The sequence below is a fragment of the Pectobacterium artocarpous genome, from assembly GCF_046159765.1.
Taxonomy (GTDB): Bacteria; Pseudomonadota; Gammaproteobacteria; order Enterobacterales; family Enterobacteriaceae; genus Pectobacterium.
The window spans coordinates 1-57,671 of record NZ_JBJXVK010000015.1 but is presented as its reverse complement, the minus strand read 5'-3'; the positions used below and the strand labels follow the sequence as shown (position 1 = coordinate 57,671).

The window sequence follows — 57,671 nt, the reverse complement described above, 5'->3', positions numbered from 1 at the left end:
ACCCGCTGATATCGTCTCGTCTATCAACTCGCTCTGGATACCGCTATTGGTTAGGAAATTCCTGAATCGTCATTTGTAGTGTGATTTGCTTATTATCGCGCTCAATGGTGACTGGAATGACGGTGCCGGGGCGTATTTCTGAAATCTGCTCCATGGTTTCAATAATCGATCGCGCGGGCTTATTGTTTACGCTCACGATGACGTCTTCAATGTGGATACCTGCTTTATCCGCTGGTCCACCAGGGTCGATGGTCTGAACGAGAATACCGGTTAATCGCCCCTGCGCATCACGGCTGTTGGTCAACGTACTGTTCTCAAAGTTTTCGAGCTGTACACCGTTGACGCCAATATAGCCACGCACCACTCGACCATCGCGGATGAGCTTGCCCATCACCTTGGTTGCCAGCGCGACGGGAATTGCGAAGCTAATGCCTTCCGGCGTTTCGCCGTTGCTGCTTTTATCAAAAGAGAGGGTATTGATACCGACCAGTTCACCAAGTGTATTGACGAGTGCGCCACCGGAATTTCCGTGGTTAATGGAGGCGTCGGTTTGCAGCAAGTTTTGGCGTCCGACCTGGCCTCTTTGCTGACCATAAGCGCTGAGGCTGACGCGACCCGTCGCGCTGATGACACCCTGCGTGACGGTTTGCCCCAGATTATAAGGGTTGCCGATAGCCATCACGACATCGCCGACGTGCGGTATGCGGTCGGAATTGATCGGAATAACGGGAAGGTTGACGCCATCAATTTGCAGCACAGACAGATCGGTCAAAGAATCGGAACCGATCACGCGAGCTTCGTACAGCCTGCCATCTGACAGTTCTATCTGGATCTGCTGCACGTTATTAATCACATGCTTGTTGGTTAAAATGTACCCTTTTTCATTCATGATGACGCCAGATCCCAGAGGATGAATAGTAACCTCACTGGGTTTTTCTTGATTGGCAACCCGGTTGTAAATGTTAACCACAGCAGGTGCCGCACGGCTCACTCCCTGATGGTAGCTTACGGGCGAACCATCAGTCTGTCTGTCACTGCTTTTCAGGAACGACGTGCCAGATTCGATAAAGGGGAGTACGGCCAGAATAATACCGGCGACGAGGGCACCAAAGAGTGCTGAACGTAATAACTTAGCAAGCATGGCCGTGATTTACTGTGGAAAAGGGAGGTAGGGGGAGGATATCACGAGAAGTTCGGACACCGCATGATTCGGTGTCCGATTTTTTATGGCGTGCCGTCCCTGGCCGCCACTCTTACGGGCTGTTACTGATACAACGTTAAAAACTTCTCCCATAAATTTTTTAACATCAACGATGTTTTGGCTGGTTAAACTGCCAAAAAAAACGACAGGTGATTAACGTAACAACAGATAAATCGTTTCTTCGCCCCGGACGATATTCAAAGCCAGAACGGAAGGTTTCGCTTCCAGCAGCTTGCGCAACTGCGTGATGTTTTCAATACGCTCGCGGTTCACGCCGATGATGATATCGCCTTTTTGCAAACCAACCTGCGCCGCAGGCGTGTCTTTGGCGACATTATCAATCTGCACGCCTTTGCTGCCATCTTTCAATTGGCCATTAATCAGAGAAGCCCCCTGCAATGACGGCGAAAGCGTTTCAGCGCTGGTTGATGCCGATGAGCTGTTATCCAACACGACGGATACCTCCTGTGGTTTGCCGTCACGCAGCAGGCCGATTTTCACGGTTTTGCCCGGCGCGGTGGTACCGACTTTCGCCCGCAGTTCCGCAAAGCTGCTGATCGGTTTACCATCCAGCGTCGTCAATACGTCACCCGCCTTGATACCCGCTTTCGCGGCGGCAGATTTCGGTAAGACTTCGCTGACGAAGGCGCCACGCTGTGCATCGACTTTGAAGGCTTTCGCCATCTCAGACGTCATCTCACTGCCTTTAATACCTAGCAGCCCGCGTTTGACTTCGCCAAATTCAACTAACTGCTGTGCCAGATTCTGCGCCATGTTGCTGGGGATAGCGAAACCGATGCCGATGTTCCCACCGCCTGGTGCCAGGATCGCGGTGTTGATACCGATCAGCTCACCGTTGAGGTTAACCAACGCGCCGCCGGAGTTGCCGCGGTTGATGGATGCATCGGTCTGGATGAAGTTTTCCAACCCTTCCAGATTCAGCCCGCTGCGTCCCAGTGCGGAGATGATGCCAGAGGTTGCTGTTTGACCAAGGCCGAACGGGTTACCCACGGCAACGGCGAAATCACCGACGCGGAGTTGATCGGAATCAGCCATTTTCACTGCGACCAGATTCTTGGCGTTATTCAGTTGTAGCAGGGCGATATCGGTTTGCTCGTCGCGACCAATCAGTTTCGCTTCATACTCACGTCCGTCATTAAGCTGGACACGGATTTTGTCGGCGTTATTGATCACATGGTTGTTAGTGAGCACATAACCTTTTGCAGCATCAATAATGACGCCGGAACCCAGCCCTTCAAACGGACGTGAGCTTTGTTTGTCCGTTGGGAAATTTGGACCAAAGAAGAATTTGAACTCTTCCGGTACGCGTTGACGCTGTACCTGTGTACCTTCAACATGCACGCTGACGACGGCTGGCAACACTTTTTCCAGCATCGGGGCCAGGCTTGGCGTCTGTTGCCCTTGTACCACGGCAGGGAGCGCAGCATTCGCTGCGGGAAGCGTGGACAGGGTCAAACCTATACTTATTGCCAGTGCACTAAATAATAATGATGTTTTTTTCATTGTTATTAACTCTCTCACGGCCTGCGGATGAATAAAACGATGATATATAAACTTAAAGATACGGTGAAGAGTCAGACTGGCGATCAATGTGTAAAGTTCACTGCTGTTTCGTCAGCAGATTGTAACTATCGCTTTTATACAATGTGTTAGTGGGAATACTGTGTTATCGAAAATACTGTGTCATCGGGCGATAGCAGCCTGTGGTGCGTGTCTTAAACGTACAAGCGCTTTAAGCGTAGAACAAGAGAGAGGAAAACGTGAGGCCCGGAAGCCTCACACTTAAGGGGGGAAGGAATTATTTTCGAATCGGGCGTTCGCCCCGCAGCAGGCCTGATGCACCATCGGAGTAATCGCGCGGCGGCATGTTCACCGGAGCCTGATCGTTATCCGCTTCTGATTCGGTCAGACGATATTTAAACGGATTATCCTGGCCGGGAACGTGGGGCAACAGACTACTGGAGCTTTTCGCCATGTGCTGATAAAGCTGACGATAGTCATCCGCCATGTTATCCAATAGCTCCGCACTGCGGGCGAAGTGACCAACCAGTTCCTGACGATAATCTTCCAGTTCTGTTTTGCTTTTCTCCAACTCATTCTGCAATACCTGCTGTTGCCGCAGCTTACGGTTACCAAAGCGCATGGCGACAGCACCAATAATAATACCGACAACTAAACCTATCAGCGCATACTCCCAAGTCATAATCGCTCCTATTTTGACGTCGTTGTCCCGTAGGGTTTTTCACTTAATAATAGTCACTATAACCGTTAACCTTGCCTGAGTGGAATCCTGATGCTCGATGACGGAAGGGAATGTTGACCCACCGCAGACATCAAGGTTGTCAACTGCGACGATTACGGCTTAAATCGATGGCAACACACAGCAAAACACGGTTAACTTTTTTCTCAGGGATTGCGATGGCTACTCCACAGACAACACGGCAGCAAACAACACCCTTGGCACTTTATCAGCAGGCGCTTTCCGCTGGTGAGTATCAACCGGATGAGGTTCAACGGCAAACGGTTGTACGTCTGGAAGCGATACATCAGGCGTTATGCGCACGTGCTGCTGATGACAACACGGGGGCATCCGGCAGCGTGAAGAAATGGCGTAGCTGGCTGGGACTGAGTGAGAAACGTGCATCTGCCCCCGTGCAAGGGTTGTATATGTGGGGCGGCGTTGGGCGCGGTAAAACCTGGCTGATGGATATGTTTTTCCACAGCCTGCCTGCTGAGCGCAAGATGCGTCTGCATTTTCATCGTTTTATGCTGCGAGTGCATGAAGAACTGAACCAGTTTCAGGGGCAGGAAAATCCGCTGGAAAAAGTGGCAGATGGCTTTAAAGCCGAAACCGATGTGCTGTGTTTCGATGAGTTTTTCGTCTCTGATATTACCGACGCAATGCTGCTGGCCGAACTACTACGTGCACTGTTTGCCCGCGGCATTGCGCTGGTGGCGACATCAAATATTCCGCCGGACGATCTCTACCGCAATGGATTACAACGCACCCGTTTTCTTCCTGCGATTGAGCTGATTAAACAGCATTGTGAAGTGCGTAATGTCGATGCGGGTATCGATTATCGTCTACGCACGCTGACGCAGGCACACCTTTATCTGTCTCCGCTGAATGAAGAAACCGATGCCACGATGCAGCAGATGTTTACCCGCCTGACCGGGAAACCCTGGCAGATGCCGGGACCGGTGCTGGAAATCAATCATCGCCCGTTGGCGACACTTGGCGTGAGTGACGGCGTGCTGGCGGTCGATTTCCACACGCTGTGTACCGAAGCGCGTAGCCAAAATGATTACATCGCGCTTTCGCGCCTCTACCATACGATGCTACTGCACAATGTGACGGTGATGGAAACGAAGGAAGAAAACACCGCTCGCCGTTTTCTGGCGCTGGTGGACGAGTGCTATGAGCGCCGCATAAAATTGATCATTTCTGCGCAGGCATCCATGTTTGAGATTTATCAGGGAGAACACCTGAAATTTGAATACCAGCGCTGCCTGTCCCGTTTGCAGGAAATGCAAAGCGAAGAGTACCTGCGACAGCCCCATTTGGCGTAACGCAGGCTGCGGTTTTTTAGTCATTTGCGTGTGAAAAAAGGTCGATCTTTGAGAATGACTTCTCTATAATCTTGCGACCCCACGTTACAACAAAGTTTTTTTCCCAAAAACTTTATAGTGCCGGCAATGGCTATTCGAAGGGGTAGGTTTGCTGGACTTGATGGTCGTGTGAGCCTCAACTGTTTTCGAGCGTTTGGGTGTTCACCAACGTGTAACTAATTATTGGGTAAGCTTTTAATGAAAACTTTTACAGCTAAACCAGAGACCGTAAAACGCGACTGGTACGTTGTTGATGCGAACGGTAAAACTTTAGGCCGTCTCGCTACTGAACTGGCTCGTCGTCTGCGCGGCAAGCATAAAGCGGAATACACCCCGCACGTTGATACAGGTGATTACATCATCGTTCTGAACGCTGACAAAGTTGCTGTAACTGGCAACAAGCGTAACGACAAGATTTATTATCACCACACCGGCCACATCGGTGGTATCAAACAAGCGACCTTTGAAGAGATGATTGCCCGCCGTCCTGAGCGTGTGATTGAAATCGCGGTTAAAGGCATGCTGCCGAAGGGCCCGTTGGGTCGTGCTATGTTCCGTAAACTGAAAGTTTACGCGGGCACCGAGCACAATCACGCGGCACAGCAACCGCAAGTTCTGGACATTTAATCGGGATTATAGGCAATGGCTGAAAATCAATACTACGGCACTGGTCGCCGCAAAAGCTCCGCCGCTCGCGTGTTCATCAAACCGGGCAACGGTAACATCATTATCAACCAGCGTAGTCTGGAACAGTACTTCGGTCGCGAAACTGCCCGCATGGTAGTTCGTCAGCCGCTGGAACTGGTCGACATGGTTGAGAAACTGGATCTGTACATCACCGTTAAAGGTGGTGGTATCTCTGGTCAGGCTGGTGCGATCCGTCACGGTATCACCCGCGCTCTGATGGAGTATGATGAGTCTCTGCGTAGCGAACTGCGTAAAGCTGGCTTCGTTACTCGTGATGCTCGTCAGGTTGAACGTAAGAAAGTCGGCCTGCGTAAAGCACGTCGTCGTCCTCAGTTCTCCAAGCGTTAATTTCTTGCTGCTTTGCAGCGAAATCAATGCGAAAAACCCGGTGCTGGTCACCGGGTTTTTTATGCCTGAAAATAAATTTCCTCGAAATATACGCTTTACTTTCCGTATGTTAGCGATGAAGTTGCGCTTATATCCCCACAAAACGAACAAAATCTGATAAGCTATTCGCCGATTTTATGCCTGTGTGCCAGCTATCACGTAGCGGTTTAAAACGCTGGATTTTGTCCGGTGACGTTTACACACATTGGCGAGCAGAATTTCGAATAGCGGTTTGCAGGTTATTGACTGCACGGTTATTCGCCATATTTTCTCGATAAACTTGGAGGTTTTCATGGCTGTCGCTGCCAACAAACGTTCGGTAATGACGCTGTTTTCTGGTCCATCCGACATTTTTAGCCATCAGGTGCGCATCGTATTGGCGGAAAAAGGTGTGAGTGTCGAGATTGAGCAGGTAGACATGGATAATCTGCCTCAGGATCTTATTGACCTCAATCCTTACGGTTCCGTGCCAACGCTGGTCGATCGCGAACTGACGCTCTATGAATCACGTATTATCATGGAGTATCTGGATGAACGTTTTCCTCATCCTCCGCTAATGCCTGTCTATCCGGTTGCGCGTGGTAACAGCCGCCTGATGATGCATCGCATTGAGAGCGACTGGTATTCTTTACTGAAGAAAATTACTCATGGCAGCGCGCAAGAAGCGGACGCGGCGCGTAAGCAACTGCGTGAAGAGCTGCTGGCTATTGCTCCGGTGTTCAACGAAGCGCCTTATTTCATGAGTGAAGAGTTCAGTCTGGTAGATTGCTATCTGGCTCCGCTGCTGTGGCGTTTGCCACAGTTAGGCATTGAACTGAGTGGTTCGGGCGCGAAAGAGCTGAAAGGCTACATGACACGCGTCTTTGAGCGTGATGCGTTCCTGGCTTCCCTGACGGAAGTGGAACGTGAAATGCGTTTGCAAACCCGAGGTTAAACTGTATGGCGTTGTCTCAACTGTCTCCGCGTCGTCCGTATTTATTACGGGCTTTTTATGATTGGTTGCTGGATAACCAATTAACGCCTCACTTGGTGGTAGATGTCACTCTGCCGGGTGTTATGGTGCCGATGGAGTTCGCCCGTGACGGCCAGATCGTGCTGAATATCGCACCTCGCGCTGTTGGTGGCCTTGAGTTAGCTGATGACAGCGTTCGTTTCAATGCCCGTTTTGGTGGCGTACCGCGCCAGGTCTACGTGCCGATGGCGGCCGTCATGGCGATTTATGCACGTGAGAACGGGGCTGGAACGATGTTTGAGCCGGAACCTGCTTACGAAGAATCCGCAGGTGAATTTGAAGATTTCCAGGAAGGCGCCCCCTCTTCAGGGACAGTGATGTCGATTGTCGAGAGTCCGCCTGATTCTGAAGCCCCTGACGATGGTTCCGGTTCTGATGATGAACCGCCACAGCCGCCTAAAGGTGGCAGACCGTCGCTGCGGGTTGTTAAATAATGCATTTTTAAGGGCACCACTGTGGTGCCCTTTTCTATTCTTGTTATTCACTAAATAAATTTGTTCGCTAAATATTTGTCAGCGAAATACGCCGTTAACTGAACACCATTCCGCCATCAATCAATAGCGATTGCCCCGTCATATAGTCGGAATCGTGGCTGGCCAGATAGGATACACAAGCAGCGACATCTTCTGGTTCAGACAGGCGACCCAGCGTGATACGTTTGGCGAATTCTTCTGTCGCATAGCCACGCGGTTTCCCTGCGGATTCGGAGATCTTCCGATCGATTTCATCCCACATTGGCGTTTTTACGATACCCGGGCAGTAACCGTTGACGGTGATGCCCAGCGGCGCTAAATCGCGTGCGGCAGTTTGTGTCAGGCCGCGAACCGCAAATTTACTTGAACTGTAGACGGCGAGTTCAGGGTTACCCACATGTCCGGCTTGCGAACAGGCATTGATGATTTTTCCGCCATGCCCCAGAGATTTAAAGGCATCGAGTGCTGCCTGAATGCCCCAGATAACGCCTTTGACGTTGATGTTATAAACGCGATCGATGACTTCCGGCGTGATGTCTTCAATCAGGGTTGAGGGGGCAACGCCGGCGTTATTGACGATGACGTTAAAGTCACCAAAGCGCTTTTTGGTTGCGGCAACGGCAGCGAAAACGGCCTCACGATCCGCGACGTCTGCCTGTAGTGCGATAGCCTGTCCGCCAGCTTTTTCGATTTCCTGCGCCACACTGCGCGCCGTTTCCTGATTGTAGTCCACGATGGCAACGGCAAAGCCGTCTTGCGCCAGTCTGAGAGCAATCGCGCGGCCAATACCTTGACCGGCTCCTGTTACAAGAGCTACTTCGACTGTCATAGTTCCTCCTTAATGAAATCCAATCTCAATAAAGACAAGTAAATGTCCTAGACAAGTGTACGCTTTTATCGTGATGCTGAAGGGGTTATTACGAAAAATTATTTAAAATTAGGTGCAAAGATGAAGGATTTATTAGCTTATCTGGTATGAAATTCTAAAGAGAGAGTGTGGGGGCTATCGGTTGCTAACAGGCGCTTCAGATAAAGCCGGAAAAGAAAAGGGCAGCCAGCGCTGCCCTTAAGAGAAGTGGTACGTTATCTACACTTCCAGATAGTTCATGATGCCGTCAGCGGCCTTACGGCCTTCTGCGATGGCGGTGACCACCAGATCGGAACCACGTACCGCATCGCCGCCCGCAAAAATTTTCGGGTTGCTGGTCTGGAAGGCGTTATCGCAATTTTCTGGTGCGACAATGCGACCCTGATCGTCCAGTTTGACGTCATGTTCTGCCAGCCACGCCATTTTGTGCGGACGGAAGCCGAACGCCATGATGATCGCATCAGCTTCTAGTACGTGCTCGGAACCCTCTACGATTTCAGGACGACGACGCCCGTTGGCATCCGGTGCACCCAGCGCGGTACGCGCCATTTTCACGCCGCACACTTTGCCAACGCCGTTGATCTCGACGCTTAACGGTTGCAGGTTGAATTTGAATTCGACGCCTTCTTCACGCGCGTTTTTCACTTCGCGTTTGGAACCCGGCATGTTCTCTTCATCACGACGATAGGCACAGGTAACGTGCGTTGATCCCTGACGAATTGACGTACGCACGCAGTCCATCGCTGTGTCACCACCGCCCAGCACGACAACGCGTTTACCTTGCATGCTGACGTAAGGCTCGTCTACTGCGGCTTCAAAGCCCATCAGTTGCTTGGTGTTGGCGATCAGAAACGGCAGAGCATCGTAGACACCCTGAGCGTCTTCATTGTCCAATCCGCCACGCATAGACTGATAGGTGCCGACGCCGAGGAAGACGGCATCGTATTCGTCCAGCAGTGCTTTCATCTGCACGTCTTTGCCGACTTCGGTGTTCAGGCGGAACTCGATGCCCATCTCGGTGAAAATCTCACGACGTTTCACCATCACCTCTTTTTCCAACTTGAAAGAGGGGATACCGAAGGTCAGCAGGCCACCGATCTCTGGATGACGATCGAAGACGACGGCCTGTACGCCATTGCGTGCCAGCACGTCGGCACAGGCCAGCCCTGCCGGACCCGCGCCAATGATAGCGACGCGTTTGCCAGTCTGTTTGACGTTGGCAACGCTTGGCTTCCAGCCCATCTCTATTGCTTTATCATTGATATAGCGCTCGATGTTGCCGATGGTGACCGCGCCGAACTCATCATTCAGCGTACAGGAACCTTCACACAGACGATCCTGCGGGCACACGCGACCGCAGACTTCCGGCAGGCTGTTAGTCTGGTGCGACAACTCAGCCGCTTCGATAATACGGCCTTCGTTTGCCAGCTTCAGCCAGTTCGGGATGTAGTTATGTACCGGACATTTCCATTCGCAGTAAGGGTTGCCGCACGCCAGGCAGCGGTCTGCCTGGGCTTTGGACTGGCTTTCTGAGAAAGGCTCGTAGATCTCAACAAATTCAATTTTACGAATCTTCAGCGGTTTCTTGGGCGGATCAACGCGCTGTAAGTCGATAAACTGGTAAACATTCTGACTCATGATGACCTCTTACTGCGCCTGAACCCGCAGCTCGGCTGCGGAACGACTACGGTGACCCAACAATGCCTTCACATCACTTGACTTCGGTTTCACCAGAGCAAACTTCGGTGCCCAGGTCGGCCAGTTAGCGAGAATCTCTTCTCCGCGATGTGAACCGGTATTCTGTACATGCTCGGTGATTAGGCCACGCAGATGCTCTTCATGAATAGCCAACTCTTCCACGTCCAGCACTTCTACCAGTTCTGGGTTAACGCGTTTACGGAATTCACCGTCTTCATCCAGCACGTAGGCGAACCCGCCGGTCATCCCTGCGCCGAAGTTCACGCCGGTACGACCTAGCACGCAGACGATGCCGCCCGTCATGTATTCACAGCCGTTATCGCCGATACCTTCTACCACGGTGATACAGCCGGAGTTACGAACGGCGAAACGTTCGCCTGCGCGACCTGCGGCAAACAGCTTACCGCCTGTGGCACCGTACAGGCAGGTGTTACCAATAATGCTGGCTTCGTGGCTGCGGAAGGCGGAACCTACCGGAGGACGCACGGAGATGCTACCTCCCGCCATGCCTTTGCCCACGTAGTCGTTGGCATCGCCGGTTAGTTTTAGTTCTACGCCGCCAGCGTTCCAGACGCCAAAGCTCTGCCCTGCGGTACCGGAGAAGTAGGCTTTGATCGGATCGCCAGCCAGTCCTTGGTCACCATGTTTCTCGGCAATGGCACCGGACAGCGTCGCGCCGACGGAGCGATCGGTGTTACGGATATCGAAGTAGAGCGCTTTGCCCTGTTTCGAATCGATGTGCGGCTGTGCCTGTACCAGCAGCTCTTTGTTCAGCAGGCCTTTATCGAACGACAGATTGCTTTCGGTGCAGTACAGCGCTTTACCCGGCTGAGGCTGTGCAGCATGCAGCAACGGAGACAGATCCAGTTTGTTCTGTTTGGCACTGAAACCGTCCAGCTCAACCAGCAGATCGGTACGGCCAATCAGATCCACCAGACGGCTGATGCCTAGCTCCGCCATCAGCACGCGGGTTTCGTGTGCAATGAACTGGAAGTAGTTGGTTACACGGTCAGGCAGGCCGTGGTAGTGATCGCGGCGCAGCTTCTCATCTTGCGTCGCAACACCGGTCGCACAGTTGTTCAGGTGGCAGATACGCAGGTATTTACAGCCCAGTGCCACCATTGGCCCGGTGCCGAAGCCGAAGCTTTCTGCACCCAGAATCGCCGCTTTGACAATATCCACACCAGTTTTCAGGCCGCCATCCACCTGAAGGCGAATTTTGTGGCGCAGACCGTTGGATACCAGAGCCTGCTGTGTTTCCACCAAACCCAGTTCCCACGGACAACCCGCGTATTTCACGGAGGAGAGCGGGCTAGCGCCGGTGCCACCATCGTAACCTGCGATGGTGATCAAATCGGCATAGGCCTTGGCAACACCGGTAGCGATCGTACCGACGCCCGGTTCGGATACCAGTTTTACCGAAATCATCGCTTTCGGGTTAACTTGCTTCAGATCGAAAATCAGCTGCGCCAAATCTTCGATCGAGTAAATATCGTGGTGCGGCGGTGGCGAAATCAGGGTCACGCCCGGCACGGAATAACGCAGGCGAGCAATATATGGCGTGACTTTATCACCCGGTAACTGACCCCCTTCGCCCGGTTTAGCGCCCTGTGCTACTTTAATCTGAATCACATCAGCGTTAACCAGATAGGCTGGTGTCACACCAAAGCGGCCAGAAGCGACCTGCTTGATACGGGATACTTTATTGGTGCCGTAACGCGCTGGATCTTCACCCCCTTCACCGGAGTTGGAGAAGCCACCCAGTCCGTTCATCGCTTCTGCCAGCGACTCATGGGCTTCAGGGCTAAGTGCACCGATAGACATGGCTGCGGTATCGAAACGTTTGAACATTTCAGATGCAGGTTCAACATCGTCGATCGCGATGGCTGCGCCTTCTTGCGGCTTCAGCGCCAGCAGGTCACGTAATGTGGCTGCCGGACGCTCGTTAACCAGTTTGGCGTATTGCTCGTAATCGCTGTATTCCCCGGTTTTCACCGCCGTTTGCAGCGTGGTGACGACATCCGGGTTGTAGGCATGGTATTCGCCGCCGTGAACAAATTTCAGCAGGCCACCTTGCTCCAGCGTTTTGCGCTTCAGCCAGGCGCGCTTGGACAGGTTCAGCAGATCCTGTTCGAAGTCGCTGTAGTTTGCCCCGCCGATGCGGCTGACAACGCCCAGGAAGCATTGCGTCGATACATCTTTGTGCAGGCCCACGGCTTCAAACAGTTTGGAACAGCGATAAGAGGCGATCGTCGAGATGCCCATTTTGGACATAATCTTGTACAGGCCTTTATTGATGCCGTTACGGTAGTTCAGCATCACGGCACGATAAGGTTTGTCGATGGTGTGGTTATCCACCATCCGCGCCAACGTTTCGTAGGCGAGGTAAGGGTAGATGGCCGTCGCACCGAAGCCTAACAGCACGGCAAAGTGGTGCGGATCGCGTGCGCTGGCGGTTTCGACAATGATGTTGGCATCACAACGAAGGCTCTTTTCCACCAGACGGCGCTGAACGGCACCGACGGCCATTGGCGCTGGGACAGGCAAGCGTGATTCGCTAATGCCGCGGTCGGACAGCACCAGCAGAACGGCGCCATCTCTGACTTTGCTTTCTGCTTCATCACACAGTTTTTCGATCGTCTGTTTCAGTGATTGCTGCGATGGATCAAATGTCAGATCCAGCGTGTCGGCACGATAGTGCAGTTCATCCTGCGACGTCAGCTGTGTGAAGTCGGAGTAAAGCAGGATCGGCGATTTAAAACTCAGACGGTGAGCCTGACCTTCCGCTTCACAGAAGACGTTCATTTCACGACCAATGCTGGTCGCCAGCGACATGACATGGGCTTCACGCAGCGGGTCGATCGGCGGGTTGGTTACCTGCGCGAACTGTTGACGGAAGTAGTCATAAATGATGCGTGGACGGCTGGACAGCACGGCGAATGGCGTATCATCGCCCATCGATCCCGTGGCTTCCTGACCATTTTCGCCCAGCACGCGGATGACCTGATCCAGTTCTTCGCTACTGTAGCCGTACTGTTTCTGGTAGGTCTCCAGCAGCTCATCGTTGAATTCACGGCTGCCGACCTGATCGTCTGGCAACTCTTCAAACGGCACGAGGCGCTTAACGTTTTTCTCCATCCACTCTTTGTAAGGATGGCGGCTTTTCAGATCGTCATCGGTTTCGGCAGAGTGCAGGATACGGCCGCTGCGGGTGTCGATCACCATCAGCTCGCCTGGACCAACGCGGCCTTTTTCAACCACTTCATCCGGTTGATAATCCCAGATACCGACCTCAGACGCGCAGGTGATCAGCTTGTCTTTAGTGATGACGTAACGCGCAGGGCGTAGGCCGTTACGATCCAGGTTACAGGCGGCATAGCGCCCATCGGACATGACGATACCGGCCGGGCCATCCCACGGCTCCATGTGCATGGAATTAAAGTCGAAGAAGGCGCGCAGTTCAGGATCCATATCCGGGTTGTTTTGCCAGGCTGGTGGAACCAGTAGGCGCATCGCGCGGATGATATCCATCCCGCCGCTTAGGAACAATTCCAGCATATTATCCAGCGAGCTGGAGTCGGAGCCGGTTTCATTAACGAACGGTGCGGCATCCTGCAAGTCTGGGATCAGCGGGGTTTTGAATTTGTAAGCGCGCGCGCGTGCCCATTGGCGGTTACCAGCAATGGTGTTGATCTCACCGTTGTGCGCCAGGTAGCGGAACGGCTGCGCCAGCGGCCAGCGGGGTACCGTGTTGGTCGAGAAACGCTGGTGGAACAGACAGATCGAGGATTCCAGACGCAGATCGGCCAGATCGAGGTAGAAGCGCGGCAGATCAGCCGGCATGCACAGACCTTTATAGATCGTGACCAGATTGGAGAAGCTACAAACGTAGAACTCGTTGTCTTCAATACGCTTTTCGATACGGCGCCGCGCCATGAACAGACGGCGTTCCATATCACGTTGACGCCAGCCTGCCGGGGCGTTAACGAAGATTTGTTCAATACGCGGCATGGACGACAGGGCGATTTCACCCAGTACATCTGGGTTGGTCGGTACTTCACGCCAGCCCAATACGGACAGCGTTTCGTTCTGCAACTCTTCTTCTACAATCCGACGGGTAGCGCGGGCCAGGTCTTCGTCCTGATTGAGAAACATCATGCCGACGGCGTAGTTTTTGGCTAAACGCCAGCCGTGCTCTTCCGCCACCAGACGAAAGAAGCGATCGGGCTTCTGAAGTAATAAACCGCAGCCGTCGCCAGTCTTGCCGTCAGCAAGGATTGCGCCACGGTGCTGCATGCGTGCGAGCGCGTGAATCGCGGTACGCACTACTTTGTGGCTCGGCTCACCTTCTATATGGGCGATTAATCCGAAACCACAGTTATCTCTCTCTTGGGATGCATCGTACAACATATTAGTGAACCTCCCCAGGCTCTGTGTGACTCTCACAACCTACTGCGAGAAAGCACCGTGGCGTCGAGCGGCTAGTACTACGCTCTCTTCTTCGGCCTCTCGTGACGGTCTCACAAGTGGTAAATGACTTGTTTTTAGAGGGAGTCTTCATTTACTGCATAAATATGACGAATCATGGACCCGTCAGGAAAGCTTCCAGCGGATTTCCAAATTAGCGAGAAAGCCTGTTCAGGTCAAATACCAGTGCAAAATGTGCTGAGAAACAATAGTTTTTAATTATACCTATGAAAGATAATGATTTTTTTAGAAAAATTATCTTGGGAAATGACTATGGCGTTTAATTGAAGTGTGAGCTGTATCACTATACAAAAGCGATATAACCCTTATCCGTGCTGCATTGTTTCTTCTATTTGGCATATTATGCTGCCATATGGCTACTTTTAGATTTTATGAAACTATTTTTAAGTATCGCTTCATCTTTTCATCAGGCAGGCATACAGGATAAGAAAAATTAATTAGCACAGACGTGAGTTTATTTTCATTAAAAGCGAATAAAAATGCATTTCGTTGGTGTGTATGTGATTGATCGCGGTCATCGCGAAGGGGGCAAGAGAAAGGTAGTCTGCTGTTCCTCAAGGGAGCGGGTTAGAATATGCAATTGCAAAAATTAATCAATATGTTTGGCGGAAATCTTCAGCGTCGCTATGGCGAGAAGATCCACAAGCTGACGCTTCATGGCGGGTTTAATTGCCCAAACCGTGATGGCACGCTGGGGCGGGGCGGCTGTACGTTCTGCAATGTGGCTTCGTTTGCGGATGAACAGATGCAGCAATGCAGTATTGCGCAGCAATTGGAAACACAGGCGGGAAAGGTGAACCGCGCCAAACGCTATCTGGCGTATTTTCAAGCGTATACCAGCACCTATGCCGAAGTTCAGGTGCTGGAAAGCCTGTACCAGGAAGCATTGAAGCAGGCCGAAATGGTGGGGCTTTGTGTGGGCACGCGTCCCGACTGCGTGCCAGATGCGGTACTGGATTTATTGTCCCGTTATCATGAACAGGGCTACGAGGTGTGGCTCGAACTGGGGCTGCAGAGCGCGAATGATAAAACTCTGCATCGAATTAATCGTGGACATGACTTCGCCTGCTATCAGGAAACCACCCGCCGTGCGCGGGAGCGTGGTCTGAAGGTGTGTAGCCATCTGATTGTGGGTTTACCGGGAGAAGACGCACAGCGCTGCTTATCGACGCTGGAGCAGGTTGTTGAGACCGGAGTAGAAGGCATTAAGATCCATCCTCTCCATATCGTGGAGGGCAGCACGATGGCGAAGGTCTGGCGAGCGGGAAGATTGCCTGAGCTGACGCTGGATCGCTACGTGGAGACGGCGGGAGAGATGATTCGTCATACGCCGCCGGAGGTGATTTATCACCGTATTGCCGCCAGCGCCCGCCGCCCAACTTTGCTGGCCCCTCTCTGGTGTGAAAACCGCTGGACGGGCATGGTGGAGCTGGATCGCTATCTGCAAACGCATGGCGTACAGGGTTCCGCGCTGGGCACGCCCTACCGTTACGATGGGCTCTGACGCGTCAAAATACGTGAGTATTTCGTGCTGTGAATCTGTGCGGTAGCACCATATAAGCTGTCGTTTTACGTTATGATGCGCGGGTGGGTGACTAAGGAAAATCGCTATGAAGCAAATTCGTCTGTTGGCTCAGTACTATGTTGATTTGATGGTAAAACTGGGGCTTGTCCGTTTTTCACTGCTGCTGGCCTCGGTATTGGTGCTGCTGGCGATGGTGGTGCAAATGGCGGTCACCCTGTTACTTAGCGGGGAGGTCGAGAACATTGACGTCATCCGTTCCATTTTCTTTGGACTGTTGATTACGCCCTGGGCCGTTTATTTTCTCTCCGTGGTGGTGGAACAGCTCGAAGAGTCGCGCCAGCGGCTGTCGAAGCTGGTAGCGAAGCTGGAAGAAATGCGCCATCGTGATCTGGAACTGAATGCGCAGCTTCAGGAGAACATCGCGCAGCTCAATCAGGAAATCGCTGACCGTATCAAAGCGGAAGACGCACGTGCGCTGGTGATGAGCCGACTCAAAGAAGAGATGTCCCGCCGCGAACAGGCGCAAATCGAGCTGGAACAACAATCGGCTTTGCTGCGTTCCTTCCTTGATGCCTCACCGGATTTAGTTTACTACCGTAACGAAAATAAAGAGTTCTCCGGCTGTAACCGCGCGATGGAACTGCTGGTGGGCAAAAGTCAGAAGCAGCTCATTGGCCTGACGCCGCAGGATGTTTATTCCCCCGATATCGCCGAGAAAGTGATGGAGACGGACGAGAAAGTGTTCCGCCATAACGTTTCTCTGACTTATGAACAGTGGCTGGTTTATCCCGATGGTCGTAAAGCCTGTTTTGAGCTGCGGAAGGTGCCGTTTTATGATCGGATGGGTAAACGTCACGGGCTGATGGGATTTGGACGCGATATAACGGAGCGTAAGCGTTACCAGGACGCGTTAGAGAACGCCAGTAGGGAGAAGACCACCTTTATCTCAACAATCAGCCACGAGCTTCGTACGCCGCTTAATGGCATTGTCGGGTTAAGTCGCATCCTGCTGGATACACAACTTGATCCTGAGCAGCAAAAATACCTGAAAACCATCCACGTCAGCGCGATTACGCTGGGCAATATCTTTAACGATGTGATTGAGATGGACAAACAGGAGCGCCGCAAGGTTCAACTGGATAACCAGCCGATCGATTTCACCGGCTTCCTGGTGGATCTGGAGAACCTCGGCGGCCTGCTGGCGGAACCGAAAGGCCTGAAGCTGATTATGGACCAGCACCAGCCTCTGCCGCATAAAGTGATTACCGATGGAACGCGCCTGCGACAGATTCTGTGGAACCTGCTGAGTAACGCGGTGAAATTCACACCGAAAGGCGAAATTGTGGTGCGCGTCTGGCATGAAAAAGGCGATCGCCTGCGCTTTGACGTTGAAGATTCCGGGATGGGCATTCCGGCGGATGAACTGGAAAAAATCTTCGCCATGTATTATCAGGTCAAAGACCAGCATGGCGGGAAGCCAGCGACAGGGACGGGAATCGGTCTTGCCGTGTCGAAGCGTCTGGCGCAGAACATGGGTGGCGATATCCAGGTTTCCAGCACGCAGGGCAAAGGCTCCTGCTTTACCCTGACGGTCATTGCGCCGATCGTCGATGAAGCGGGAAGCGGTCAGGAAGACGACGATTTGCCGCTGCCGGCGCTGCACGTTCTGCTGGTGGAAGATATCGAACTGAACGTGGTGGTCGCGCGTTCCGTACTGGAAAAATTGGGTAATAGCGTGGATGTCGCGATGACCGGACAAGAGGCGCTGGACATGTTCGATCCCGATGAGTTCGATCTGGTGCTGCTCGATATCCAACTGCCAGATATGACCGGGTTGGACGTTGCGCGTCAGCTACGTGCGCGCTATGGCAACCTGCCGCCGCTGGTGGCGCTGACGGCGAACGTGCTGAAAGATAAACGCGAATATCTGGATGCGGGTATGGATGACGTGCTCAGCAAGCCGCTATCGGTGCCCGCGCTGATGGCCGTCATCAAACAATTCTGGGACACTCACACGGTGTGGACCGAAGCACCGACGGATGAAGAAGGTGATGAAATGGCAAAAGCAGAAGAACATCTGTTGGATATCCCGATGCTGGAACAGTATCTGGATTTGGTGGGACCGAAATTGATTCATCAGAGCCTGGAGATGTTTGAACAGATGATGCCGGGCTATCTGGCGATTCTGGATTCCAACATGACGGCGCGTGACCAGAAAGGCATTACGGAAGAAGGTCACAAAATCAAAGGGGCGGCGGGTTCCGTTGGATTACGGCATCTGCAACAGGTCGCTCAGCAGATTCAGACATCATCGTTGCCGGCATGGTGGGATAACGTGCAGGAATGGGTCGATGAACTTAAGCACGACTGGCGTCATGATGTTCAGGTGCTACGTGATTGGGTGGCAAAAGCAGAAAAAGAATCCTGATACGACGTGTTGTGACCACAGGGACGTGGCGAGTAAAACGGCTAGAAATTTTTTTCGTCTCACGGGATATCATGCAAAAAGGCGTCAGATTGAACGGGGTTTTTGCGTGAAGAAGGACGAGGAATGCGAAGCTTTGCACGTTTTCATACGTTAGAAAAAAATGACCCCGACCGAAGCCGGGGTGCGCGAATTATGCGCCAACACCAGGGAAAACATGCACCTGCATTTAGATTTCAGGTTTTGTAAACTCGCAAGTGCGGATATTCGTGTCTTGACTGTGTTTCTAAGTACATCTTACAACAGCGATTAAAACCTCACTACTGTACATCTTCATCAAGCAACAAAATAGCAAATGTAGAAATCTTTGTTACAAGAATCATTAAAATGTGTGATGTAGATTAGTGTTTGTCAATTAAAAAATCAATTAGTTGATGTAATGAAATGAAGGAAAATATGATGAAACGAGTCGGCATTGTCCTGAGTGGATGTGGTGTTTATGACGGTTCCGAGATTCATGAAGCCGTATTGACGTTACTTGCGTTGGATCGCGCGGGTGTACAAGCGGTTTGCTTTGCACCAGATAAGCCGCAATTACAGGTGGTTAATCACCTGACGGGTGACGTAACTGGTGAGAATCGCAACGTTTTAGCAGAATCGGCACGGATCGCCAGAGGAAAAATCCAGCCGCTTTCTACCGCAAATGCACAAGATTTAGATGCGCTGATTGTGCCGGGTGGTTTTGGCGCTGCGAAAAATTTAAGTGACTTCGCAACGCAAGGAACGGCGTGTCAGATTGATGAAACGCTACAATTGCTCACACAGGAAATTTATAAGCAAAATAAACCAATTGGTTTTATTTGCATCTCACCGGCGCTGCTGCCGAAGATTTTGGGTGTACCTGTTCGCGTAACCATTGGTAACGATATCGACACCTCTGAGGCCGTTGAGGAGATGGGCGGTATCCACGTTGTTTGTCCGGTCGATGATATCGTGGTTGATGAGGAACATAAAATCGTGACGACACCGGCCTATATGCTGGCTAACTCCATCAGCGAAGCGGCAAAAGGCATTGATAAGCTCGTTGCTCGCGTATTGGATCTCACTGAATGAGGTGGAAGCGAGGGCGTGGAGGCTTACTCACGTGGCTGAAACGTCTGATTGTTCGGAGCGTGTTGTGTGTCCTCGGTGCATGGCTTGCAGGCATTGTGTTGTTTTCCTTCCTGCCTGTACCGTTTTCCGCTGTGATGGTTGACAGGCAGATCAGCGCATGGCTGACAGGCGAATTCTCCTACGTTGCCCATTCGGATTGGGTGGCGATGGACGATATCGCACCAGAAATGGCGCTGGCGGTGATGGCGGCGGAAGACCAAAAATTCCCTGAGCACTGGGGCTTCGATCTTGATGCAATTGGTCAGGCATTGAAGCACAACGAACGCAATACGCAGCGGATCCGCGGTGCGTCTACGCTGTCGCAGCAGATGGTGAAGAACCTGTTCCTGTGGGATGGGCGTAGCTGGGTGCGTAAGGGGCTTGAGGCGGGGATTACCACCGGGGTGGAACTGGTTTGGACAAAACGGCGCATTCTGACCGTGTATCTCAATATCGCCGAATTTGGTCCCGGGATTTTTGGCGTAGAAGCGGCCGCCAGACGTTATTTCAACAAGCCTGCCAGCAGGTTGACGGCAAGCGAATCCGCCTTGCTGGCGGCGGTCCTGCCGAATCCGATTCGCTTTCGTGCAAATGCACCCTCCGGCTACGTGATTCAACGCCAGCAGTGGATTTTACGCCAGATGCGACAGATGGGCGGCGACGCATTTTTGCGAGATAACAACCTGAACTAAGTCGCTTTGTTCGTTATAGCCTATCCCATTAGGGCTATTTCATTTGCCATTTTGAGCTGGGCAGTGCTCGAAATCCTCATGTACTACGTGTACGCTCCGGTTTCTGCGCGCTGTCCGTGTCCAAACTGGCTGCACCAATAACGCCGACTGGGACAGGCTTACTATACCGAGAAATTTTCGCGTTAACGGTTGTGTTTTCGACATCAGGAGAAAGTATGCGGTTACGTTATTGGTCAGGTTTACTGATTGCCTTGTATTGCGTGGCCTCTGTTGTCCGTGCGGACGCGGAGCCTAAAGCGTCCTCCCCCGATAATCCTTACGCCTTCTTGCAGCAGCCTCAGCTATCCTCGGTAAAACAGCAGTTACAGCAAAAAACGGAAAAGCCGCAGACGCGAATGGCGTATGAGCAACTTATTTCGGAAGCCGATCGCGCGCTGAAAAGTGATAATCCTAGCGTGACGGAAAAGAAATCTACGCCACCCAGTGGTTCAAAGCATGATTATTTGAGCCTCAGCGCCTACTGGTGGCCCGATCCCGACAAAGCTGATGGTTTGCCTTGGATTCGCCGTGATGGGCAGGTAAACCCTGCCAGCAAGGATGAAGAGACTGACGGTGTTAGGCTGGCGAAATTTACCGCCCAAACGCAGGCGTTGACGCTGGCGTGGTATTTCTCTGGTAAACAGGCTTATGCCGATAAAGCCATGTCGATGATCCGTACCTGGTTTATTGACCCTGCTACGCGCATGAACCCTAATCTCGACTTTGCGCAGGGCGTGCCGGGCATCGCGCCTGGCAGGGGCTCAGGCGTGCTGGACGGGCGCTATTTTTCCACTCGCATCGTCGATTCGCTGATTATGCTACGTCAGGCTCCGGGTTGGACAACGCAGGATGAGCAGCAGATGCAGCAATGGATGAGCGATTATCTGCACTGGCTGCAAACCAGCAAGTTGGGGAAAAAAGAGGCAACAGCCCAGAACAACCACGGTAGTTGGTATACCGTACAGGTTGCTGGGATCGCCTGGTACCTGGGGAAAATCGACGTAGTGAAGTCTATGGCGCAATTGCAGCGGGAGAAATTGGATCACCAACTGCAACCCGATGGCGCTCAGCCGGAAGAGCTGGCGCGCACCCGCTCTTTTCATTACAGCTACTTCAACCTTCAGGCGATAACGGATATGGCGATGTTGGCTTCCCGTATCGGGGATAATCTGTGGCAGTACCAAACACCGAAGGGAAGCAGTGTGATAAAGGCGCTGGATTTTATGGCACCGTATCTGGATGAAAATAAAGCGTGGCCGCGCAAGACGATGGACAGGCAAAGTAGTCGCCTTATTCCGCTGTTATTGCAGGCGGAGCGTGGTTTGAAAACGCCACGTTACCAGGCGCAAATCAAGCAGGCGGGCTTTGCGGAATTACTCACCGGCGAGGCTGGTGCGCGCGATAAAGAACCGAGCCATATCAGCGTTGAAACCCGCCGTGCACTCTGGCTACTTAATCCAGCTACACCCTGATCTCATAGGGTAAAGCTGCATTTCCCCTATCTTGGGATAAAAAAGTGCAGAGATAAAAAAACCGCTGATGAAAGCATCAGCGGTTTTTGTTTTAAAAAGAAAAAAGATTAAAGAGAGCAATTCATTATTGCAGGTAGGTGAAGGCCGTTGTTACGTGCTTCACGCCGCCCACTTTACTGGCGATTTCTGCGGCAGAGGTGCCTTCACGCTGTGTCACCAGACCTAACAGGAAGACTTCGCCGTTTTCCGTAGTGACTTTGACGTTAGAGGATTTAACGGTGTCGCTTGCCAGAATTTGTGAGCGAACTTTGGTGGTGATCCAAGTATCCATGGAGGCGGTTCCCATTGAAACTGGCGCGCCTTGACGTATTTCATTGTAGACTTCGGCCGCACCTTCTACGCCGAGGGCGATTTGCTTAGCCCGGTTTGCCATTTCTGTGCTCGGTGCCTGCCCTGTTAACAGTACTTTCCCCTGATAAGCCGTTGCAACGATACGGGCCTCTTTTTTCAACTGCTCGTCTTTGCTGATTGCATTTGTCACGCGGACTTCCAGTGTGCCATCGTCAACCTGTGTACCTACGGTACGCGGGTCAGTGGCCGTTTTGGTTGCCACGGCACTGCCAACAGCAACAACCCCGACACAGCCTTGTAGCAGCAGGGCGATAGACAGCACGGCAAATGCAGAACTTATCCTCATGTAGTGCTCCTTCAATCGTTCTGGTGTGGAAAAAGTGTGTTATCAATTAAATCGCACAGGCAATTCACTGTCAGCATGTGCATTTCCTGAATACGGGCGCTGCGGTGTGACGGGATGCGAATCTCCACATCCTGTGGCCCGAGCAGCCCGGCCAGTTCTCCGCCATCGTAGCCGGTCAGGGCGACAATCGTCATGTCGCGGGTAACGGCAGACTCTACGGCTTTAACAATATCGCGGCTATTGCCACGGGTTGAAATTGCCAGTAGTACGTCGCCAGCCTGACCTAACGCTCTGACTTGTTTGGCATAGACCTCTTCATGCAAGCGGTCATTAGCTATCGCAGTTAAGACCACATTATCCGCATTAAGTGCGATAGCCGGTAAGCTTGGGCGCTCTGCTTCAAATCGGTTAATCATGCTGGCGGCAAAATGCTGCGAATTGGCTGCCGATGTTCCGTTACCGCAGCACAGAATTTTGTTGCCGTTTAGCAGGGACTGCACCATCGCAATCGCGCCACGGGAAATGGCGTCTGGCAAGGCTTCTGCCGCTGCAATCTGCGTTTGAATACTCTCGGTAAAACAAACTTTTATTCTATCCAGCACGTTGAATTAACCTACGTAAATTGAAGTCCATCAAGGATGAGTGGTAACTATGTTATCCCTGTGCAGCGAAGGCATTAGGGAGCCAGTCGAACTGTTCGCCTGTAATTGCCAACACGTCAAAGCGGCAATCCACCGTGTCAAAGCTGGCACCTCGCTGCGCCAACCACACGGCGGCAGCGTGCAACAACCGCTGCTGTTTGCGTCGGGTGACGCTGGCTGCCGCATCGCCAAAATGGGCGTTGCGCCGATAGCGCACTTCAACAAACACCCAAATATGGCGATCGCGCATGATCAAATCCAGTTCGCCGCCGCGTAGCGTAACATTCGCCGCGGTGAAGGTCAGGCCCGCGCGTTCAAGATAACGCCGGGCCTGTTGTTCGTAAACTGCGCCAGCCGCTCGCTGATTCAGAGAACGGGTACCAGTTGACCCTGACGATACTGCTGCCAGGTTAACTGCCGATTGATGGTGCAATCCGGCCCTGCGCTTAACATGCCTGTTGCCCCAGAAATCTGGTGACCCGGAATCTGGCGCATTTCACCGAAGTGACTGGCGAGCGTCCAGGCATCCATCCCCATCGCATACAGGCGGACTAACGAATAATCGTTTTTAAACTGGCTGCTGACCTGCTGCATCAGCGCTGGGTTTGCGCCCGCTAACAACGGGATATCGCTGAACTGCAAACCTTCCATTTCGAGGCGGAAGTCTGGCCCTAATCCAGCCTGGAAGCTACGTGAGCTGGCGTAGAGTGACGGACGTGCGCGTGACGTGGTACGCATATCTATCATCGGTTTAATCAGCGCCAGCTCGTCTGGCGTTGCGATGATATAGACGGCATCGATATTGCCGCTGACGGATGAACTGGACGTCGGTTGAACCTGGGATGGAATGGTTAAGCCGCCGATGGTGGTGCCCGACGGTGCCTGCTGCTGCGACACGTTAACGGGTTGACCGCTCAGGCTTAAGCCCGCGCCACTATTGATGGCCTGCTTTAATTCCGCCGTGTTGCCAAAGCGCTGTTGCAGAGCGCTGGTTCCGCTTTGCTGGTTCCAGGCCTGAGCGAATGCGTTAATGATACGGTCGCCCAGCGCACCGCGAGGGGCTAAGACTAGCGGCTGCTGTTTACCCTGCTGGTGGATAAATTTTGCGGCGTCTCGGGCTTCATCCTCTGGAGACAGGGCGAAATAGCAGATGTTAGGGCTATTTTCGACGTGTTCCGGCTGGTTCAACGCCAAAATATTCAGCGGTGACTGGCTGTTCGCCAACTGATCCACTTCATTTTTCAGCAACGGACCGATGACCAGTGATGCACCATCCTGCTGTGCCTGCGTGAGAATATTTGCCAGTGGTTGCGAAGACGTGTCATACACTTTGACCGGGAGTGAGCTGGACAGCCCAGCGCTCGTCGCCTGTGCTTCCGGTGCAGGCGTCGCGGAGGCTACCGCCTGATCGCTATACGGTGCGGGCGATTGGGCATTCTGACCGTCGGATGATGGGACTACCTGTCCGTCCTGTGCAGCGTCCGCTGAAGGTGCAACAGGCGTAGATACGGGCGCGGTGGCTATCTGACCGTTCTTGGCCGCGTTAAAACCTTGCTGGATGGCATTGGCGAAAACCTGCGCCTGACCATTGAGTGGCAGCAGTAATGCGATGCTGTTCACCGATGACTGCTGGTAATTAATGACCTGATTCAACTGCGTAGGCAGCGTTTTTGCAGCAGGATGATGCGGATAGCGGGTTTGCCAATCCTGAATAGCGCTCTTTAACTGATCGGGAGAAGTTCGGTTATCCTGATAGTTATTGAGTAGGTCGACCCAGCCTTGCAGCACATTTTCATTCGCATTAATCAGCAGTGAGTTCGACTCCTGCGGTGACATTTGCGTCAATGCCAGCCAGGTCTGATCGAGGTTCATCTGATGCTCGTCGCCTTTCAGCAGCGGCTCCTGAGCGATATAGATCCGCAGCAGCTCAATGGAAGGACGCCCTTGTGCGGTTTTGATTTGCGTCTGGTAGTAACGCTGCTTCTGCTGATCGGAAAGCGCGCTCACATCAAGCTGGCTCAGTGCTGCTTTAGCCGCTTCCATATTGTTTTGGACGGCGGACAGTTCCGCACTGAGTAACTGCTGTTCTTGCTTTTGTGCTGCATTCAATTTTTCTGGCAGCGCATTGAACTGCTGGCTTGCCTGAGGGACTTTCCCTTCCTGTAGCAGGGAACGAATAGCAAGTAATTGCCAGTCAGCCTTGTTATTATCGCTACTTTGCTGCATCTGCTGCAGATAATAATCGGATGATGCGTCAGCTTTGCCCTGAACCTCGGGTGGCGGGCTCTGCGGTGCATGGCTTGGACAGCCTGCGAGAAACAGTGCCGCTAACAAAACAGGGATAACACGTCCTGCCTGGGTACGGACGAAATGAAAGGGAAGCATACTGTATCCAGTGATTTTTTTTAAAGATGCTCAATATTAAATCGGCAACCCGGATGAAACAATGAATCAAGACCAACAAGCAGACATTTCTGCATCTACCCTCTACATTGTCCCCACGCCAATCGGCAATCTGGGCGACATCACGCAGCGTGCGCTGGCGGTATTGGCGAGCGTTGATCTGATCGCCGCAGAGGATACCCGCCATACCGGTCTGCTGTTACAACATTTTGCGATTAATGCGCGACTGTTCGCATTACACGACCACAACGAACAACAAAAAGCGGATGTGTTGCTGGCTAAATTGCAGTCAGGACAAAGCATCGCGCTGGTTTCCGATGCGGGCACGCCGCTGATTAACGACCCCGGCTACCATTTGGTTCGACGCTGCCGTGAAGCGGGTGTTCGCGTGGTGCCGCTGCCGGGTGCCTGCGCGGCGATCGCGGCGCTCTCCGCGTCCGGCCTAGCGTCTGACCGTTTTTGCTATGAAGGTTTCCTGCCCGCCAAAACGAAAGGGCGTAAGGATAAGTTGCGTGAGCTAGGGGAAGAAACCCGTACGCTGATTTTCTACGAATCCACACATCGTCTTTTGGACAGCCTACAGGATATCAGCGAGGTGTTGGGAGCCGAGCGCTATGTGGTATTAGCGCGTGAAATCACCAAAACCTGGGAGTCTATTCACGGCGCGCCTGTGGGAGAACTGCTGGCCTGGGTGAAAGAAGATGAGAACCGCCGCAAAGGGGAAATGGTGCTGATTGTGGAAGGGCATCAGGTTGATGACAGTGCGTTGTCGGCAGAAGCGTTGCGCACGCTGGCGCTATTGCGTGCCGAGCTGCCGCTGAAGAAAGCGGCTGCGCTGGCGGCTGAAATTCACGGCGTGAAGAAAAACGCGCTATACCGCTACGGGCTGGAGCAAGAAGGCGATAGTGGTGAATCGGGGGATGACAAGTAGGGCAATTTACCCTATTATCCGCGCCGGAGTTGACCAGACAGTCGCCGCTTCACTGCCGTCCCTTTCGGGGGAGACAGGTGGAGGGGAGGAAAGTCCGGGCTCCACAGGGCAGGGTGCCAGGTAACGCCTGGGAGGCGCAAGCCTACGACTAGTGCAACAGAGAGCAAACCGCCGATGGCCCACGTAAGTGGGATCAGGTAAGGGTGAAAGGGTGCGGTAAGAGCGCACCGCGCGACTGGCAACAGTTCGTGGCACGGTAAACTCCACCCGGAGCAAGGCCAAATAGGGGTTCACATGGTACGGCCCGTACTGAACCCGGGTAGGCTGCTTGAGCCAGTGAGTGATTGCTGGCCTAGATGAATGACTGTCCACGACAGAACCCGGCTTAACGGTCAACTCCCTTCATCATAAAACCCCGCTTCGGCGGGGTTTTGCTTTATGGAGCAGGCAAGATGAATGACTGTCCACGACGCTTTTTATGAAAGAAAGCGGCTTAACGGTCAACTCCTTTCATCATGAAACTCCGCTTCGGCGGGGTTTTGCTTTTATGGGGCAGGCATGATGAATGACTGTCCACGACGCTTTTTATGAAAGTGCTGGCATGTAATGCCTTTCAAATTAATTGATGTTCTTCATCACATAACTCTGACTTTTTCTGTGTCATAAAGCGCGTAAAGTAAGGCCATCGCGTGCGGCTGGCACGCTCACTGACATCTTTCAGAGGATATGACTATGAACAACACTTCCCGGATGCCTGCACTGTTCATCGGCCACGGTAGCCCGATGAACGTGTTGGAAAACAATGTGTATACGCAAGCGTGGCAAACGCTTGGCGAGACGCTGCCGCGTCCGAAGGCGATTATCGCCGTTTCCGCCCACTGGTATACCCGTGGTACTGCTGTGACGGCGATGGAAAACCCGCGCACTATCCATGATTTTGGCGGTTTCCCGCAGGCGCTGTTTGATACCCAGTATCCGGCACCCGGTTCGCCTGAATTGGCCGCAAGAATCCAGCAGATTCTGGCGCCGTATCCCGTGATCGCCGATAAAAGCCAATGGGGTTTGGATCATGGTTCCTGGGGCGTGCTGATCAAGATGTATCCCGATGCGGATATTCCCGTTGTGCAACTGAGCGTGGATGGCACGCAGCCTGCTGCGTATCACTACGAACTAGGACGCAAGCTGGCGGCACTGCGTGATGAAGGCTTCATGATTGTAGCCAGCGGCAACGTCGTGCATAACCTGCGGATGATGAAATGGGATGGTGACGCGGAGCCGTATCCGTGGGCTGTCTCGTTCAGTCAATTTGTGTATGATAACCTGACTTATCAGGGCGACGACCATCCGCTGGTTAATTTCATGCAGCATGAAGGTGCCGCATTATCCAACCCGACGCCCGATCACTATTTCCCGCTGCTTTATGTGCTGGGAAGCTGGGACGGCAAAGAACCGATGAGTATTCCAGTCGATGGGCTCGAAATGGGATCGTTGAGTATGCTGTCGGTGCAAGTGGGCGGCTAAGCGTCCATATGAAAAGGCACGGTTCTCACCGTGCCTAACTGTCAATTTGCTGCTTAATCCAGAATGGTATGTGGATAGAAACGTGAGAGATCCTGTGTGATCAGCGCGCGGTCTTCACGTACGCCAATACCACAAGGTTGATCGTTCACCAGCCAGCTACCAATCAGCGTGTAGCTGTCGCCGAATTTTGGCAGTGGGTGATATTGCTGGACGATCATGCCTTCTTCGCCATAAGGGCCGTCGGCTGACGCAATCTCTTTGCCGTTCTCGATAATTTGGATGTTCGCCCCTTCGCGTGAAAACAGCGGCTTGATGACGTAGCTGTCCAACTGGGGATGTTCATCTTCTGCGAAATAGGCAGGAAGCAGGTTGGGATGGTTCGGGAACATTTCCCACAGCATTGGCAGCAATGCTTTATTGGAGATGATGCTTTTCCAGGCCGGTTCCAGCCAGCGCACGCCAGCATCTTCCAGCTTGGTGGAAAACATCTCGCGCAGCATAAACTCCCACGGATACAGCTTGAACAGATTACTAATCACCTGATTTGCAGGATCGGTAAACTGACCTTTCTCTCCGAGGCCGATTTCTTCAATGTACAGAAACTCGCTCGGCAGACCTGCTTCCAGCGCGCAATCCTGTAGGTATTGTACCGTACCGCGATCTTCTTCCGTATCCTGACAGCAGGCGAAATGCAGCAAGCCAAAGCCGTGATTCAGCTTCAGATCTTCAAAGCGTTCGATCAGCTTTTCCTGAATGCTGTTGTACTGGTCAGAATTCTGCGGCAGATTCCCGGCGTTGATTTGGTCTTCCAGCCATAGCCATTGGAAAAAAGCGGCCTCGTACAATGACGTTGGTGTATCCGCATTGTTTTCCAGCAACTTGGCGGGAGATTTACCGTCATACGCCAGATCGAGGCGTGAATACAGCGAAGGCTGATTGGTGCGCCATGAGTGTCTGACGAATTCCCAGGTGTGTTTGGGAATACGGAATTTAGCGAGCAGCGCGTCGCTCTTGATGACTTTCTCCACCACTTGCAGGCACATCTGGTGCAGCTCTGCCGTGGTTTCCTCCAATTCTTCGATCTGAGTCAGAGTGAACTGGTAATAAGCCTCTTCGCTCCAGTAGGGCTCGCCGTACATGGTGTGGAAACGAAAACCAAATTCAGTGGCTTTTTCCTGCCAGTCAGGACGCGCTGTAATATCTATCCGCTTCATTCAATACGTCCTCAGCCGCCCATGCTACGGGAAGCGCTGGAACTTGAGCTAGCGCTGCTGCGCTGCATGCTGTTTTGTTTTGCCACGGTTTCACCAAAGCCACCGCGTGTGATGGTAGAGGTGGTGGCGGGTTTCGGTGCCAGTGCGGTTTTTGGTACGGTCATGGTGCGGCCTGTTGTCGCGTTACCGTAGTTCTTGCCTGTGGCATCAACGAACTGGCCGTTGGCCGGGCTGGCTGGCGTTTTGGGGCTGAACAACGGCTGCTGTGCGAAACCGGCACCGCCACCCATCATGCGACCCATCATGTAGCCGGCCATCAATGGCATCCAGGACATCCCGCCGCCCTGCTGTGATTCTGCTGCTGTACCAGCCTGTGCTGGCGCAGGCGTTTGGGTACACTGCGCTTCGCCGAATTCCGCTACGCAGTCTTCTTTTGTTGCGTATTTTGGTGCCGTTTTTTCTGCTTCTTTTAACGCATTATTGTACGCGGTGGTGCACTGTGCGCTCATAGAAGGGTTGGCCGCTGAACAGTCATCCGCATTCTGATAGAGAGAGACGGTTTCATCGGTTTGTTCACAGCCAGCGAGGAAAAATACGGCACTGACGGCCAACGCAACAGGTGCCAGACGGTGTGTTCGCCATTCCTTGCGGAACATTTCCTGATTAATATTTTTTGTACGTTTCATCATGTTTATCCCAGAGCAAAGCATCACGGCCAATGGACCAATAAGTGTGCCTAAGAATAGGGGAAGGCTGCCTGAATTTAAAGCGGCAATAGGCGTAACAGAAGGGGTCTTTACGTTGCTATACATTAAGTCGTGCAATGTTTCGCTTTATAGTGAAAGAAGTCGGCTCCTGCGTTCTGATACTGCTGCCAGATTCTGTTGGAAAAGTGCAGAGATGAAAAAGGGGAACGGTTGTTCCCCCTGTATCAATAAAGCTGCTCGCTGATTAACGCTGTGCCGAGGCGGTGTTTGCTAGGGGAGCGCTGTTGTCCGTTACGGTCGGCGTGGTGGATACCTGCTGACCCAGTGATGCATTCAGCGCCTGCAGATCATTTTCATTCAACGTACCCTGCGCGGATTTAAGGTTTAACTGATTAATCAGGTAATCATAACGTGCGCTGGAGAGCTGCTGTTTGGCGTCATACAACGTGGTAGTGGCATCCAGTACGTCAACGATGGTACGCGTACCTACCTGATAACCCGCTTCCATTGCATCCAGAGAGCTTTGTGCAGACACTTCCGCCTGTTTGTAAGCTTTGATACTGCTGATAGACGAAGAAATATTGTTAAACGATGAACGTACCGTCTGGATGACAGAACGGTGTGCGCTTTCCAGCAATTCACTCGCGCTAACGTAGCTGTGCTGTGCCTGTTTGACCTGAGAATTGGTGGCACCACCGCTGTAGAGCGGCAGAGTGAAGTTGATGCCCACTGTGTGCTGACCTGCATCTGAGTCATTAAACGAGTTGCTGTTCTGTGTTTTTGAACCCGAGTAGCGCGTATCGCTTACACCCGTTGAGGCCGTAAGATCCAACGTTGGCATATAGCCGGTTTCGGCGGAGCGAATCTGTTCACGAGCCAAGTCCTGGCTTAAACGTGCGGACAACAGGTTAAGGTTTCGATTTTCAGCTTCTTTCAGCAGGTTGCTAATCGATTCAGGTTTCTGGGTAGAGAAACGTTCGATGTTTAAACCCGCCAACTGTGGGTAGAAGTTGCCAGTAATCTGACGTAGTGATTCCAGCGCGTTATCCAGCGTATTACGGGTTGACACTTCATTGGCCAGCACGCTGTCATACTGCGCACGGGCATTCTGGACGTCGGTAATAGCAACCAGACCCACGTTAAAGCGCTGTGTTGTTTGGTCCAACTGGCGATAAATCGCCTGCTTCTGTGCATTGATGTAGGACAGAGAGTCAATAGCGCGCAACACGTTGAAGTAGGCGGTCGCGGTGTTCAGCATCAGGTTTTGCTGGGCGGTCTGATAGGTGACGTCTTCAATACCGGCTTGTTTTTCCTGTAACGTCAGCGCACGCCATTTGGACATGTCGAATAGCGTCTGGGTTAACTGCAATGCTGCGCTTTTCTCGTTGCTGTTAACGCCATTGCTGTCACGGTAACCCTTGTTATAGGTATAACCCGCGTTGATACCCAATTGTGGTAGTAACGGGCTGCGTGATTCGTTGATTTTTTCAAACGCGGCATCACGGGTTGCCGCAGAGCTGCGTAAATCAGGGTTGGTGCTTTTTGCCTGTTGATAGACCTGTAACAGGTTTTCCGCTTGACTCATGGCGCTAAAACCGCCCAGGCTTAGACCAATAAGAAGAGGGAGCAATTTCTTCATTTGCATTCCTTGTTGTGCAGCAATCTCGCGATGGTAGCGCTGGCTGTAGACGAATAATTGTCGATTCTATCAGAATCTGCCAATAGGATAAGGTAGCTGAACGTGCCATCTTTCAGCGGAATATGTCCAAATGATCAGGTTAATTGACCCGTTGGATGATTCAGTGCGACGCGTTTTGCTGTTCAGTATGGTACCGAAAAGTGATGCGATGGATGGGAATCCCCACTTCACCGACGTCACGCCTAATAAACGTTCAAAAACAATGATGAGTATAATGACAGCGGATTCCGCCATACAATACCGGATTCCATTAATACTTGTTACAGGAGTGCAGCCATGGCGTCTTCCGTATCCGGTCCGGTTACTTTCACCAAAGATGATGTAGAAATTATTGCACGCGAAACGCTGTACGACGGTTTTTTTTCGCTGGAGCGTTACCGATTCCGCCATCGGCTATTTAATGGTGGGATGAGTGGTGAAGTCAGCCGTGAGATCCTGGAACGTGGCCACGCTGTTGTGCTATTGCCTTACGATCCGGTGCGTGATGAAGTGGTATTAATCGAACAGATTCGCATTGCTGCCTACGACACCAGCGCGTCCCCCTGGCTGTTTGAGCTGGTGGCTGGCATGATTGAACCAGGAGAAAGCCACGAAGAGGTGGCACGGCGCGAAGCACAGGAAGAAGCCGGGTTAAGGGTTGGCCGTTGTCGACCGATAATCAACTATCTCGCCAGCCCCGGCGGCACCAGCGAACGTCTGGCGGTGATGGTGGGCGAAGTCGATACGCGAACGGCGAAAGGCATTCATGGCCTGGCGGAAGAGAATGAAGATATTCGCGTACATGTGATAAGCCGTGAACAAAGTTATCAATGGGTTGAAGCAGGCATCGTTGATAACGCCGCGTCTGTCATTGCCTTGCAATGGTTGGCGTTGCACCATGAAGAACTGAAACGCGCGTGGGTGGATTGAATTTATGAAACGTTATACTCCGGATTTCCCGGCCATGATGAGGCTATGTGAAACCAACTTCATGCAATTACGGCGTTTGTTGCCAAAAATTGATGGAGTCGGTGAAATCGCGGTTTATCACGTCAATAATGCGGTCTATCAACTGACGATTCTTGAGTCAACTCGCTATACCTCATTGGTAGAAATTAAGCAGACAGCGCCCACAGTCAGCTATTGGAGCCTGCCAATGATGAGTGTTAGGTTGTATCATGATGCGTTGGTTGCGGAAGTGTGTGCCAGCCAGCAGATCTTTCGTTTCAAAGCACGTTATGATTATCCTAATAAGAAGTTACACCAGCGTGACGAAAAGCATCAAATTAATCAGTTTCTTGCTGATTGGTTAAAATATTGTTTGGCGTATGGTTCGATGTCGATACCGGTTTTTGATACCCAATAGATTTCAAGGCGCAGGACGGCGACAGTCGTGCCATCAAGGGAAGCTAGCGTATTCTGCAAGTTGAGAGATGACGGGTAGAGACAGATTTACGTAACCAAGGACACCATTTGGAAAGCCTGTTGACACTGCCTGTGGCGAGTGGTGCCAGAGTCAGAATTTTACAAATAACGGATACCCACCTTTTTGCGGGCGAGCATGAAACCTTGCTGGGTATCAACACCTATCGTAGCTATCACGCGGTGCTGAATGCCATTCAGGCTCGGCAGGATGCGTTTGATTTAATCGTAGCAACGGGCGATTTGGCGCAGGATCACACGCTGGAGGCCTATCATCATTTCTCGCGCGGCATTGCGCAGATCCCTGCACCTTGCGTATGGCTTCCGGGCAACCACGATTTCCAGCCGGCGATGGTTGATGCGCTGGCTGAGGCTGGTATTGCGCCGTCCAAGCATGTGCTGTTGGGCGACAAGTGGCAGATTATTCTGTTGGATAGCCAGGTATTTGGTGTCCCGCATGGCGAGCTGAGTGAATACCAGCTTGAATGGCTGGAACGAAGCCTGAAAAGTCAGCCCGATCGTTTTACGCTGCTACTGCTGCATCATCATCCACATCCTTCAGGCTGTACCTGGCTCGATCAACACAGCCTGCGTAACGCGCATAGCCTGTCTGCGGTGCTGGATCGTTATCCTCAGGTGAACACCGTGTTGTGTGGGCATATTCATCAGGAGATGGATTTCGACTGGCATGGCCGCCGTTTGCTGGCGACGCCGTCGACCTGCGTGCAGTTTAAACCGCACTGCACCAACTTCACGATTGATGACGTCGCGCCGGGATGGCGCTATCTGGATCTGCTGCCGGATGGTCGTCTGGAGACGGAGGTTTATCGTCTGTCGGGTAGCGAATTCCTGCCTGACATGGATTCGGACGGTTACTAATGCCCACGCTTCTTTATCTGCACGGCTTCAACAGTACGCCACAGTCGGCGAAAGCGACGGCGCTGAAAGCATGGCTGGCGGTGCAGCATCCTGAGATTGACATGGTGATTCCACAGCTCCCGCCTTATCCGGCGGAGGCGGCTGAGATGATGGAATCGTTGATTATGGAGCGGGCCGGTCGTCCAGTGGGTATTGTTGGCTCTTCCCTCGGTGGTTATTATGCCACCTGGTTATCTCAGTGCTTTATGTTGCCTGCCGTGGTGGTGAATCCTGCGGTGAGGCCGTTTGAACTGTTGCTAGACCATCTGGGCGAATATCAGAACCCCTACACCGGTGAACAATATGTGCTAGAGTCTCGGCACGTGTACGATCTGAAGGTCATGCAGGTTGACCGACTGGAATCGCCGGATTTGCTCTGGTTGCTGTTGCAGACGGGGGATGAGGTTCTGGATTATCGTCAGGCAGTCGCGTATTACACGGCCTGCCGTCAAACTGTGGAGTCAGGGGGCAATCATGCCTTTGTCGGATTTGAGCACTTTTTCACGCCGATTGTGAATTTCTTAGGGCTCACGACAGACTGAATCGCCACCTATATATTATGGATTGAAAACGACTCGCGAAGGCGCGGTTCGTAAACCCCATTCACTGAACTCAAAGAATTAACGCAAACTATGGCTCAATCAAGTTATAACGCTGATGCGATTGAAGTACTCAGCGGACTGGAACCGGTGCGCCGTCGTCCGGGAATGTACACCGATACCACGCGTCCTAACCATCTGGGGCAAGAGGTCATAGATAACAGTGTTGATGAAGCGCTGGCGGGTCATGCGCGCCGTATTGATGTGATTCTGCACGCCGATCAGTCGCTGGAAGTGATTGACGACGGCCGTGGGATGCCGGTGGATATTCACCCGGAAGAGGGGGTGCCTGCCGTTGAGCTGATTCTGTGCCGTCTGCACGCAGGCGGTAAATTTTCCGGTAAAAACTACCAATTCTCGGGCGGCTTGCACGGCGTAGGGATTTCCGTGGTGAACGCGCTGTCTACCCGGGTTGAAGTCACCGTTAAGCGCGACGGTCAGGTGTATGACATCGCGTTTGCAAACGGCGATAAAGTGCAGGAGCTCACCGTAACAGGCACCTGCGGGCGTCGTAACACCGGGACTCGCGTGCATTTCTGGCCGGATGAGACGTTCTTCGACAGCGCTCGCTTTTCCATTTCCCGTTTGACGCACCTGCTGAAGGCTAAAGCGGTCTTATGCCCCGGTGTGGAAATCATCTTTAAAGACAAAGTTAACAACACCGAGCAGCGCTGGTGCTATCAGGATGGCCTGAATGACTACCTGTGCGAGTCGGTGGATGGCCTGATCACGCTGCCGGAAAAACCGTTTCTGGGGTCGATTACTGGCGATACCGAAGCCGTTGACTGGGCGCTGCTCTGGCTGCCGGAAGGCGGTGAACTGCTGACGGAAAGCTACGTTAACCTTATTCCAACGCCAATGGGCGGGACACACGTTAACGGCCTGCGTCAGGGGCTGCTGGATGCGATGCGTGAATTTTGCGAATTCCGTAATATTCTGCCGCGCGGTGTGAAGTTGAGCGCAGACGATATCTGGGAACGCTGTGCTTACGTGCTGTCGGTCAAAATGCAGGAACCACAGTTTGCCGGACAGACCAAAGAGCGTCTTTCTTCCCGTCAGTGCGCCGCGTTTGTGTCCGGGGTCGTGAAAGACGCGTTCAGCCTGTGGCTGAACCAGAACGTGCAAGCTGCGGAGCAGTTAGCCGAGCTTGCGATTTCCAGCGCGCAGCGCCGTATGCGCGCCGCCAAGAAAGTAGTGCGTAAAAAGCTGACCAGCGGGCCGGCGCTGCCGGGAAAACTGGCCGATTGTACCTCGCAGGATCTCAGCCGAACGGAGCTGTTTCTGGTGGAAGGGGACTCGGCGGGCGGATCGGCGAAGCAGGCGCGCGAGCGTGAATTCCAGGCGATCATGCCGCTGAAAGGGAAGATCCTGAATACCTGGGAAGTGTCCTCCGATGAAGTGCTGGCTTCGCAGGAAGTGCACGATATTTCGGTGGCGATCGGCATCGATCCTGACAGCGACGATCTCAGCCAACTGCGTTACGGTAAGATCTGTATTCTGGCGGATGCGGACTCTGATGGCCTGCATATCGCGACGCTACTGTGTGCGCTGTTTGTCCGCCATTTCCGGGCGCTGGTTCAGGGTGGGCACGTGTATGTCGCGATGCCGCCGTTATATCGCATCGATCTGGGCAAAGAGGTGTACTATGCGCTGGACGAAGAGGAAAAAACGGGCGTGCTGGAACAGCTCAAGCGCAAGAAAGGCAAGCCGAACGTACAACGCTTTAAAGGTCTGGGCGAAATGAACCCGCTACAGCTGCGTGAAACCACGCTGGATCCGAACACGCGCCGTTTGGTGCAGTTGACCATCAAAGAAGACGACATCGATCAGACGATGGCGATGATGGATATGCTGCTGGCGAAGAAACGCTCGGAAGATCGCCGCAACTGGCTACAAGAGAAAGGCGACAAGGCAGAGATCGAAGTTTAACGCCAGGTCTATACAGATAAAACGGCCACGAGGTTATCTTCGTGGCCGTTTTTTATTGCCTTGTGACGAACAATATTACACGGTGTTCATCCCTATACCTGTGCGGTGTGGCGATAGCGTGCGCTAGTTTTCACCCCCCACAGGCCAGAGAACAGGCTGATGATGGCACCAATTAACAATGCAAAGAAGGACCACAGCGCGGCTTTCGCACCCGCAGCGGCGGCTTCGGCGGCTTGTTCACGCGCTTTCTGTTTCAGCGCTTCATACTGCTGTTTTGCCTGCTCGATACTCGCTTCGGCATCCTGCAAACGGGTATTCACCAATTCAGCGGTTTTGTTTTTTGCGGCAATCAGGTTATCGACCGTTTTATTCACCTCTTCCTGTGACAGGCTGGTGTTATCTGCCAGCGTTTTGGTCAGACTGTCACGATCGACATCCTGAGTTAACGCTTCCCCACGTTTTTTCAGTTTAGCCAGAAGATCCTGAATCACCTTTTCACTGTCTTCGCCGTTCACGGCGATGGCCTTGACTGCTGCGCTAATGTCTTTTTTAGCGCCCTCCAACTGCTGTTTCATATAGTCCGGGTGCAGGGAGTCGATATCGCTTTTGCGCAGAGCGTTGTCCACTTCCTGAGTGATTTCTTCCGGTTGTAATGAAGAATCCAGTTCGATGTTATCGAATGCCTGAGAACCGAGATTCGCCAGACCTTGAATGCTCCCCCCCACGACCGAGCCTGCGCCGGATAGGGCACTGCCTGTCGCGGAAGCGACGGAACCTAATGCGCTCCCTGTTGCTTTCAGTGTTCCCCCGATCAGCATCCCCCCTAGAACGGCGGCAACGAGTAACGTGGTTGCCCACACTAAAAAACCGTGAATAACGCCATCAATCGCGGCCAGCCTCCCCGCAATAAATGCGCCCGCAGTTAAGCTGATGATGATGGATAAAGACGACCACACCAGAACCGTGGTGCCAACGCCGCTAACGGGTTCATCCGATAGCGGATCGACAATGGTCAGGCCAAAGCTTGTGCCCAATGTAGAAAGCAGCAGAGAAATGGCTAACACGGTGACAACGCCGGCGATGATACTGCCCCATGAGATCTTCTTTGATTCGTATAGTTCAGTTGTTGTGCTCATAAAATCCCCATTTTTGTCTACTATTTCATGTCGTTGGTGCCTGACACTGGAATGTTTTTTAATTAGAGAAATTAAAGTATAGACGGGGTTGGGAAATAGGCATTGTTTGTTTTTCTGGCGTTACTGATACTACCAAGTAGAGATTGATTTCCATTATTAATGTATTGTTTTTGTGAAAAGGCGTTAGGGTGTCAGGCAGGTGACGGAGGATACCCGCCTGACGTACCGCTCTATCAATATAAACTGGCCTTTCCCGTTGAGCCGAAGAGCGCCATTTTATAGCGAATCACTGCTTTTGCCGCGTTAATGGGTTCTGGATAGATGGCATTAGGATCCCACCACGTTTCGCGGCTGAGTATTTCCCGCGCTTTTTGGAAGTAGGCGAACTTCATATCGCTGGAGATGTTGATTTTGCCCACGCCCAGCGTCACGGCTTCAGCAATCTCGGCGTCCGGGTTTGCTGAACCACCGTGCAGGACAAGTGGGATCGATACCCGCTGCGAGATATCCCGTAGGATATGCATTTGCAGCTCTGGCTTCAGGTCTTTAGGGTAGATACCGTGTGCAGTGCCGATGGCGACGGCTAACGTATCAACGCCCGTCCGGTTGACGAAATCTTCCGCCTGCTCGGGGTCGGTATAGATCACTTTGCTGACGCCGCCTTCTATCGTAGTTCCGGTATCACCAATCGTACCTAATTCTCCTTCCACGGAAACACCCACGGCATGCGCCAGGTTCACGACTTCGCGGGTGAGCGCCACGTTCTCTTCATAAGGCAGCAGCGAGCCGTCGATCATGACGGAGGTAAATCCGCACTGAATGGCGCGCAGAACATGTGCGATCGATGCGCCATGATCGAGGTGAATGACAAAGGGCACTGGGCTGCGTAGCGTTCTTTCTCGCACATAGGCGAAGAACTCATCGGTCACGAATTCCAGCTCGCTCGGGTGGATAGAGATAATGGCCGGGGTATTCGTTGCTTCGGCTTCTTCCACTACGGCGCGGATAAAGCAGCTATCGGCCACGTTAAATGCGCCGATAGCGAAGCGATGTTCACGTGTGGGCTTAAGAATATTGTTCATTGAAATCAACATTTTATGTATCTCCTGTGTCGGATAAAGGGCAAGGCGTTCCCGTACCAGTGGAAAACCACTGATGGTGCAAGTCGGTAAATGGCGAACAGTCAGGCTTTGTCGGCTGAGCCAGACCAACTGAGATAATCGGCGACCACGTCTCGGCAGGCAGATTCCATCATCGCCAGCAGGTCGGACAATTCCATCGTTGGGTGCTGATGCAGCGACTGCTGTAATGCCGTTTTTCCTGCCTCAAAAACGGCGGCGCCAACGTTGATTTTGGCGACGCCGTGACGGCTGACGCGGCAAATATCATCGGCCTTGGTACCGCTGCCGCCGTGCAGCGCCAGCGGCACGGTCGATTCGCGATGCAACGCTTCAAGACGTTCAAAATCAATCCGTGGCGTCACACCGGCAGGGTAGAGGCCGTGGGCGGTGCCGACCGACACGGCGAGCAGGTCGATACCGGTTTGGCGGATAAAGGGAATGACGTCTTCCACCTGCGTCATTTTCACCGCGGCATCCTCTTGGTCGTAGACGGGGGCGTCGGCGATATGTCCCAGTTCGCCTTCCACACAGACGCCCGCCGTCGCGGCGATGGTCACCACCTGCTGTGTGCGCAGGATGTTTTCCGCCAGTGGGTGACTGGAAGCATCGATCATCAACCCGGTAAAACCGGCGCGGAACGCCTGCCCGATCAGGTTGAATGCCGTCCCGTGATCCAGACTGAGCGCCACCGGAACGGCGGCCCGTTCCGCCAGTGCCGTGACCAGCGGCACCGCCAGGTGCGGCGGAAAGTGCGCGCTGTGACCCTGATACACATTCAGAATCAGCGGCGCACGCTGTTGCTCGGCGGCGGCAATGGCCGCACGGGCGGTCTCCAGATTGAAACAGTTGATGGCGAGTGCGGCGTACTGCCGTTGATACGCGTCATCAATGAGGGTTTTCATTGCAGCATACATAGCGGCTCCTGTTACTCGAGAGTGAATTTAATGTCTTCGTCACGCACGCTACCGTCGTCAACGTCGTCGAACTCTTCGTCTGCCTGCGTGACATGCTTTTTAATCAGCGACAGCATCACGCCGCAGATGACCGTGCCGATACCGAGCGCGAGGCAGAACATCAGCGGCTTGGTAAACAGCGGGACGACAAACATACCTCCATGTGGCACCGGTGCCTCCACGCCCCAGACCATGATCAGCCCACCTGCAATGGCGGAGGCGACAACGCAACTAGCGACGACTCTGAACAAGTCGCGTGCGGCAATCGGGATGACGCCTTCGGTAATCATGCAGATCCCCATCGGGAAGGCAGCTTTCAGCGCCTCTTTTTCTGCGCGGGTGTACTTATAGCGGGTTAACATGAAAGACAGTGTGATGCCGAAAGGCGGAATCATTGAGCCGACAAATTTGACGGCTTCCGGCCCGTAGATGCCATCGACCAGCATGCCGTCCGCGAAGAGCGACATCGTCTTGTTCACCGGTCCACCGAAATCGAAGGTCGCCATCGCCCCCAAAATCGCCCCCATCAGGAATTTTGATCCGCCCTGCATGGATTCCAGCAGATGAATCAGCGCTTTTTGCAGCCAGACGATGGGCTGGCCGATAAACGTCATCATCAGCAGCCCGGCGATAATGGTACTGAGCAGCGGTAGGATCATGACGGGCATCAGCCCCTGCATCGACGTCGGCAGTTTGATGTAGCGACGCAGCAGCAGCACGGTGTAGCCGACTAAAAAGCCGCCGAGAATGCCGCCGATAAAACCGGTTTGAATCTGGCCGCAGATAAAGCCGACGATCAGGCCGGGAGCGAAGCCGGGGCGGTCGGCAATGGAGTAAGCGATGGCGGCACTGATGAGCGGAACAATCAGCCCCATGCCCCAGCCGCCGATCTGGTTGAGCATCCACGCAATGCTGCCGGTTTGCTTGCCGACATCCGGGCCGCCGATAACCTGACCGAGTGCAATACAGATCCCGGCGGCGACAATCAGCGGGATCATCCAGGAAATACCGGTAAGAAGATGCCGCTTTATTTCCTGTCCAACGGTAATTTTTCTGGTGTTCATAATGATTACCCCGAAATGGATATATTCAGGCCCCCGCTAAAGAACTGGCGACTTTTTCCAGAAATTTAATGGGAGATTTAATAACAACCTCCGTTTTTACCCGAACGATCGGTTTACCTTTAAATCGCTCTTCGCCTTTTATTTTGATATCGATGGCCAGAATAACGACATCGGCTGCGGCGATTTCATCGGGCGTTAATTCATTTTCAGTGTCAATGGTGCCCTGCGTTTCCACTTTGATGGCGTAATTTAAGGCATTGGCACCCTTTATGAGTTTCTCGCGTGCGATATAGGTATGCGCAATACCTGCCGTGCAGGCGGCAACACAAACAATATTCATTTTGAGCCTCGTCTTATGTCGGAGTGACGGGAGCTGTTTCTGCATACTGACTAAACAGCCGAATAATTTTATGGGGATCGGATTCGTCCAGCAGTTGAGCAATCACCTCATCGTCGGCCAGTGCACTGGCAACCTGAGACAGCAGGCGAATATGTGTCGTGTTCTGATCTTCCAGACGCACGGCAAAAAGAATAATGCAGCGAACCTGGCTGCCATCGAGCGTTTCCCAGGGAATATCCTGTCGGGTGCGGCCAATCGCGAGTGTGGTCTGTTTTACGGCGGAGGATTTCCCGTGGGGGATCGCAATATGGTTTTCAAAACCAGTCGATCCTTCCGCTTCGCGTAACCAGACGTCGTGAATAAAATCCTGTTTATTAGTAATGGCACCATCGGCATACAGCAGATCGGTTAATTCATTAATGGCTTCGTCTTTATTGGTTGCGGTCATCGTTAACTTTACGCGATTCGCATTCAGTATTTTATTGATATCCATTTATCACACCTCATTGACAAATTTTAACATTAACGCCCGACCGATAATCAGTGGGGTACGGCCTGATGCAGTTGATTAGCGATAACTTTTTCGGTGACGCGTTTAATGTCATCGTCATTAAAAAAGGCGGAAACGTAGACGACAGGAATAGATTGCTCTTCCAGATGAATCGTGGAAATAATCAGCTCAATCTCTTCCTGCTGACAAAATATCTGCATATTGCTGGCTGAGATCACGCCAGCAATAATCCAGTCAGGAAATGCGCGCAGAATACGGTTTTTTAGCAGATGCGAGGTTCCCACACCGCTGGAACACACCACCAATATACGTTTATGGGCAATTTGGCGTTCCAGTGCGGCTTGAAAATGAATGGTTAGATAGCCGACTTCATCCTCAGCGACCGATTTTAATTGAAACTGCTGACAGACTTCACTCATTGCCTGCTGAGTTATTTCATAAATATCGATAAATTCGCTTTTGATATCGTCTAATAACGGGTTGCGAATGTGTATGTGGTATTTTAAGCGGTTAAGTAATGGCTTGATATGAATCAGCAGCCCTTCATGCAAAAATTTATCCGTGCTCAGGTCGATATTGATTAATTCAGAAAATACCTGCGTCAATGCGCGTGTGATTCTGCGTGATTCGCTGTTAGAAAAGGGGGAGCGAAGCCGTTGATTATCCGCACGCTCCTCCATCACAATACCGGAAGAAATAATATATTGATAAATGAACCAGACTTCATCAGAGGGCAGCGTACTTTCGACCCGCTGCTCTATTTGGCTCACCATATTTCGAGCGATGGAGAATATGTGATTATCAACCTGCTGATGAACGGATTCCTTCTCCATGATTAACGCTTTTCCCTGCGCAATGCGGTGCATCATAATTAAGGTATGTGTGAAAATATTGATGTAATAAGGTTCGCCGAGCGGATAAGAGAGCTGCTGCTCCATGTTCTGTAGCAGCGACTCGACGAAGGACACGTCTTCTTCACCGAAATAGTGAATCAGCGCCTTATAGCTGCCGGGGTCGAGGCGGGAATGGTTAAGCGGGCCCGGTTCTTTATGGTGCATGACGTCATTAATGAGCGAGGCCATCGCCTGGCGTACCTGATTTTCACTGCCTTCAATATGTGTGCCGCTCTGGCTACGCACCAGTGACAGCCCCAGCGGATGTAGCCAACTTTCGATGATTTTCAGATCGTTAACGATAGAGGCACTGCTGATAAAATAGCGCTCTGACAGCTTGCTGATGGATGTTTCATGAGGCGTATCGCTTAACAGCTGTGAGGCGATTTTGACGCGGCGAGCATTGTTGATCAGGGCATCGGTGTCTCCGTCGTCCACGACAATTTGCTGTTCCAGTAACGCGAGGTGTCGATCGTCATCGGTGGTTAACATGATTCCTGCACCGACCTTTTTGTCTGGATAAATATTCCAGACAGAAAGGAAGGCTTCAACAAATTGCATATCACGGTAGACGGTTTTTTCGGACACATCGAGGTAATGTGCAATATCTTTAACCGTTACATATCCCTGGTGTTGTAACAGATATTTCAATAAACGGTTCTGGCGTGAGGTGAGTGGCTGCATCATATTACCCTCATGAATTTTTAGCTTTTTTGATGCTTATCGAATTGATAATTTTCTCTAAATAATTTCCTTTTTTATTGCTGCTGTTGGTTTATTTGAAAATGCTTCTTTAGTGTTCAATCTAGTCGTGATAGTTGGTAGCGACAATACTAAATGCTGTCCGCTGAATAGGACAAAATTAAAACATAGCGCTGGCTGAATATTAATTGAGACCACGATCACGTTATAGCGCGAGGTCAGTAAGACAGCCTGAACGGCCTATTAATCATTGAGTGCTGTGAGAATAAGGATGTCGGTGTCATTAAATGGAATACGGCGGGAAATCGTTTATAGGAGAAAATAAAAAGGCAAAAAAAACCGTGGTGCGCGTTCTTGCCTGATTGTGGTGGCGATGCCTGAATGAGGCATCGCCTTTTTCATTGAATGGTGAGTAATGCGGATTAGAAGTCCACGTTCACGCCCAGTTGGAAGGAACGGCCAGGCTGCACGGCGAGAGCGCGGTCATACTGTCCCTGCCGATCGTTGGTTTCAATCTGGCGGCTGCTGAGATAATCCCAATATTTACGGTCAGTCAGGTTATACACGCCGCCGTTGATTCTCACGTTTTTCGTCACGCGATAGTAGGCCGTCAGGTCAACCATACCGTAGCCGGGAATCCGCATATATTCGGCACTCGAGGCGGTGATCGCGCTACCTGCATTGGTATAGCTTTCACGGCTGGTATCTTTCGCCTGTTTCCCTTTCTGGAAGGTGGCGGTCAGGGCAGCACCGTAGCGCTGGGAAGGATCGTCGTAGGCGATACCTATCACCGCTTTCATCGGAGCAACGCTGTCGAGATCGACATAGCGGTCGCCAAGGTAGTGGGATTGCGATTGGCCTTTGGTGTAGCCAAACGCCAGCGTGGTGCTGAGCCCATCAACGGACGGGAACCAGGTGCCTAACTGTATTTTGCTGCTGACTTCGCCACCGTAGATATACGCCTTATCGCGGTTTTCTGCTTGATATATCGTATTGATGTTACTTGGCACATTGGTGAATTTATCGGGGTTAGCACTACGACGGTAGCGGGTGTTGGCGATAAAATTCTTATACGTGTTGTAGAACAGCGCGGTACGGAATGTAATTCCCTCCGTTGCTTCACCTTTTAAGCCCCATTCGACGTTGTTGCTGGTCTCTGTTTTGAGGTCGCTGTTGCCGATAAAAGCGTACTGGAAGGGGCCGGCATAGTTGGCGTCCAGGTTGGTGCTGCCATAAAGCTGGCTGGCATCCGGGAACTGCGCCCCACGACGGTACTGCACATAGGTTGTCAGTGTTGGGGTGATGTCGTAGAGGAAGCTCAGAGACGGCAGAACTTGCGTATCACTGTTGGCTTTACCGTACAGCTTGTTGACATCAGATTCATTGATCACGCTGCCGTCGCCGCTCAGACGAACCGTATTGGTCGGTTTGGTACGTTGATGAATGGCGCGTACGGCAGGAACAACCGAGAAGGCGTGCCCCGCCAGATCCCAAGTCACCGTATCCTGCACGAAGCCTCCAACGGTGTAGCTGTCGCTATCGGCTTCTGGCTGCATGATGTTATTGGCACCGGTTTGGTTAGGCGATTGTCTGAACGGGCGTTCTGTTTTGCTTTGGCTGGCGTTCAGACCCCAACTGAACTCGTGACGATCCCAGCTTTTCACCATATGGGTGTCGAATCCATAGGTGGTGACGTTGTAGTCGGAATAGACCCGGTGGCTATCCGCCGCCGCCATCCCTGTGGTTGCCGGCAGCCAGGTATTGTCGTGTGATTCGCTGTTTTGGAAGTAAATGCGGCTATCAACCAAATCGACCAGCGTATTGTTAACGGGCGTCCAGCGATCTTTCAGGCTGGCGGTCCAGCGGCGTGTCTCGCTGCTCTGTTGCGCTGTGCCGTAAATGGTGTTGTTGCCGCTTGGCAGATTACCCCAGTAGTCATAATGGGTGTGGTTGGTTTTGTGGTAGTAATCCAGCGTTCCGGTGAGTTGATGCTCGTTGTTGGCCTGCCAAATGCCGGACGCCAAAATGGCGTTAGAGTGCCAGTTGGCGGGGTAAGCGGCGATCTCGTCACTGTTATTACGCGTCTGCTGGCCGTCACGACGGCTGAGTACGACAACGCCACGCAGCTCGGCATCACCGCCTGCGGCGGTGATGCCGTTATGCCAACCATGGTTGGCGGAATCAAAATCACTCTGAAGACCAAAGTAGTCCTGCTTGCCTGCTTTGAGATAATCATCGGCAGATTTAGGGCGGAAGGAGACGCTGCCACCGAGTGCATTGATCGTATTTTCGGCGGAGGTGACGCCTGACTCAATCTCGACGCTGCTGTACAGGTAAGGGTCGATATAGTCGCGTCCCATACCGAACGTATTGAAGCCGGCACGGCTGGCGTAGCTGCGGCCTGTGGCATTGGGCAGCGCGATGCCATCGGTATCGATTGCCACTCGGTTGCTTTCAATGCCGCGAATGTTGTAGCCCGTGTACCCACCCCGGTCGAAGCCGCTCTTCCCTGTGTTACTGCCACCGCTGGTACCTGTTGCGCTCACCAGGGGCTGGTAACGCATGATGGTGCCAAAATTATTGCCGCCTTCTCTCTGCATGCCTGCGGCCGTCAGCGTCGTGCTCGAACCCGCTTTTTTCTCGATTTTTGGTGAGTTAACGACCATCACATCGTCGGTTTGTTCCGCTTTCGCCGCGGAATTATCCTGATTCTTCTCGCTGAGTGCGTTGTTGCCCGTGGTGCTATCCGCTGCCATGCTGTTCAGCGCGACGCCAGTCAAGATGCCGGTGAGAAGAATTTTATTTAAATTCTTGTTAATTAACATAATGATACTCTGCTATAAGGGTTGTTCTGGCCAGCGGCGTTGGGGAAATAGGGCGTGCTGGTAGCTAACGTCTGCAAAGGAAATGCAAGACGTCGAATAACATTAATTATCGCATGGAAATGATAATTATTATCAATATGCTAAGCATTATCATTTGTTGTTGCAACGATGATGAATAATTCTTAATGAAACGGTGTAGTGGCGATCGATGCCGCCATCGGATTTACATCAGCCATCGTCAGTGTGGAGCAGCGACACGGTTCTCTGCGAGATTGTTCCCTGTGACATCACCTCATCAGATAAGGTACTATTCCCGCCAAACATGCCGCCGCTATGGCGTGCCGGAAAGCGTAACCATCGCGCCGCGATGTGAAGGAAATGAGAGAAATGAGTGAGATGACTCATGACGGCGCAGAAAGCCTTGCGCTGAGCACGTTTACCGAAAATGCATACCTGAATTATTCCATGTACGTCATCATGGACAGGGCATTGCCGTTCATTGGCGATGGCCTGAAGCCTGTGCAGCGTCGCATTGTGTATGCGATGTCCGAACTGGGACTGAATGCCAGCGCCAAGTTTAAAAAATCTGCCCGTACCGTGGGTGACGTGCTGGGTAAATACCACCCGCACGGCGACAGCGCCTGCTATGAAGCGATGGTGCTGATGGCGCAGCCGTTCTCTTATCGCTATCCGCTGGTGGATGGTCAGGGGAACTGGGGGGCACCAGACGATCCGAAATCCTTCGCCGCCATGCGTTACACCGAATCGCGGCTGTCCAAATACGCTGAAATCCTGCTGTCGGAGTTAGGGCAGGGCACGGTCGATTACACCCCGAATTTTGACGGCACGATGCAAGAGCCGAAGATGCTGCCTGCGCGTCTGCCGAATATTTTGCTGAACGGCACCACCGGGATCGCCGTCGGCATGGCAACGGATATTCCGCCGCACAATGTGCGTGAAGTCGCTGCTGCTGCGGTAATGCTGCTGGAAAATCCAAAGGCCTCGCTGGACGAGTTATTGCAGCATGTGCAGGGGCCGGATTTCCCAACGGAGGCCGAAATCATCACGCCACGTGATGAAGTGCGCAAACTCTACCAGAATGGCCGTGGCTCGGTGCGTATGCGCGCCGTCTGGAAAAAAGAAGACGGCGAAGTAGTCATTACCGCCCTGCCGCATCAGGTTTCCGGCGCCAAAGTGCTGGAGCAGATTGCCAGCCAGATGCGTGCGAAGAAGCTGCCGATGATCGACGATCTGCGTGATGAATCCGATCACGAGAACCCGACCCGTCTGGTGCTGGTGCCGCGTTCGAACCGCATCGATTTGGATCAGGTGATGAACCATCTGTTCGCCACCACCGATCTCGAAAAGAGTTATCGCGTTAATATGAACATGATCGGTCTGGATGGTCGTCCTGGCGTGAAAGGGCTGGTCGAGATCCTGAGCGAGTGGCTGGTATTCCGTCGCGATACCGTGTGCCGTCGATTGAACTACCGTCTGGAAAAAGTGCTCAAGCGCCTGCATATCCTTGAAGGCTTGCTGATTGCGTTCCTGAATATTGATGAAGTTATCCATATCATCCGCACGGAAGATGAGCCAAAGCCCGTTCTGATGCGCCAGTTCAGCCTGAGTGAGACACAGGCTGAAGCGATCCTAGAGCTGAAATTACGTCATTTGGCCAAGCTGGAAGAGATGAAAATCCGCAGCGAGCAGGACGATCTGGCAAAAGAGCGCGATCAGCTTCAAGCGCTACTGGCGTCAGATCGTAAGCTCAGCAATCTGATTAAGAAAGAGATTCAGGCGGATGCGCAAACCTACGGTGACGATCGTCGTTCGCCGCTGCATGAACGTAGCGAAGCGAAAGCGATGAGCGAACATGATTTTGTGCCCTCCGAACCGGTCACCATTGTGCTGTCGGAAATGGGCTGGGTGCGCAGCGCCAAAGGACATGACATCGATCCTGCCGGACTGAGTTACAAAGCGGGCGACAGTTTCCGTGCTGCTGCGAAAGGTAAGAGCAATCAGCCTGTGGTGTTTATTGACTCCACCGGCCGCAGCTACGCACTGGATCCTATCACGCTACCTTCCGCACGCGGTCAGGGCGAGCCGCTGACCGGAAAACTCACACCGCCGCCGGGCGCGACGATTGAACAGGTGCTGATGGCCGCAGACGATCAGCCGCTGCTGATGGCATCGGATGCGGGCTACGGCTTCGTGTGTACCTTTAACGATCTGGTAGCGCGCAACCGTGCGGGTAAAGCGATGATTACGCTACCGGATAATGCGAAAGCGCTGGCCCCTATTGAGATCCACGGTGATGATAATCTGCTGATGGCAATCACCGCTGCTGGCAGAATGCTGTTGTTCCCGGTTTCCGATCTGCCACAGCTGTCAAAAGGCAAAGGTAACAAGATCGTGTCCATCTCTTCGGCAGATTTTGCTGAAGGTAAAGACCGTCTAACCTGGCTGTATCTGCTGCCGCCTCAGGCTTCCGTCACGCTCTATTTTGGTAAGCGTAAGCTGGTGCTGCGTCCGAACGATCTTCAGAAGTATCAGGGGGAGCGCGGACGGAAAGGCACGTTGCTGCGCGGGCTACAGCGCATTGACCGAATTGAGGTGGATGCACCGCAGCAGATTGGCACCGGCAGTAGCGAAGAATAACCCCTCCGTATTGCCCTGTGCATGTTGAGAAAGGCGGTGTAATACCGCCTTTCTTTGGTATCCGGTTGCCATCTTGCAGCAAATTGAATCACCGTGTGTTTTAGTGCGAAATCGCTATACTAGCGGCGGCTGTCGGCTAATGAGGTTGCTATGTTATCCATTTTGCGTTTTTTTATTGTCGTTATCTTTTCGATTTTGGTCTGTGTTTTTGGTTTGTTTTACTGCCTGTTCAGCCCTAGAAATCCCCGTCATGTGGCGACCTTCGGCCATCTTTTTGGGCGTTTGTCCACGGTGTTTGGCCTGAAAGTAGAAATGCGGATACCGGAAGAGGCCGCGCATTACGGCAACTGCATCTATATCGCGAATCATCAGAATAATTACGATATGGTCACGGTATCCAAAGCCGTCCAGCCTCGTACGGTTACCGTGGGTAAGAAAAGCCTACTGTGGATCCCGTTCTTCGGGCCGCTTTACTGGCTGACGGGTAATTTGCTGATTGATCGCGAAAACCGCGCTAAAGCGCATGGCACCATCGCTCAGGTGGTGAAACACATTAAAGAACGAAATACGTCTATCTGGATGTTCCCTGAAGGCACGCGCAGCCGTGGACGTGGCCTGCTGCCATTTAAAACCGGTGCCTTTCATGCCGCGATTAGCGCAGAAGTGCCGATTGTGCCGATTTGTGTGTCTACGACCAGCAATAAAGTGAAATTGAACCGCTGGAATAACGGCCTTGTTATCGTAGAAATGTTGCCGCCCATTGATACCCGTGCGTATACCAAAGATCAGGTTCGCGAGCTGGCTGCACACTGCCATGATGTGATGGCGGCCAAAATTGCCGAACTGGATGCGGAAGTGGCGTCGCGCGAAGCGGCAGACAAAAAATAAACTCACCCATCGGGTTACGCGATTATTTCTTCCGATTATTTATTTTGAATATATCGTCGAAAGAAAGAATCGCCAGTTAAACTTTGCTTACGGTTAATGGATTCACGGAGTCATTATGTCACTCAGCCGACGTCAGTTTATTCAGGCATCGGGCCTTGCGTTATGTGCGGGTATGACGCCACTGGCGGCTAAAGCCAGTGGGAATTCCGCCGCATTGCCGATACCGCCATTACTGGAGTCGCGCCGAGGTCAGCCGCTTTTTCTGACCATGCAGCGTGCCCATTGGGCATTTTCCGGTGACCGTAAGACCGCCATCTGGGGGATCAACGGCCGTTATCTGGGGCCGACGGTACGGGTGTATGACGGCGATGACGTTAAGCTGATTTACAGTAACCGCTTGAGCGAGCCTGTCGCCATGACGATCGGCGGGTTGCAGGTGCCGGGGCCGTTAATGGGCGGTGCAGCCCGCATTATTCCGCCGGGAACCGACTGGTCGCCGGTGTTGCCTATTCGTCAGCCATCAGCGACCTGCTGGTATCATGCGAATACGCCGAACCGCATGGCACCCCATATCTATAACGGGCTGGCTGGACTATGGCTGGTGGAAGACAGAGCCAGTAAATCCCTGCCGCTGCCCAATCACTACGGTGTTGATGATTTTCCGTTGATTATTCAGGATAAACGACTGGATAACTTTGGTGTCCCTATTTATAACTCGCCTTCTGGTGGTGGCTTTGTGGGGGATTCGCTCTTAGTCAACGGCATCCAAAACCCCTTTGTTGAAGTGTCCCGTGGCTGGGTGCGTCTGAGATTGCTGAACGCGTCGAACTCTCGTCGTTACGTGATGCGGCTCAGCGATGGTCGCGCGATGCATGTGATTGCCAGCGATCAAGGGCTTCTGCCCGCACCGATGGCGGTGAACCTGCTTTCTCTCGCGCCCGGTGAACGACGCGAGATTCTGATCGACATGTCGCAGGGTGAAGACGTCACGCTGACGGCAGGGGAGTCGGCTGGGATTATGGATCGCCTGCGCGGCTTATTTGAGCCTTCCAGCATCCTGATCTCCAGCCAGATCCTCACGCTTAAGCCGACAGGGCTGTTGCCATTGGTGACGGACAATCTGCCGATGCGTCTGCTGGCTGACAACATCATTGAAGGCAGCATCAGCCGCACGCGTGAATTCCGTCTGGGGGACAGCTTGCCCGGCATCAACGGCGCAATGTGGGACATGACGCGTGCCGATGTGCAAACGCAGCTTGGCCGCTGTGAGCGCTGGATTATCCATGCCGATACGCCGCAGGCTTTCCACATTCAGGGCGTTAAATTTCTGGTGCGTAGCGCGAATGGCGGCCCTCCGGCGGTCGAGGACAGCGGCTGGAAAGATACGGTGTGGGTGGATAACGATGTTGAGCTGCTGGTTTATTTTATGCAGCCTTCTTCAATGGCGTTCCCTTTCCTGTATTACAGCCAGACGCTGGAGTTGGCCGATCGCGGTTCAACGGGACAGCTCATCGTACAGCCCGCGACGTAAGCCCCTTATAGCTTGCCATTCCCCTTCCGTCTTTATCCCTCTGCCGTGACACGTGTGACGGCAGTTGCGTCTGACGTGCTGCCCGTTCATCAGACTATGGGTTTCTGGTATCCACCTGTTTCTTAATGTGATCCACCTCTATTCAGACAAACCAAAATTAAAGATGCGAAGTCATGCGGACGATACCTTATAGAGTGATGTTGCTATGAATTAGGGGGGGGGAATTACGTTTTGCATCGCATGCTGTTCCCGATCTATAGGTGCTAAAAAACATTTTTTATTACAACAATTTCAGCGTCAGAGCGTTTCGTTTCGTCAGGAAATCAGGTTCACTTCCTGTTTTAACCTGCGCAGCAGCTAGAATGCTGCGTCACTAAAAAGGCTGCACTATGCGGGAATTACTGCTTTGGGTCAGGGATAAACTGGCTGAAGCGTCATCGGCGCCTCGCTATATGAAGCTCGCGTCGTTGCTTGAATCAGAAATCGGCCATCGGAAGGCGTTAGCAGGACAGTTTTTACCTGCGGAAAGACTGATTGCGCAACAGCTGGGATTATCACGCGTAACGGTTTCCCGTTCCCTGTCGCTGCTGGAAGATAAAGGGTTGATTGTTCGCCAGCAAGGGGTGGGAACCCGCGTGGCTCAACGGCTTAACTACGCATTGAACGCCGAGGATGAAGGGTTCACCGCGCTGGTGCTGAAACAGGGTGGCGTGGCTGGCAGTCTGTGGCTAGAGAAAGCAATATTGGTTCCGCCTGTGGCCATCGCGGCAAAAATGTTTTTGCCGGAAGGCGAGGCCGTCACTTATCTGCGGCGTGTACGGCTGAGTAATGGCGACCCCGTCTCGCTGGAAACGACCTGGATTCCGCAACAATTTCTCCCCGACCCGGAAGCGCTTGAGCAATCCCTCTATCAATATTGGATGACGCGTGGGGTCACGCCGGACAAGAAACGCTATCGTTTCAAAGCGATTGCCTGTGCGGCAGAGATCGCCACGCTGCTTGGTATTGCGGCGGAGACGCCAGCGCTGTATTGCCAACTGCATGTTTATAACGATCGGGGTGAACTGCTTGAATACAGCGAGGCACATTGCCGTAGCGATGTGTATGAGATTCAGTTTGCTAATTAGAAGAAAAATGCCAGTACGGTGAATGCTGGCATTAAAGGTGGAGTAGCTCTTAGTCGTGGATTAGCGCTTAGTCGTTTCTCGGTTCATCTGGGTCTGAGCCCAGTCGCTTCCCACTGTCCAGCTTGGCAATGTCACCCAGTTCGTCTTTATCCAAACGGAAATCGAACACCTCAAAGTTTTCCTTGATGCGGGAAGGCGTCACCGATTTAGGAATCACCACCAGCCCGCTGTCCAGATGCCAGCGGATCACGATCTGTGCGGGTGTTTTTCCGTATTTGCTTGCCAGCTTGCGAATAATGGGGTGATCAAAAACGCCCTCGCCGCCCTGTGCCAGCGGACTCCAGGATTCGGTCTGGATATGATGCGTCGCGTTCCAGGCGTGGAGTTGCCTTTGCTGGAGCAGAGGATGTAGCTCGACCTGATCGATAACCGGTAATACACCCGTTTCTTCTTTTAGCCGCTGTAAATGGTGGATATGGAAATTACTGACGCCGATGCTTTTCGCCAGGCCTTGTTCCTGGAGTTTGATGAGCCCGCGCCAGGCATTCACGAATGTGTTCTGTTGCGGGAGTGGCCAGTGAATCAGGTAGAGATCGACATAATCTAACTGAAGTTTTCGCAGGCTTTCCTCCAGCGCTTTCTGGGGATCGGTGTGATCGCCATTCCAGAGTTTGGTGGTAATGAAGACTTCTTCACGCGGCAGATTCGCGGAGCTCAGCGCCTGACCAACAGCTTCCTCGTTCTTATAAATAGCGGCGGTATCGATCGCCCGATAACCGATGGACAATGCTTCAGTCACGGCAATCACCGTGTCCTCACTGCTTGCTCGCCAGACATCAAGGCCCAACTGGGGCATGATATTGCCGTCCGCCAGCTTAACTTTCGGTTGCGTCATCTCATTCTCCTTTTATATCCGTTAATCCATATAAGTATCATAGGGTTAACTGGATGGGCGACCTGTTCATATCACGAAAATAGCGGAGCGTGATCCCCTAGCAGGAACAGGCATATGATTTCATTCTAGTAGAAAAATGCATCATTTATGGGGTGCCCGACGATAAAGGGAGCCGATTGGCTCCCTTTAGCAGACACAGTATTGAAGTGAGGGGATAAGTATTGTTTAAATGATCGCGTCTTCTCCTCTAACTTGTAGGATTAGGAACGGAGAGACTTAGCACGCCGCTTCGTAAATCTTCTGGCTCTCTTCCAGCGTGATGTCGCGGTGCTCACCTAGCGCGGTCAGGCCATGCTCGTTGAGCTTGGCGACCAGTGTTGGAATGGAACTGCCATCCAACTGATAGTCAGACATGCGGGTCGGTACGCCCATCTTCTCGAAGAAGTCGCGTGTGGCGGCAATCGCGTCGTCAATGCGCTGGTCTTCGCTGCCGTCACGCAGGTTCCAGACGCGCTCGGCGTATTGCAGCAGTTTGTCGCGCTTCTGGGCTTTTCTCGCTGCCAGCATGGCAGGCAGCACAATGGCCAGCGTCTGCGCATGGTCGAGTCCGTGCAGCGCTGTTAATTCATGCCCTAACATATGGGTTGACCAGTCCTGCGGCACGCCTGCGCCAATCAGACCGTTCAACGCCATAGTGGCGCTCCACATCACATTCGCTCTGACTTTGTAGTTTTCCGGCTCTGCCAGCGCGCGCGGACCTTCTTCAACCAGCGTCAGTAGCAAGCCTTCCGCAAAACGATCCTGTACTTTGCCATCGACGGAATACGTCAGGTACTGCTCAACCGTGTGAACGAAAGCATCGACCACGCCGTTCGCAATTTGGCGAGCGGGCAGGGTATAGGTCACGACTGGATCGAGCACGGCGAAAAGCGGCTGTGTGTGGCGTGAACGGAAGGCGAGCTTATCGTTGGTCGATTTACGGGTGATGACTGCGCCGTTATTGGATTCTGAACCGGTCGCTGGCAGGGTGAGCACGGCTGCCATCGCGACGCCGCGATCGATTTCCGCGCCACCGGTTTGCAGAATATGCCACGGGTCCTGCGCGGCCTGATAATCTGCGGCAGCAGCGATAAATTTCGTGCCATCGACGACAGACCCCCCGCCAACGGCCAGCAGGAAATCAATCTTCTCTGCACGAACGACTTCGACGGCTTTCATCAGCGTTTCGTAAGTCGGGTTCGGTTCAATGCCGGAAAACTCGCGTACGTTGCGGCCTTCTAATGCACGATAGACCTGATCCAGCACACCATTGCGCTTCACGCTGCCGCCGCCGTAGGTGATGAGGATGCGGGCATCGGCAGGAATTTCTTTGCCTAATTCAGCAATCTGGCCTTCGCCAAACAAAATCTTGGTAGGGGTATGAAGTGTGAAATTGAGCATAGGTTATTTGTCCAGTTTAAAGCCCTGTTGGAGGATAGCGGGTAAGACTTTCGGGAAATAAATGTGCTGATAGTAGCTGGCGGTGTTGTCACCCCAGTTGTCGCCGTCTGCGCGGCCGGTTTGCTGCCAGTGTGTCACCAGCGTTTTGTTATATTGCTCGATCGCCGCAGGCAGAACGTCCTGATGATAGGTTTCATCGTGCCGGAAGGACGTCAGCGGCAGGCGCGGTTTCTGATGTGCAGGTGTGTCCACGTAGCCAATAGCGACGCCAGCGACGGGGAACGTCAGTTCAGGCAGTTCCAGAAAGTCGATCATCGCCTGCGGATCGCGACGAATACCGCCAATCGGGACGATGCCCAGCTCAAATGAGCGTGCGGCGGCCATCAGCGTGCCGAGCGCGATGCCGACATCCGTTGTGCCGGCGATCAGGCTTTCTATGCTTTCATGCGCGTGCTGTTGCTTGTCGCTCATGGCAATCCCGACCTGCGTTTTATGCATGTCTAGCACCACGGTAATGAAGACGGGCGCTTTGGCAATCCACGGCTGACCGCCGGCCAATTCGGCGATGCGCGCTCTGCGTTCCGGGTCGCGGGTGACAATGAGCGAAACCTGCTGAGAGTTTACGGACGTCGGTGCCAGATGGGCGGACTGAATAATGGCATCCAGCACGTCATCGGGAATCGCTTTATCAAGATAGCTACGTTCACTGCGGTGTGAGGTGAACAGCTCGATCGTTTTATTCATGTCTTTTCCCATGGGATGAGGGGGCGAATGTATGCATCGTATTGTCATCAACCCATGAAAGACGTTCAATGCACATTTCTGTTTGCTTGTTGCCTATTTCTCCAAAATACAGGAGGAAAGGGTGATAATAATTCGCAGATATGTCATTTTGTTTCTTCTGTCAGGAGAGAGGCTTCGGGCAGGAAAGCGAACCCGTAGCGAGATAACACCATTGTGACGCAAACTCAAATCATGTCGATGGAAAGCCAGTCTGAGCGGGCTGTTCAAAAACCAGCGGTTCATGCACCACGAACTCAGAAAGACCCAGAGCAGCAGACGGTGCGGCAACGTATCGTGCAGCAAGCAATACGCTGTTCTAGCAAAAGCTGGGTTACGCCTTCGCTCGTGCCGCAGGTCAAAATTCTTTATACGGAACAGCATCATCCGCGTGTGCCGGTTATGTATGAGCCGACGATTGTCATCATTTTTCAGGGACAGAAGATTGGCTATCTGGGCGGGAAAACGTTCCAGTATGACCCGGAAAACTATCTGTTGATGACCGTGCCGCTGCCGTTCGAATGTGAAACGATAGCCAGCGTTGAATCCCCCCTGGTGGGGATGGCGATCCGTATTGATATCCAGATGCTTCAGGATTTGTTGATCGACATCGGTGATGACGACAGCGCGATCCGCCCCTGTTCCTGCACATGTGGTGTGAACAGCGCGCCGCTGACCGATGAGATTCTGTGTGCTGTTGAACGGTTGCTGGATGCGATGGATAACCCGCGTGATGCCCGCGTCCTGGGCCCGACGATTGTGCGTGAGATTATCTATCATATGCTCTGCGGCGAACGCGGTGCGGCACTACAGGCGCTGGTCAATCGGCACACGCACTTCAGCCAGATTGCCAAGTCTCTGCGACGTATCGAAAACCACTATGCCGATAGCCTGAATGTGGAACAACTGGCGGCTGAAGTGAACATGAGCGTCTCGGCGTTTCACCATAATTTTAAAGCTGTCACTAATACATCGCCGTTGCAGTACCTGAAATCCTACCGCTTACACAAAGCACGCGTGATGATGATCAACGAAGGGCTGAGAGCGGGTGTCGCGGCCGCTCGCGTAGGGTATGAGAGCGTGTCGCAGTTTAGCCGGGAATTTAAGCGCTATTTCGGTGCGACGCCGAGCGATGAAGCGGCGAGATTAAAGGCCAGCAATATGGTGGCTGAAGAAAGCTGAAGGCGTTAAGAAAGCGTGCAGTTACCGATTAGGCGACGGCACGTTTTTTACGCCACACCATGACAGCCATGCCAATCAGACCGCTGACCAGCAAAATAATCGGGAGCAGGATCAGCGCGGTCATCACCTGATCTTCATAGCGTTTGACCAGCGGAATGTGGCTGAGCGCATAGCCGAGCGTGACAATTCCCCCGACCCACAGCAGCCCGCTGAGCCAGTTGAAAATCTGAAAGCGCGTATTATTTAATCCGGAAATGCCCGCCATCGTCGGCAGCAGCGTGCGGATAAACGCTAAAAAGCGCCCAATCAGCAGCGCCATCAGGCCGTGGCGGTGGAATAGGTGATGGGCACGTTGGTGGTAATGGGCTGGAAGTTGCAATAGCCACCCCTTTACCAGACGCGTATCACTCAGCCAGCGCCCTTGAAGGTAGCTGAGCCAGCAGCCGAGGCTGGCGGCGACGGTGAGCAGAATCATCGTAGGGAAAAAGCTCATCACGCCTTTGGCAATCATGGCACCCGTGAGCAACAGCAGGCTGTCGCCGGGTAGAAAAGAGGCTGGAAGCAGACCGTTCTCCAGAAACAGCGTCGTGAACAGAATGCCATAAACCACCCAAATGACGTGGGGCTCGGCCAGTGCACTAAAATCCTGCTGCCAGAGCGCCTGAATAATGTCGTGAACCACACTCATATTACATCCCGCCAGTGACGATATTCACTATCTCTCAGGCTGCGGCGATGGAACGCTGAATTACCTGAAATCTACTGCCTATCAAGCCCTAAAATCGGTTGGGCAAAACGCCTTGCTGCATTGTGAGAATGCGACAGGGCTTAATGCTTAATTTTGGTTAAGGTAACGCGGTTTTTAGTAAGCGTTGACTCATGATTATGATAACGCATTACCCACTGCGTCGCAGGGGAAATCAAGATGTGTCGGCTTTATGGCTGTCACACTTTCTATATTTTATTGCCTGCCTATACCCGTCATACTTCAAGCCGCATGCGCGTTGGCTACGCTACTCGGCACACTAACGTCTACCTCGCCCCGTTGGGGCCGCTGCAAGCAGCGTTCAAACCTGCCTCTGAGATTTGTCATTCACCCGAATCACTTACCTGAGTAAGCTCATCGGGATTCTCTCTCTTGCCGCGTTACGATGCTTATTACTGAGCATCGCCCTAAAGGGCTGAGGGATCCCCACAAACCCAGTGCTAATAAACC

Annotated in this window: 47 protein-coding genes and 1 other RNA gene; 23 read left to right on the top strand and 25 right to left on the bottom strand. The window is 52.7% G+C overall.

The window, feature by feature from the left end; translation table 11 throughout:
* Positions 1-43: 43 nt before the first annotated feature.
* The 3 genes from degS to zapG all read right to left on the bottom strand — a co-directional run bounded on the left by degS (position 44) and on the right by zapG (position 3,425).
* Entirely contained in the window at positions 44-1,141 is a 1,098-nt protein-coding gene (gene degS, locus ACKQAD_RS11310; RefSeq protein WP_409160250.1) for an outer membrane-stress sensor serine endopeptidase DegS, read from the bottom strand.
* A gap of 213 nt (positions 1,142-1,354) precedes the next feature.
* Positions 1,355-2,725 carry a serine endoprotease DegQ gene (gene degQ, locus ACKQAD_RS11305; RefSeq protein WP_409160249.1) on the bottom strand — a complete coding sequence of 457 codons (1,371 nt, stop codon included), beginning with the start codon at positions 2,723-2,725 and terminating at the stop codon, positions 1,355-1,357.
* 295 nt (positions 2,726-3,020) lie between these two features.
* Positions 3,021-3,425, bottom strand: coding sequence for a Z-ring associated protein ZapG (gene zapG, locus ACKQAD_RS11300; RefSeq protein ID WP_198997945.1), 405 nt, complete (start codon positions 3,423-3,425; stop codon positions 3,021-3,023).
* 215 nt (positions 3,426-3,640) lie between these two features.
* Here zapG and zapE point away from each other — a divergent pair, with 215 nt between their 5' ends.
* The 5 genes from zapE to sspB all read left to right on the top strand — a co-directional run bounded on the left by zapE (position 3,641) and on the right by sspB (position 7,351).
* Complete coding sequence (zapE, locus tag ACKQAD_RS11295; protein WP_409160248.1) at positions 3,641-4,792, top strand: cell division protein ZapE; 1,152 nt, start codon at positions 3,641-3,643, stop codon at positions 4,790-4,792.
* Positions 4,793-5,029: 237 nt separating this feature from the next.
* Entirely contained in the window at positions 5,030-5,458 is a 429-nt protein-coding gene (gene rplM / locus ACKQAD_RS11290; RefSeq protein ID WP_012773011.1) for a 50S ribosomal protein L13, read from the top strand.
* A 15-nt stretch (positions 5,459-5,473) separates the two neighbouring features.
* Complete coding sequence (gene rpsI / locus ACKQAD_RS11285; RefSeq protein ID WP_409160247.1) at positions 5,474-5,866, top strand: 30S ribosomal protein S9; 393 nt, start codon at positions 5,474-5,476, stop codon at positions 5,864-5,866.
* 331 nt (positions 5,867-6,197) lie between these two features.
* On the top strand, positions 6,198-6,839 hold the full coding sequence (gene sspA, locus ACKQAD_RS11280; protein ID WP_005975503.1) for a stringent starvation protein SspA: 642 nt from the start codon (positions 6,198-6,200) through the stop codon (positions 6,837-6,839).
* 5 nt (positions 6,840-6,844) lie between these two features.
* Entirely contained in the window at positions 6,845-7,351 is a 507-nt protein-coding gene (gene sspB / locus ACKQAD_RS11275) for a ClpXP protease specificity-enhancing factor (protein ID WP_409160246.1), read from the top strand.
* Between the two features lie 94 nt (positions 7,352-7,445).
* Here sspB and ACKQAD_RS11270 read toward each other — a convergent pair whose 3' ends face one another.
* The 3 genes from ACKQAD_RS11270 to gltB all read right to left on the bottom strand — a co-directional run bounded on the left by ACKQAD_RS11270 (position 7,446) and on the right by gltB (position 14,366).
* A complete protein-coding gene (locus tag ACKQAD_RS11270) occupies positions 7,446-8,219 on the bottom strand; it encodes a (S)-acetoin forming diacetyl reductase (RefSeq protein ID WP_409160245.1) in 774 nt (257 codons plus the stop codon).
* Positions 8,220-8,477: 258 nt separating this feature from the next.
* Positions 8,478-9,896 carry a glutamate synthase small subunit gene (locus ACKQAD_RS11265; protein WP_409160244.1) on the bottom strand — a complete coding sequence of 473 codons (1,419 nt, stop codon included), beginning with the start codon at positions 9,894-9,896 and terminating at the stop codon, positions 8,478-8,480.
* Between the two features lie 9 nt (positions 9,897-9,905).
* Positions 9,906-14,366 carry a glutamate synthase large subunit gene (gene gltB / locus ACKQAD_RS11260; protein ID WP_409160243.1) on the bottom strand — a complete coding sequence of 1,487 codons (4,461 nt, stop codon included), beginning with the start codon at positions 14,364-14,366 and terminating at the stop codon, positions 9,906-9,908.
* A gap of 652 nt (positions 14,367-15,018) precedes the next feature.
* On the opposite strand from gltB, the gene mnmL reads away from it, so the two are divergent.
* The 5 genes from mnmL to ACKQAD_RS11235 all read left to right on the top strand — a co-directional run bounded on the left by mnmL (position 15,019) and on the right by ACKQAD_RS11235 (position 21,749).
* Positions 15,019-15,948: a tRNA modification radical SAM protein MnmL/YtqA gene (mnmL, locus tag ACKQAD_RS11255; protein ID WP_409160242.1), complete on the top strand. Its 930-nt coding sequence runs from the start codon at positions 15,019-15,021 to the stop codon at positions 15,946-15,948.
* 106 nt (positions 15,949-16,054) lie between these two features.
* The gene (arcB, locus tag ACKQAD_RS11250) at positions 16,055-18,397 is read left to right on the top strand and encodes an aerobic respiration two-component sensor histidine kinase ArcB (protein WP_409160241.1); all 2,343 of its coding nucleotides are present in this window, start codon (positions 16,055-16,057) and stop codon (positions 18,395-18,397) included.
* 456 nt (positions 18,398-18,853) lie between these two features.
* On the top strand, positions 18,854-19,507 hold the full coding sequence (gene elbB, locus ACKQAD_RS11245; RefSeq protein WP_409160300.1) for an isoprenoid biosynthesis glyoxalase ElbB: 654 nt from the start codon (positions 18,854-18,856) through the stop codon (positions 19,505-19,507).
* Positions 19,504-20,238 carry a monofunctional biosynthetic peptidoglycan transglycosylase gene (gene mtgA, locus ACKQAD_RS11240; RefSeq protein ID WP_409160240.1) on the top strand — a complete coding sequence of 245 codons (735 nt, stop codon included), beginning with the start codon at positions 19,504-19,506 and terminating at the stop codon, positions 20,236-20,238. The genes elbB and mtgA overlap by 4 nt, the downstream gene beginning before the upstream one ends.
* A gap of 215 nt (positions 20,239-20,453) precedes the next feature.
* Positions 20,454-21,749 carry an alginate lyase family protein gene (locus ACKQAD_RS11235; protein WP_039354654.1) on the top strand — a complete coding sequence of 432 codons (1,296 nt, stop codon included), beginning with the start codon at positions 20,454-20,456 and terminating at the stop codon, positions 21,747-21,749.
* A gap of 124 nt (positions 21,750-21,873) precedes the next feature.
* Here ACKQAD_RS11235 and dolP read toward each other — a convergent pair whose 3' ends face one another.
* Genes dolP through ACKQAD_RS11215 form a run of 4 tightly spaced genes read right to left on the bottom strand, consistent with a single transcriptional unit; the run spans position 21,874 to position 25,472 of the window.
* Complete coding sequence (gene dolP, locus ACKQAD_RS11230; protein WP_039354658.1) at positions 21,874-22,446, bottom strand: division/outer membrane stress-associated lipid-binding lipoprotein; 573 nt, start codon at positions 22,444-22,446, stop codon at positions 21,874-21,876.
* Positions 22,447-22,457: 11 nt separating this feature from the next.
* Positions 22,458-23,048, bottom strand: coding sequence for a DnaA initiator-associating protein DiaA (diaA, locus tag ACKQAD_RS11225; RefSeq protein WP_005975525.1), 591 nt, complete (start codon positions 23,046-23,048; stop codon positions 22,458-22,460).
* Between the two features lie 52 nt (positions 23,049-23,100).
* Entirely contained in the window at positions 23,101-23,457 is a 357-nt protein-coding gene (locus tag ACKQAD_RS11220) for a YraN family protein (RefSeq protein ID WP_039279491.1), read from the bottom strand.
* Positions 23,454-25,472 (bottom strand): penicillin-binding protein activator, encoded by a 2,019-nt coding sequence (locus ACKQAD_RS11215; protein ID WP_409160239.1) that lies wholly within the window; start codon positions 25,470-25,472, stop codon positions 23,454-23,456. The genes ACKQAD_RS11220 and ACKQAD_RS11215 overlap by 4 nt, the downstream gene beginning before the upstream one ends.
* Positions 25,473-25,533: 61 nt before the next feature.
* Here ACKQAD_RS11215 and rsmI point away from each other — a divergent pair, with 61 nt between their 5' ends.
* The 3 genes from rsmI (at position 25,534) to ygiD (ending at position 27,942) form a co-directional block, all read left to right on the top strand.
* Positions 25,534-26,421 carry a 16S rRNA (cytidine(1402)-2'-O)-methyltransferase gene (gene rsmI, locus ACKQAD_RS11210; protein ID WP_039354667.1) on the top strand — a complete coding sequence of 296 codons (888 nt, stop codon included), beginning with the start codon at positions 25,534-25,536 and terminating at the stop codon, positions 26,419-26,421.
* A 25-nt stretch (positions 26,422-26,446) separates the two neighbouring features.
* An RNA gene (gene rnpB, locus ACKQAD_RS11205) (RNase P RNA component class A) lies at positions 26,447-26,825 on the top strand.
* Between the two features lie 328 nt (positions 26,826-27,153).
* The gene (gene ygiD / locus ACKQAD_RS11200; RefSeq protein WP_409160238.1) at positions 27,154-27,942 is read left to right on the top strand and encodes a 4,5-DOPA-extradiol-dioxygenase; all 789 of its coding nucleotides are present in this window, start codon (positions 27,154-27,156) and stop codon (positions 27,940-27,942) included.
* A gap of 53 nt (positions 27,943-27,995) precedes the next feature.
* On the opposite strand, the gene ACKQAD_RS11195 is transcribed toward ygiD, so the two are convergent.
* The 3 genes from ACKQAD_RS11195 to tolC all read right to left on the bottom strand — a co-directional run bounded on the left by ACKQAD_RS11195 (position 27,996) and on the right by tolC (position 31,502).
* Positions 27,996-29,156, bottom strand: a complete 1,161-nt coding sequence (locus ACKQAD_RS11195; protein ID WP_409160237.1) for a glutathionylspermidine synthase family protein — start codon at positions 29,154-29,156, stop codon at positions 27,996-27,998.
* A gap of 11 nt (positions 29,157-29,167) precedes the next feature.
* A complete protein-coding gene (locus tag ACKQAD_RS11190; protein ID WP_409160299.1) occupies positions 29,168-29,842 on the bottom strand; it encodes a DUF1190 family protein in 675 nt (224 codons plus the stop codon).
* Between the two features lie 265 nt (positions 29,843-30,107).
* Complete coding sequence (gene tolC / locus ACKQAD_RS11185; RefSeq protein WP_409160236.1) at positions 30,108-31,502, bottom strand: outer membrane channel protein TolC; 1,395 nt, start codon at positions 31,500-31,502, stop codon at positions 30,108-30,110.
* A 336-nt stretch (positions 31,503-31,838) separates the two neighbouring features.
* On the opposite strand from tolC, the gene nudF reads away from it, so the two are divergent.
* The 5 genes from nudF (at position 31,839) to parE (ending at position 36,409) form a co-directional block, all read left to right on the top strand.
* A complete protein-coding gene (gene nudF, locus ACKQAD_RS11180) occupies positions 31,839-32,471 on the top strand; it encodes an ADP-ribose diphosphatase (protein WP_409160235.1) in 633 nt (210 codons plus the stop codon).
* A 4-nt stretch (positions 32,472-32,475) separates the two neighbouring features.
* Positions 32,476-32,907: a DUF1249 family protein gene (locus ACKQAD_RS11175; protein WP_409160234.1), complete on the top strand. Its 432-nt coding sequence runs from the start codon at positions 32,476-32,478 to the stop codon at positions 32,905-32,907.
* Positions 32,908-33,014: 107 nt separating this feature from the next.
* Positions 33,015-33,842 (top strand): 3',5'-cyclic-AMP phosphodiesterase, encoded by an 828-nt coding sequence (gene cpdA / locus ACKQAD_RS11170; RefSeq protein ID WP_409160233.1) that lies wholly within the window; start codon positions 33,015-33,017, stop codon positions 33,840-33,842.
* Positions 33,842-34,423 carry an esterase YqiA gene (yqiA, locus tag ACKQAD_RS11165; RefSeq protein ID WP_409160232.1) on the top strand — a complete coding sequence of 194 codons (582 nt, stop codon included), beginning with the start codon at positions 33,842-33,844 and terminating at the stop codon, positions 34,421-34,423. The genes cpdA and yqiA overlap by 1 nt, the downstream gene beginning before the upstream one ends.
* Before the next feature lie 90 nt (positions 34,424-34,513).
* Entirely contained in the window at positions 34,514-36,409 is a 1,896-nt protein-coding gene (gene parE / locus ACKQAD_RS11160) for a DNA topoisomerase IV subunit B (protein WP_409160231.1), read from the top strand.
* A gap of 92 nt (positions 36,410-36,501) precedes the next feature.
* Here parE and ACKQAD_RS11155 read toward each other — a convergent pair whose 3' ends face one another.
* From ACKQAD_RS11155 to ACKQAD_RS11120, 8 genes are all read right to left on the bottom strand, one after another.
* Positions 36,502-37,545, bottom strand: coding sequence for a CAP-Gly protein (locus ACKQAD_RS11155; RefSeq protein ID WP_409160230.1), 1,044 nt, complete (start codon positions 37,543-37,545; stop codon positions 36,502-36,504).
* Positions 37,546-37,778: 233 nt separating this feature from the next.
* On the bottom strand, positions 37,779-38,639 hold the full coding sequence (locus ACKQAD_RS11150) for a ketose-bisphosphate aldolase (RefSeq protein ID WP_409160229.1): 861 nt from the start codon (positions 38,637-38,639) through the stop codon (positions 37,779-37,781).
* An 89-nt stretch (positions 38,640-38,728) separates the two neighbouring features.
* Complete coding sequence (locus tag ACKQAD_RS11145; protein ID WP_409160228.1) at positions 38,729-39,580, bottom strand: class II fructose-bisphosphate aldolase; 852 nt, start codon at positions 39,578-39,580, stop codon at positions 38,729-38,731.
* 11 nt (positions 39,581-39,591) lie between these two features.
* Positions 39,592-40,683, bottom strand: a complete 1,092-nt coding sequence (locus ACKQAD_RS11140) for a PTS fructose transporter subunit IIC (protein ID WP_409160227.1) — start codon at positions 40,681-40,683, stop codon at positions 39,592-39,594.
* 25 nt (positions 40,684-40,708) lie between these two features.
* Positions 40,709-41,023 (bottom strand): PTS fructose transporter subunit IIB, encoded by a 315-nt coding sequence (locus ACKQAD_RS11135; RefSeq protein ID WP_409160226.1) that lies wholly within the window; start codon positions 41,021-41,023, stop codon positions 40,709-40,711.
* Between the two features lie 13 nt (positions 41,024-41,036).
* Positions 41,037-41,516, bottom strand: a complete 480-nt coding sequence (locus ACKQAD_RS11130) for a PTS sugar transporter subunit IIA (protein ID WP_409160225.1) — start codon at positions 41,514-41,516, stop codon at positions 41,037-41,039.
* 47 nt (positions 41,517-41,563) lie between these two features.
* Positions 41,564-43,114 carry a BglG family transcription antiterminator gene (locus tag ACKQAD_RS11125; protein ID WP_409160224.1) on the bottom strand — a complete coding sequence of 517 codons (1,551 nt, stop codon included), beginning with the start codon at positions 43,112-43,114 and terminating at the stop codon, positions 41,564-41,566.
* A 437-nt stretch (positions 43,115-43,551) separates the two neighbouring features.
* Positions 43,552-45,954 carry a TonB-dependent receptor domain-containing protein gene (locus tag ACKQAD_RS11120; protein WP_409160223.1) on the bottom strand — a complete coding sequence of 801 codons (2,403 nt, stop codon included), beginning with the start codon at positions 45,952-45,954 and terminating at the stop codon, positions 43,552-43,554.
* Between the two features lie 387 nt (positions 45,955-46,341).
* Between ACKQAD_RS11120 and parC the strand changes: the two genes are divergently transcribed.
* The 4 genes from parC (at position 46,342) to ACKQAD_RS11100 (ending at position 52,158) form a co-directional block, all read left to right on the top strand.
* Complete coding sequence (parC, locus tag ACKQAD_RS11115; RefSeq protein WP_409160222.1) at positions 46,342-48,612, top strand: DNA topoisomerase IV subunit A; 2,271 nt, start codon at positions 46,342-46,344, stop codon at positions 48,610-48,612.
* Positions 48,613-48,762: 150 nt separating this feature from the next.
* Positions 48,763-49,500 carry a 1-acylglycerol-3-phosphate O-acyltransferase gene (locus tag ACKQAD_RS11110; RefSeq protein WP_409160221.1) on the top strand — a complete coding sequence of 246 codons (738 nt, stop codon included), beginning with the start codon at positions 48,763-48,765 and terminating at the stop codon, positions 49,498-49,500.
* 115 nt (positions 49,501-49,615) lie between these two features.
* Positions 49,616-51,031, top strand: coding sequence for a cell division protein FtsP (gene ftsP / locus ACKQAD_RS11105; protein WP_409160220.1), 1,416 nt, complete (start codon positions 49,616-49,618; stop codon positions 51,029-51,031).
* A 389-nt stretch (positions 51,032-51,420) separates the two neighbouring features.
* On the top strand, positions 51,421-52,158 hold the full coding sequence (locus ACKQAD_RS11100) for a GntR family transcriptional regulator (protein WP_409160219.1): 738 nt from the start codon (positions 51,421-51,423) through the stop codon (positions 52,156-52,158).
* A gap of 67 nt (positions 52,159-52,225) precedes the next feature.
* Here ACKQAD_RS11100 and dkgA read toward each other — a convergent pair whose 3' ends face one another.
* The 3 genes from dkgA to ACKQAD_RS11085 form a co-directional block, all read right to left on the bottom strand.
* Positions 52,226-53,053 carry a 2,5-didehydrogluconate reductase DkgA gene (dkgA, locus tag ACKQAD_RS11095; protein ID WP_409160218.1) on the bottom strand — a complete coding sequence of 276 codons (828 nt, stop codon included), beginning with the start codon at positions 53,051-53,053 and terminating at the stop codon, positions 52,226-52,228.
* A 276-nt stretch (positions 53,054-53,329) separates the two neighbouring features.
* Positions 53,330-54,493 carry an alcohol dehydrogenase gene (yqhD, locus tag ACKQAD_RS11090; protein WP_409160217.1) on the bottom strand — a complete coding sequence of 388 codons (1,164 nt, stop codon included), beginning with the start codon at positions 54,491-54,493 and terminating at the stop codon, positions 53,330-53,332.
* A 3-nt stretch (positions 54,494-54,496) separates the two neighbouring features.
* Entirely contained in the window at positions 54,497-55,237 is a 741-nt protein-coding gene (locus ACKQAD_RS11085; RefSeq protein WP_409160216.1) for an NADPH-dependent oxidoreductase, read from the bottom strand.
* A gap of 231 nt (positions 55,238-55,468) precedes the next feature.
* On the opposite strand from ACKQAD_RS11085, the gene ACKQAD_RS11080 reads away from it, so the two are divergent.
* Complete coding sequence (locus ACKQAD_RS11080) at positions 55,469-56,455, top strand: AraC family transcriptional regulator (protein ID WP_409160298.1); 987 nt, start codon at positions 55,469-55,471, stop codon at positions 56,453-56,455.
* A gap of 28 nt (positions 56,456-56,483) precedes the next feature.
* Here ACKQAD_RS11080 and ACKQAD_RS11075 read toward each other — a convergent pair whose 3' ends face one another.
* A complete protein-coding gene (locus ACKQAD_RS11075; protein WP_409160215.1) occupies positions 56,484-57,143 on the bottom strand; it encodes a DedA family protein in 660 nt (219 codons plus the stop codon).
* Positions 57,144-57,671: the final 528 nt, after the last annotated feature.

Coding starts and splice junctions, on each gene's coding strand:
- degS (WP_409160250.1), bottom strand. CDS start 1,141: ATGCTTGCTAAGTTATTACGTTCAGCACTCTTTGGTGCCCTCGTCGCC.
- degQ (WP_409160249.1), bottom strand. CDS start 2,725: ATGAAAAAAACATCATTATTATTTAGTGCACTGGCAATAAGTATAGGT.
- zapG (WP_198997945.1), bottom strand. CDS start 3,425: ATGACTTGGGAGTATGCGCTGATAGGTTTAGTTGTCGGTATTATTATT.
- zapE (WP_409160248.1), top strand. CDS start 3,641: ATGGCTACTCCACAGACAACACGGCAGCAAACAACACCCTTGGCACTT.
- rplM (WP_012773011.1), top strand. CDS start 5,030: ATGAAAACTTTTACAGCTAAACCAGAGACCGTAAAACGCGACTGGTAC.
- rpsI (WP_409160247.1), top strand. CDS start 5,474: ATGGCTGAAAATCAATACTACGGCACTGGTCGCCGCAAAAGCTCCGCC.
- sspA (WP_005975503.1), top strand. CDS start 6,198: ATGGCTGTCGCTGCCAACAAACGTTCGGTAATGACGCTGTTTTCTGGT.
- sspB (WP_409160246.1), top strand. CDS start 6,845: ATGGCGTTGTCTCAACTGTCTCCGCGTCGTCCGTATTTATTACGGGCT.
- ACKQAD_RS11270 (WP_409160245.1), bottom strand. CDS start 8,219: ATGACAGTCGAAGTAGCTCTTGTAACAGGAGCCGGTCAAGGTATTGGC.
- ACKQAD_RS11265 (WP_409160244.1), bottom strand. CDS start 9,896: ATGAGTCAGAATGTTTACCAGTTTATCGACTTACAGCGCGTTGATCCG.
- gltB (WP_409160243.1), bottom strand. CDS start 14,366: ATGTTGTACGATGCATCCCAAGAGAGAGATAACTGTGGTTTCGGATTA.
- mnmL (WP_409160242.1), top strand. CDS start 15,019: ATGCAATTGCAAAAATTAATCAATATGTTTGGCGGAAATCTTCAGCGT.
- arcB (WP_409160241.1), top strand. CDS start 16,055: ATGAAGCAAATTCGTCTGTTGGCTCAGTACTATGTTGATTTGATGGTA.
- elbB (WP_409160300.1), top strand. CDS start 18,854: ATGAAACGAGTCGGCATTGTCCTGAGTGGATGTGGTGTTTATGACGGT.
- mtgA (WP_409160240.1), top strand. CDS start 19,504: ATGAGGTGGAAGCGAGGGCGTGGAGGCTTACTCACGTGGCTGAAACGT.
- ACKQAD_RS11235 (WP_039354654.1), top strand. CDS start 20,454: ATGCGGTTACGTTATTGGTCAGGTTTACTGATTGCCTTGTATTGCGTG.
- dolP (WP_039354658.1), bottom strand. CDS start 22,446: ATGAGGATAAGTTCTGCATTTGCCGTGCTGTCTATCGCCCTGCTGCTA.
- ACKQAD_RS11215 (WP_409160239.1), bottom strand. CDS start 25,472: ATGCTTCCCTTTCATTTCGTCCGTACCCAGGCAGGACGTGTTATCCCT.
- rsmI (WP_039354667.1), top strand. CDS start 25,534: ATGAATCAAGACCAACAAGCAGACATTTCTGCATCTACCCTCTACATT.
- ygiD (WP_409160238.1), top strand. CDS start 27,154: ATGAACAACACTTCCCGGATGCCTGCACTGTTCATCGGCCACGGTAGC.
- ACKQAD_RS11195 (WP_409160237.1), bottom strand. CDS start 29,156: ATGAAGCGGATAGATATTACAGCGCGTCCTGACTGGCAGGAAAAAGCC.
- ACKQAD_RS11190 (WP_409160299.1), bottom strand. CDS start 29,842: ATGAAACGTACAAAAAATATTAATCAGGAAATGTTCCGCAAGGAATGG.
- tolC (WP_409160236.1), bottom strand. CDS start 31,502: ATGAAGAAATTGCTCCCTCTTCTTATTGGTCTAAGCCTGGGCGGTTTT.
- nudF (WP_409160235.1), top strand. CDS start 31,839: ATGGCGTCTTCCGTATCCGGTCCGGTTACTTTCACCAAAGATGATGTA.
- ACKQAD_RS11175 (WP_409160234.1), top strand. CDS start 32,476: ATGAAACGTTATACTCCGGATTTCCCGGCCATGATGAGGCTATGTGAA.
- yqiA (WP_409160232.1), top strand. CDS start 33,842: ATGCCCACGCTTCTTTATCTGCACGGCTTCAACAGTACGCCACAGTCG.
- parE (WP_409160231.1), top strand. CDS start 34,514: ATGGCTCAATCAAGTTATAACGCTGATGCGATTGAAGTACTCAGCGGA.
- ACKQAD_RS11155 (WP_409160230.1), bottom strand. CDS start 37,545: ATGAGCACAACAACTGAACTATACGAATCAAAGAAGATCTCATGGGGC.
- ACKQAD_RS11150 (WP_409160229.1), bottom strand. CDS start 38,639: ATGTTGATTTCAATGAACAATATTCTTAAGCCCACACGTGAACATCGC.
- ACKQAD_RS11145 (WP_409160228.1), bottom strand. CDS start 39,580: ATGTATGCTGCAATGAAAACCCTCATTGATGACGCGTATCAACGGCAG.
- ACKQAD_RS11140 (WP_409160227.1), bottom strand. CDS start 40,683: ATGAACACCAGAAAAATTACCGTTGGACAGGAAATAAAGCGGCATCTT.
- ACKQAD_RS11135 (WP_409160226.1), bottom strand. CDS start 41,023: ATGAATATTGTTTGTGTTGCCGCCTGCACGGCAGGTATTGCGCATACC.
- ACKQAD_RS11130 (WP_409160225.1), bottom strand. CDS start 41,516: ATGGATATCAATAAAATACTGAATGCGAATCGCGTAAAGTTAACGATG.
- ACKQAD_RS11125 (WP_409160224.1), bottom strand. CDS start 43,114: ATGATGCAGCCACTCACCTCACGCCAGAACCGTTTATTGAAATATCTG.
- ACKQAD_RS11120 (WP_409160223.1), bottom strand. CDS start 45,954: ATGTTAATTAACAAGAATTTAAATAAAATTCTTCTCACCGGCATCTTG.
- parC (WP_409160222.1), top strand. CDS start 46,342: ATGAGTGAGATGACTCATGACGGCGCAGAAAGCCTTGCGCTGAGCACG.
- ACKQAD_RS11110 (WP_409160221.1), top strand. CDS start 48,763: ATGTTATCCATTTTGCGTTTTTTTATTGTCGTTATCTTTTCGATTTTG.
- ftsP (WP_409160220.1), top strand. CDS start 49,616: ATGTCACTCAGCCGACGTCAGTTTATTCAGGCATCGGGCCTTGCGTTA.
- ACKQAD_RS11100 (WP_409160219.1), top strand. CDS start 51,421: ATGCGGGAATTACTGCTTTGGGTCAGGGATAAACTGGCTGAAGCGTCA.
- dkgA (WP_409160218.1), bottom strand. CDS start 53,053: ATGACGCAACCGAAAGTTAAGCTGGCGGACGGCAATATCATGCCCCAG.
- yqhD (WP_409160217.1), bottom strand. CDS start 54,493: ATGCTCAATTTCACACTTCATACCCCTACCAAGATTTTGTTTGGCGAA.
- ACKQAD_RS11085 (WP_409160216.1), bottom strand. CDS start 55,237: ATGAATAAAACGATCGAGCTGTTCACCTCACACCGCAGTGAACGTAGC.
- ACKQAD_RS11080 (WP_409160298.1), top strand. CDS start 55,469: ATGTCGATGGAAAGCCAGTCTGAGCGGGCTGTTCAAAAACCAGCGGTT.
- ACKQAD_RS11075 (WP_409160215.1), bottom strand. CDS start 57,143: ATGAGTGTGGTTCACGACATTATTCAGGCGCTCTGGCAGCAGGATTTT.